The organism is Anabaena sp. CCY 9613 (assembly GCF_963920895.1).
Taxonomy (GTDB): domain Bacteria; phylum Cyanobacteriota; class Cyanobacteriia; order Cyanobacteriales; family Nostocaceae; genus Cyanocohniella.
On sequence record NZ_CAWUDE010000009.1, the window covers coordinates 1 to 57,671 of the forward strand.

General features: G+C 42.9%; 47 protein-coding genes and 2 pseudogenes (1 of these 49 running past the window's edge). 28 read left to right on the plus strand and 21 right to left on the minus strand.

Annotated elements, in window-relative coordinates:
• Positions 1-233, minus strand: a pseudogene (locus ACM0OT_RS12245) (hypothetical protein); the annotation flags it as partial.
• A gap of 61 nt (positions 234-294) precedes the next feature.
• Between ACM0OT_RS12245 and ACM0OT_RS12250 the strand changes: the two are divergent.
• From ACM0OT_RS12250 to ACM0OT_RS12260, 3 genes are all read left to right on the plus strand, one after another.
• Entirely contained in the window at positions 295-1,635 is a 1,341-nt protein-coding gene (locus ACM0OT_RS12250) for an FAD-binding oxidoreductase (RefSeq protein WP_414564619.1), read from the plus strand.
• 63 nt (positions 1,636-1,698) lie between these two features.
• Entirely contained in the window at positions 1,699-3,054 is a 1,356-nt protein-coding gene (locus ACM0OT_RS12255; RefSeq protein WP_414564620.1) for a (Fe-S)-binding protein, read from the plus strand.
• A 170-nt stretch (positions 3,055-3,224) separates the two neighbouring features.
• On the plus strand, positions 3,225-3,698 hold the full coding sequence (locus ACM0OT_RS12260) for a TspO/MBR family protein (protein ID WP_414564621.1): 474 nt from the start codon (positions 3,225-3,227) through the stop codon (positions 3,696-3,698).
• Here the strand turns inward: ACM0OT_RS12260 and ACM0OT_RS12265 are convergent.
• On the minus strand, positions 3,679-4,341 hold the full coding sequence (locus ACM0OT_RS12265) for a PAP/fibrillin family protein (protein WP_414564622.1): 663 nt from the start codon (positions 4,339-4,341) through the stop codon (positions 3,679-3,681). The genes ACM0OT_RS12260 and ACM0OT_RS12265 overlap by 20 nt on opposite strands.
• A gap of 149 nt (positions 4,342-4,490) precedes the next feature.
• Positions 4,491-5,909, minus strand: a complete 1,419-nt coding sequence (locus ACM0OT_RS12270; RefSeq protein ID WP_414564623.1) for an alkaline phosphatase PhoX — start codon at positions 5,907-5,909, stop codon at positions 4,491-4,493.
• Between the two features lie 488 nt (positions 5,910-6,397).
• On the opposite strand from ACM0OT_RS12270, the gene ACM0OT_RS12275 reads away from it, so the two are divergent.
• On the plus strand, positions 6,398-9,172 hold the full coding sequence (locus tag ACM0OT_RS12275; protein ID WP_414564624.1) for a TIGR02921 family PEP-CTERM protein: 2,775 nt from the start codon (positions 6,398-6,400) through the stop codon (positions 9,170-9,172).
• Between the two features lie 7 nt (positions 9,173-9,179).
• Here ACM0OT_RS12275 and ACM0OT_RS12280 read toward each other — a convergent pair whose 3' ends face one another.
• Positions 9,180-10,241: a YheT family hydrolase gene (locus ACM0OT_RS12280; RefSeq protein WP_414564625.1), complete on the minus strand. Its 1,062-nt coding sequence runs from the start codon at positions 10,239-10,241 to the stop codon at positions 9,180-9,182.
• A gap of 155 nt (positions 10,242-10,396) precedes the next feature.
• Between ACM0OT_RS12280 and ACM0OT_RS12285 the strand changes: the two genes are divergently transcribed.
• The gene (locus tag ACM0OT_RS12285; protein WP_414542993.1) at positions 10,397-11,140 is read left to right on the plus strand and encodes a response regulator transcription factor; all 744 of its coding nucleotides are present in this window, start codon (positions 10,397-10,399) and stop codon (positions 11,138-11,140) included.
• Positions 11,141-11,532: 392 nt separating this feature from the next.
• Here the strand turns inward: ACM0OT_RS12285 and ACM0OT_RS12290 are convergent, their stop codons facing one another.
• The 5 genes from ACM0OT_RS12290 to ACM0OT_RS12310 form a co-directional block, all read right to left on the minus strand.
• Positions 11,533-11,865: a helix-turn-helix domain-containing protein gene (locus tag ACM0OT_RS12290; RefSeq protein WP_414564626.1), complete on the minus strand. Its 333-nt coding sequence runs from the start codon at positions 11,863-11,865 to the stop codon at positions 11,533-11,535.
• 2 nt (positions 11,866-11,867) lie between these two features.
• The gene (locus tag ACM0OT_RS12295) at positions 11,868-12,236 is read right to left on the minus strand and encodes a type II toxin-antitoxin system RelE/ParE family toxin (RefSeq protein ID WP_414564627.1); all 369 of its coding nucleotides are present in this window, start codon (positions 12,234-12,236) and stop codon (positions 11,868-11,870) included.
• A gap of 81 nt (positions 12,237-12,317) precedes the next feature.
• Positions 12,318-13,271, minus strand: a complete 954-nt coding sequence (locus tag ACM0OT_RS12300) for a DNA polymerase III subunit delta' (RefSeq protein WP_414564628.1) — start codon at positions 13,269-13,271, stop codon at positions 12,318-12,320.
• A gap of 185 nt (positions 13,272-13,456) precedes the next feature.
• Entirely contained in the window at positions 13,457-14,092 is a 636-nt protein-coding gene (gene tmk / locus ACM0OT_RS12305) for a dTMP kinase (protein ID WP_414564629.1), read from the minus strand.
• A 137-nt stretch (positions 14,093-14,229) separates the two neighbouring features.
• Positions 14,230-15,276: a plasmid pRiA4b ORF-3 family protein gene (locus tag ACM0OT_RS12310; RefSeq protein ID WP_414564630.1), complete on the minus strand. Its 1,047-nt coding sequence runs from the start codon at positions 15,274-15,276 to the stop codon at positions 14,230-14,232.
• A gap of 298 nt (positions 15,277-15,574) precedes the next feature.
• Between ACM0OT_RS12310 and gap the strand changes: the two genes are divergently transcribed.
• The 3 genes from gap (at position 15,575) to ACM0OT_RS12325 (ending at position 19,414) form a co-directional block, all read left to right on the plus strand.
• Positions 15,575-16,612: a type I glyceraldehyde-3-phosphate dehydrogenase gene (gene gap / locus ACM0OT_RS12315; protein ID WP_414564631.1), complete on the plus strand. Its 1,038-nt coding sequence runs from the start codon at positions 15,575-15,577 to the stop codon at positions 16,610-16,612.
• Positions 16,613-16,825: 213 nt separating this feature from the next.
• On the plus strand, positions 16,826-18,256 hold the full coding sequence (gene pyk, locus ACM0OT_RS12320) for a pyruvate kinase (protein WP_414564632.1): 1,431 nt from the start codon (positions 16,826-16,828) through the stop codon (positions 18,254-18,256).
• Between the two features lie 153 nt (positions 18,257-18,409).
• Positions 18,410-19,414 (plus strand): transaldolase, encoded by a 1,005-nt coding sequence (locus ACM0OT_RS12325; protein WP_414564633.1) that lies wholly within the window; start codon positions 18,410-18,412, stop codon positions 19,412-19,414.
• A 257-nt stretch (positions 19,415-19,671) separates the two neighbouring features.
• Here the strand turns inward: ACM0OT_RS12325 and ACM0OT_RS12330 are convergent, their stop codons facing one another.
• Positions 19,672-19,980: a hypothetical protein gene (locus ACM0OT_RS12330; RefSeq protein ID WP_414564634.1), complete on the minus strand. Its 309-nt coding sequence runs from the start codon at positions 19,978-19,980 to the stop codon at positions 19,672-19,674.
• Positions 19,981-20,145: 165 nt separating this feature from the next.
• Here ACM0OT_RS12330 and ACM0OT_RS12335 point away from each other — a divergent pair, with 165 nt between their 5' ends.
• On the plus strand, positions 20,146-21,369 hold the full coding sequence (locus tag ACM0OT_RS12335; protein ID WP_414564635.1) for an acetate kinase: 1,224 nt from the start codon (positions 20,146-20,148) through the stop codon (positions 21,367-21,369).
• Between the two features lie 62 nt (positions 21,370-21,431).
• Here ACM0OT_RS12335 and atpC read toward each other — a convergent pair whose 3' ends face one another.
• Positions 21,432-21,845, minus strand: a complete 414-nt coding sequence (atpC, locus tag ACM0OT_RS12340) for an ATP synthase F1 subunit epsilon (RefSeq protein ID WP_414564636.1) — start codon at positions 21,843-21,845, stop codon at positions 21,432-21,434.
• A gap of 179 nt (positions 21,846-22,024) precedes the next feature.
• Positions 22,025-23,473: a F0F1 ATP synthase subunit beta gene (atpD, locus tag ACM0OT_RS12345; protein WP_414564637.1), complete on the minus strand. Its 1,449-nt coding sequence runs from the start codon at positions 23,471-23,473 to the stop codon at positions 22,025-22,027.
• A gap of 133 nt (positions 23,474-23,606) precedes the next feature.
• Between atpD and ACM0OT_RS12350 the strand changes: the two genes are divergently transcribed.
• Positions 23,607-23,747 (plus strand): hypothetical protein, encoded by a 141-nt coding sequence (locus tag ACM0OT_RS12350; RefSeq protein ID WP_414564638.1) that lies wholly within the window; start codon positions 23,607-23,609, stop codon positions 23,745-23,747.
• 64 nt (positions 23,748-23,811) lie between these two features.
• Here ACM0OT_RS12350 and ACM0OT_RS12355 read toward each other — a convergent pair whose 3' ends face one another.
• Positions 23,812-24,522 (minus strand): PEP-CTERM sorting domain-containing protein, encoded by a 711-nt coding sequence (locus ACM0OT_RS12355; protein WP_414564639.1) that lies wholly within the window; start codon positions 24,520-24,522, stop codon positions 23,812-23,814.
• A gap of 563 nt (positions 24,523-25,085) precedes the next feature.
• Positions 25,086-25,286 (minus strand): hypothetical protein, encoded by a 201-nt coding sequence (locus ACM0OT_RS12360; protein WP_414564640.1) that lies wholly within the window; start codon positions 25,284-25,286, stop codon positions 25,086-25,088.
• Between the two features lie 238 nt (positions 25,287-25,524).
• On the opposite strand from ACM0OT_RS12360, the gene ACM0OT_RS12365 reads away from it, so the two are divergent.
• The 3 genes from ACM0OT_RS12365 to ACM0OT_RS12375 all read left to right on the plus strand — a co-directional run bounded on the left by ACM0OT_RS12365 (position 25,525) and on the right by ACM0OT_RS12375 (position 28,580).
• Positions 25,525-27,684, plus strand: coding sequence for a Tex family protein (locus tag ACM0OT_RS12365; RefSeq protein WP_414564641.1), 2,160 nt, complete (start codon positions 25,525-25,527; stop codon positions 27,682-27,684).
• 226 nt (positions 27,685-27,910) lie between these two features.
• On the plus strand, positions 27,911-28,309 hold the full coding sequence (locus tag ACM0OT_RS12370) for a phage holin family protein (protein WP_414564642.1): 399 nt from the start codon (positions 27,911-27,913) through the stop codon (positions 28,307-28,309).
• A gap of 79 nt (positions 28,310-28,388) precedes the next feature.
• Positions 28,389-28,580 carry a YqaE/Pmp3 family membrane protein gene (locus ACM0OT_RS12375; protein ID WP_414564643.1) on the plus strand — a complete coding sequence of 64 codons (192 nt, stop codon included), beginning with the start codon at positions 28,389-28,391 and terminating at the stop codon, positions 28,578-28,580.
• A 152-nt stretch (positions 28,581-28,732) separates the two neighbouring features.
• On the opposite strand, the gene ACM0OT_RS12380 is transcribed toward ACM0OT_RS12375, so the two are convergent.
• A complete protein-coding gene (locus tag ACM0OT_RS12380; protein WP_414564644.1) occupies positions 28,733-29,533 on the minus strand; it encodes a histidine kinase in 801 nt (266 codons plus the stop codon).
• A gap of 293 nt (positions 29,534-29,826) precedes the next feature.
• On the opposite strand from ACM0OT_RS12380, the gene ACM0OT_RS12385 reads away from it, so the two are divergent.
• From ACM0OT_RS12385 to ACM0OT_RS12415, 7 genes and pseudogenes are all read left to right on the plus strand, one after another.
• Complete coding sequence (locus ACM0OT_RS12385) at positions 29,827-30,051, plus strand: hypothetical protein (protein WP_414541816.1); 225 nt, start codon at positions 29,827-29,829, stop codon at positions 30,049-30,051.
• 47 nt (positions 30,052-30,098) lie between these two features.
• Positions 30,099-30,434, plus strand: coding sequence for a cytochrome c6 PetJ (petJ, locus tag ACM0OT_RS12390; protein WP_414564645.1), 336 nt, complete (start codon positions 30,099-30,101; stop codon positions 30,432-30,434).
• A 24-nt stretch (positions 30,435-30,458) separates the two neighbouring features.
• Positions 30,459-30,557 (plus strand): annotated as a pseudogene (locus ACM0OT_RS12395) (aldo/keto reductase); the annotation flags it as partial.
• Positions 30,558-30,584: 27 nt separating this feature from the next.
• Positions 30,585-31,043 carry a VOC family protein gene (locus tag ACM0OT_RS12400; RefSeq protein ID WP_414564646.1) on the plus strand — a complete coding sequence of 153 codons (459 nt, stop codon included), beginning with the start codon at positions 30,585-30,587 and terminating at the stop codon, positions 31,041-31,043.
• A gap of 317 nt (positions 31,044-31,360) precedes the next feature.
• Positions 31,361-33,235 carry an ATP-binding protein gene (locus ACM0OT_RS12405; RefSeq protein WP_414564647.1) on the plus strand — a complete coding sequence of 625 codons (1,875 nt, stop codon included), beginning with the start codon at positions 31,361-31,363 and terminating at the stop codon, positions 33,233-33,235.
• A 34-nt stretch (positions 33,236-33,269) separates the two neighbouring features.
• Positions 33,270-34,559, plus strand: coding sequence for a sensor histidine kinase (locus tag ACM0OT_RS12410; RefSeq protein WP_414564648.1), 1,290 nt, complete (start codon positions 33,270-33,272; stop codon positions 34,557-34,559).
• A gap of 85 nt (positions 34,560-34,644) precedes the next feature.
• The gene (locus ACM0OT_RS12415; RefSeq protein ID WP_414564800.1) at positions 34,645-34,920 is read left to right on the plus strand and encodes a hypothetical protein; all 276 of its coding nucleotides are present in this window, start codon (positions 34,645-34,647) and stop codon (positions 34,918-34,920) included.
• 24 nt (positions 34,921-34,944) lie between these two features.
• On the opposite strand, the gene ACM0OT_RS12420 is transcribed toward ACM0OT_RS12415, so the two are convergent.
• Together ACM0OT_RS12420 and ACM0OT_RS12425 are read right to left on the minus strand one after the other, a co-directional pair.
• Complete coding sequence (locus ACM0OT_RS12420; protein ID WP_414564649.1) at positions 34,945-35,688, minus strand: class I SAM-dependent methyltransferase; 744 nt, start codon at positions 35,686-35,688, stop codon at positions 34,945-34,947.
• A gap of 36 nt (positions 35,689-35,724) precedes the next feature.
• Complete coding sequence (locus ACM0OT_RS12425) at positions 35,725-37,296, minus strand: metallophosphoesterase family protein (protein WP_414564650.1); 1,572 nt, start codon at positions 37,294-37,296, stop codon at positions 35,725-35,727.
• A gap of 137 nt (positions 37,297-37,433) precedes the next feature.
• Between ACM0OT_RS12425 and ACM0OT_RS12430 the strand changes: the two genes are divergently transcribed.
• Positions 37,434-38,693: an FAD-dependent hydroxylase gene (locus ACM0OT_RS12430; RefSeq protein WP_414564651.1), complete on the plus strand. Its 1,260-nt coding sequence runs from the start codon at positions 37,434-37,436 to the stop codon at positions 38,691-38,693.
• Between the two features lie 317 nt (positions 38,694-39,010).
• Positions 39,011-41,203, plus strand: coding sequence for a transglycosylase SLT domain-containing protein (locus ACM0OT_RS12435; protein ID WP_414564652.1), 2,193 nt, complete (start codon positions 39,011-39,013; stop codon positions 41,201-41,203).
• A 112-nt stretch (positions 41,204-41,315) separates the two neighbouring features.
• Here ACM0OT_RS12435 and ACM0OT_RS12440 read toward each other — a convergent pair whose 3' ends face one another.
• Together ACM0OT_RS12440 and hslO are read right to left on the minus strand one after the other, a co-directional pair.
• Positions 41,316-43,382 carry a chromosome segregation ATPase gene (locus tag ACM0OT_RS12440; protein WP_414564653.1) on the minus strand — a complete coding sequence of 689 codons (2,067 nt, stop codon included), beginning with the start codon at positions 43,380-43,382 and terminating at the stop codon, positions 41,316-41,318.
• A 153-nt stretch (positions 43,383-43,535) separates the two neighbouring features.
• Positions 43,536-44,441, minus strand: a complete 906-nt coding sequence (hslO, locus tag ACM0OT_RS12445; protein WP_414564654.1) for an Hsp33 family molecular chaperone HslO — start codon at positions 44,439-44,441, stop codon at positions 43,536-43,538.
• Between the two features lie 151 nt (positions 44,442-44,592).
• Between hslO and ACM0OT_RS12450 the strand changes: the two genes are divergently transcribed.
• Positions 44,593-44,985, plus strand: coding sequence for a hypothetical protein (locus ACM0OT_RS12450; protein ID WP_414564655.1), 393 nt, complete (start codon positions 44,593-44,595; stop codon positions 44,983-44,985).
• A gap of 190 nt (positions 44,986-45,175) precedes the next feature.
• Here the strand turns inward: ACM0OT_RS12450 and ACM0OT_RS12455 are convergent, their stop codons facing one another.
• Together ACM0OT_RS12455 and hisD are read right to left on the minus strand one after the other, a co-directional pair.
• Positions 45,176-45,607, minus strand: a complete 432-nt coding sequence (locus ACM0OT_RS12455) for a universal stress protein (protein ID WP_414564656.1) — start codon at positions 45,605-45,607, stop codon at positions 45,176-45,178.
• 183 nt (positions 45,608-45,790) lie between these two features.
• Positions 45,791-47,092, minus strand: coding sequence for a histidinol dehydrogenase (gene hisD, locus ACM0OT_RS12460; protein WP_414564657.1), 1,302 nt, complete (start codon positions 47,090-47,092; stop codon positions 45,791-45,793).
• A 719-nt stretch (positions 47,093-47,811) separates the two neighbouring features.
• Here hisD and rpsT point away from each other — a divergent pair.
• The 5 genes from rpsT to ACM0OT_RS12485 form a co-directional block, all read left to right on the plus strand.
• Positions 47,812-48,108: a 30S ribosomal protein S20 gene (rpsT, locus tag ACM0OT_RS12465; RefSeq protein ID WP_414564658.1), complete on the plus strand. Its 297-nt coding sequence runs from the start codon at positions 47,812-47,814 to the stop codon at positions 48,106-48,108.
• Positions 48,109-48,184: 76 nt separating this feature from the next.
• Positions 48,185-48,970 (plus strand): TatD family hydrolase, encoded by a 786-nt coding sequence (locus ACM0OT_RS12470; protein WP_414564659.1) that lies wholly within the window; start codon positions 48,185-48,187, stop codon positions 48,968-48,970.
• Positions 48,971-49,692: 722 nt separating this feature from the next.
• Complete coding sequence (gene rpoB / locus ACM0OT_RS12475; protein WP_414544821.1) at positions 49,693-52,992, plus strand: DNA-directed RNA polymerase subunit beta; 3,300 nt, start codon at positions 49,693-49,695, stop codon at positions 52,990-52,992.
• A 169-nt stretch (positions 52,993-53,161) separates the two neighbouring features.
• Positions 53,162-55,039: a DNA-directed RNA polymerase subunit gamma gene (locus ACM0OT_RS12480; RefSeq protein ID WP_414564660.1), complete on the plus strand. Its 1,878-nt coding sequence runs from the start codon at positions 53,162-53,164 to the stop codon at positions 55,037-55,039.
• A gap of 125 nt (positions 55,040-55,164) precedes the next feature.
• Positions 55,165-57,671, plus strand: the 5' portion of a protein-coding gene (locus tag ACM0OT_RS12485) for a DNA-directed RNA polymerase subunit beta'' (protein WP_414564661.1). The gene runs 1,540 nt beyond the window's last position; the window shows 2,507 of its 4,047 coding nt (coding positions 1-2,507); the start codon lies at positions 55,165-55,167; its stop codon lies beyond the right edge, outside the window.

Here is a 57,671-nt window from a genome sequence, read left to right on the forward strand (position 1 = left end):
TTTAGATTCTTCTGATTCCTTGTGTCAAGCCTGATTGAGATGCTCTTACCCTGCAAGCTGGCTAAATCTAAAGTTTGCAAACCAGGGCCACAACCGATATCGATAATTTTAGGATGTGGTGGCAAATCAACCATCTTTAAAAAAGCATTTTTTGTGGATTCAAAATCGCCGGGGCCTTCTCTGGGTATTCCTTGATGAATTTGAAAAAATATATCCTTCTGTTTATTATTCATACATGAATTTTTGTCAATTATCCTCGTAAATTAAATATAGCGACTAAAAAAACAGAAACTGATGAACGCGATGTCTAACGACAAGCCGCCGAGCTTTTACACCTCTTGTCTTGCATCTATTATCGACGAAGAAAATGCTATCTATCCTTGGGAAAATCTCGAACTCAGCCAGCGACAACATATCCAACAAGCGATCGCGCAGAGCGCAGCACCAGAGGCGATCGCATCTGTAAATTCTCCCAGTTGTGTTGTCTATCCCCGCACCCAAGCACAACTAGCCGCAGTCATTGCCGAAGCACACCGTAACAACTGGCGCGTTCTCCCCTGTGGTAAAAGCAGTAAAATCAACTGGGGTGGTTTAATCAAAGGCGTTGATATTGTAGTTAGCACAGAACGCATCAATCAATTAATTGAACACGCCGTTGGTGATTTAACTGTCACCGTCGAAGCCGGGATGCAGTTTTCTCATCTCCAGGCAATTTTGGCAAAATCGCGGCAATTTCTCGCCCTCGACCCCTGCAAACCCGAATTAGCAACTATTGGCGGTATTGTCGCTACAGGTGATACAAATTCCCTCAGACAACGTTATGGTAGTGTACGTGACCAACTATTAGGTATGACTTTTGTCCGTGCTGATGGACAAATTGCCAAAGCTGGAGGACGCGTAGTTAAAAATGTTGCTGGATATGACTTGATGAAGTTATTTACTGGCTCTTACAGCACATTAGGAATTATTAGTCAAGTAACTTTTCGTGTGTATCCACTACCGGAAGCTTCTGGTACAGTAGTACTGACAGGTAAAGCAGAGGCTATTTCCCAAGTTGCGGCGACTCTGCGAAATTCGGCTTTAACACCAACTCAGGCTGATTTGCTATCCACTCAACTTGTTTCTCAGTTAGGTTTGAATACAGGATTGGGATTAATAGTACGTTTTCAAAGTATTAGTGAAAGTGTTAAGGAACAGTCAAATCGATTGTTGGCAGTAGGAGAACAATTGGGTTTAGTAGGGACAATTTATCATGAAGAAGATGAAGGCTATCTATGGCAGAGATTGCGAGAACTAATGGATAATTCTGTCACAGACTCGGCAATTACCTGCAAAATAGGAGTATTACCGACTGCGGCTGTGGAGATTTTGCATCAATCAGAAATGGGTTTAATTCACAATGCGAGTGGTTTGGGATGGTTGCAGTGTGAGAGTTTGAGCCAGGTTTTAAAGATACGCGATCGCTTGCAAAATAATAAAGGTTTTTTGAGTGTTTTAACAGCACCAAATTCGGTTAAACAAGAGATTGATGTTTGGGGCTACACTGGTAATGCTTTGCAGGTGATGCGTCAAATTAAGGCGCAGTTTGATAGTAAGAATATTTTGAGTCCTGGTCGTTTTGTGGGTGGGATTTAGCAATTAAGAAAAAAGAACCATAAAGGTCCGAAGAACGCGAAGTTAAGAGGGGAAAAGAATAAGATGCAAGTTTCTGATAATTCTGTAAATAATACGGCTAGTATCAAAAATTTAAAGGGGTTTGATGTTAATCATCCGCCTGATCCGAAGTTGATTGATAGTTGTGTGCATTGTGGATTTTGTCTTTCCACTTGTCCGAGTTATCGGGTAATTGGTAAAGAGATGGATTCGCCTCGAGGACGTATCTATTTAATGGATGCGATTAATGAGGGTGAGATTGCTTTGAATACGGCAACTGTAGAACATTTTGATTCTTGTTTGGGTTGTCTAGCTTGTGTGAGTACTTGTCCTTCTGGTGTGCAATATGACAAGTTAATTTCAGCTACTCGTCACCAAATTGAACGCAATTATCCCCGCAGTTTACCAGATAGGATAATTCGTCAACTGATATTTTCTTTGTTTCCTAATCCTGATTTATTACGATTTTTTCTGGTTCCTTTGTTGGTTTATCAAAAGTTAGGTTTACCAAAGTTAGTCCGGGCTACAGGTTTACTTAAAAAAGTATCTCCCCGATTGGCTGCAATGGAATCAATTCTACCCACAATTACTTTCAAATCTTTTCAAGATAATTTACCAGATATAATTCCCGCCCAAGGTGAGAAGCGCTACCGCGTCGGTGTAATTTTAGGATGTGTGCAACGGTTATTTTTTTCGCCTATTAATGAAGCAACAGTGCGGGTATTAACAGCTAATGGTTGTGAAGTTGTAATTCCTAAATCTCAAGGTTGCTGTGCGGCGCTTCCAGAACACCAAGGACAAACGGAACAAGCCAAGGCTTTAGCTAGGCAAATGATTGATAGTTTTGTCAATACCGATGTAGATTTTGTGATCATCAATGCTGCTGGTTGTGGTCATACTTTAAAAGAATATGGTCACATCTTAGAAAATGACCCAGAATATCGAGAAAAAGCCCAAGCATTTGCGGCTAAAGTTAAAGATGCTCAAGAGTTTTTAGCAACAGTAGGTTTGACTGCCAAATTATCGCCATTAACAGATAAACCTTTAAATTTAGTTTATCAAGATGCTTGTCATTTATTACATGGTCAAAAGATTAGCGTCCAACCACGTCAACTGTTACGGCAAATTCCTGGAGTAAAATTAAGCGAACCCATAGACGCAGCTTTATGTTGTGGTAGTGCTGGTGTTTATAATATGCTGCAACCGGAAATAGCTGAAGAATTAGGTCAGCAAAAAGTACAAAATTTATTAAACACTGGTGCAGAATTAATTGCTTCTGCTAATCCCGGTTGTACATTGCAAATTACCAAACATTTACAGTTGCAAGGTAAAAACATCGCCGTCATCCACCCAATGGAGTTGTTAGATTATGCAATTCGGGGTGAAAAATTGAAAAATTAATTTCTCTTTTGCGCCTTTGCGCGAAACAAACCCAACCCACTCCCCCTCAAGTAAGAATTAAACTACAGCAAACAGATTAGATTGTCTGACTTAAGATTCTGACTAGTGGATGATTCTAGCCACCGCCATCAATTGCCAAACTGACAGTAGTAATTAATCAAGAATGATTTATGATTTCATCTTGGATGGTGATTGGCGCGGTAACATTTTTAATAGCAATTGGTAGTTTTTTCATCACACCCCGTGATGTCAAATGGTTTGCACAATTAAGTCGTCCCCGATGGTTAATATTTGAACCATTTATTCCCCTTATTTGGACTGTGATTTTCATCTGCGGTGCAGCTTCAGCTGATATTGTCTGGCAAAAAAATCCCGGAAGTACAATTACCTGGTTAATCATGGGTTTGTACATTTTGCTGGAAATTATCACAGTTTCCTACATTCCTCTGATGCTGAGATTTCGCAGTCTCAAAACAGGAGAAATAATTGGGCTAACTGGTTTGATTGGGGGTATTGTCTTGGCAATCTGTGTTTTACCAATTTCCAAACTAGCTACACTCTTACTTCTACCCTATCTGCTATGGAGTCCCATTGGTTCATACACCACCGATGAGTTAAGACAACTCAACCCAGAGGAGGCGTGACATTGCTACTAACATCCTGAAAATTATGGGATTTACTCAAAATAAATAAACTGCGATCGCCTCCTCGTCCAATTCTTAAAGTTTCATCTAAATAAGTAATATCAAGAGTGGGGATTCTGCCTTGAGGATTATTTGCTGGAACTACCTTAAATGGATTGAATTGGGGAGTATCAATACCAATAATTTTATCAATTGCCAGATAGCGTTTGTCAAAATTCACATTAAGGCGTTTGTTGGGAAGCGGCGATGAATTATCAATAGCTGGTGCAAAGCTAGCTGTGACTTTCACATATCCTGACAGTAGCCCAAAATAATGTTTAACAAAAGCTAAATTAAAAAATCCTTTATTCGCAACATCAATGACTTGATAGACTTGAGCCAACTGTAATCCCAATGGTAGGGAATCTAAAGACCGAATTTCTCTAGCTGTAGAGTATTGCAGTTGCCAAGCGCCATCTAACATAGAAGTAGCGTAGAGCAAAGGCTTGGGGTGAGGATTTAGTTCTTCGAGTTCCGTTGTCAATTGTTCAATTTCTGCTGCTACAGCTTTATCTAGCTGCAAATCAGTCACAGGAGAACCATCGGTTCGTATCTCCTTTAACCTCGCTAGTAATTTTTCCTTTAGTAAAAGTCGATTATTCAAGGGATAGCTTTTATAAGTTTGTAGTAAGGACTTTAGTCCTCTCTTTATTTGTAACAAAAAACCTGAGCCAAAAATTAGCTCAAGTTTGTAATAATATACTTAATTCAATTGGTATTGATTCCGGGTTTTATCTCTAACAACCCGGTTTTTTATCTCCGACGATTCCAGGGGCCAAAGATAGCAAGTGTAATACCAGGAGATTGAATGTTGAAAAACAGCGTTCTACCGTCAGCAGAGAAGCAAGCGCCAGCAAATTCACTGTTAGTGAGATTGTTAAACGCAAACTGATAGACTTCACCGTCTTGGTTAACGCCCACAACATATTGCACTCCACCACCGTCTTCGCAAAGAAAAAGGTCTCCCCAGGGAGCAACAGTAATATTGTCTGGCTCATCTAGAAAATTACCACTAGGAGATGCTTCCACGACAAGGGTTAACTCTTCTTTGGCAGGATCATATGCCCAAACTTGACCATTACCTCTGGCGTTGCTGGCAGCAGAAACTGGAGGCCCAGCCTGAGTAGCGACGAAGTAAATTAATCCATTACCATACCAAGCTCCTTCACCACGGAAGAAGATAGCTGCACCCTTACTTTGCGCCTCAACACGAACAGTATCTTCCTCTGGATCTGGATTATCAATTTTGACCCATTCTACTGGGAGTGTTTGACCAACCTTAATTAGCCCCAACTGACCACCAAGATTAGGATTATTGGTCGTATTCAAGGCAAAGTTGTTTGCACCTCTAACTTGTAAGGCATACAAACTGCCACCTTGAGCCAAGTCACCTACTTTACTAGGTCTAACGTTAGGCACAAACCGATAGAAGCAGCTATCACCACGGTCTTCAGTTTCGTAGATATAACCAGTTCTGGGGTCTACAGCCACAGCTTCATGGCTGAAGCGTCCCATGTCTATCAAGGGAACTGGGCTTACCAAACCGCTATTAGGATCAGCAATAACTTCAAAGTTGTAACCATGCTTGATGGTTTCCATAGTGCCAGAACTAGTCATGTTGGCACTGGTAGAGAAGGTTTCTTCGCAACTAATCCATGTCCGCCAGGGTGTGGGGCCACCTGCACAGTTACGAATAGTTCCACCTAAAGAATTAAAGTGCTTGATAAGTTGGCGGTTAGGGCCGACTACCAGTGTGGTAGTTCCACCTTGAGCGCCTGTAGAGTATCGAGGTGAACCAAGAACTGGATTTGAGGCAGAAGTACCTAACTCGTGGTTGCGAACCAGGATTGTTGTGTTGTTAGCTCCCGGAAACGCAGCCATACCGTCGTGATTAGATGGCACGGTAAAGCCATCATCCATTTGATCACCAGTAATTGAAAACGCAGTGTAGTTAAACCCACGAGGAAGTTTCAAAATGGGTATTCCTCTGTAGTCAGCAGAAAGTGCAGCAGTGTTGATTGGCAGTTTTTCTTCCAGGATGCCGTAGCCAGTACTGTTAGGCATTTCACCACGGGCAACCTTGGCATAAAAGGCTTCTAGGGGTGAAACCATAGTCACTGTAGCTGCACTTGTGCCAGCTAAGGTTAAAAATTTCCGTCGTGAAAATGGCATAAAGTTAATCTCTCTCTTGCGTAAATATTCGGCATTACGCTGAGAATTTATTAGACCAACATTAACTACGGATAATGATTAGTTTAATACCAGGTTAGCGATAACCTACGATTCGGTTATGACACTAATATTCAGCTAATTCGCACTCCAGCAAAAATAATACATAACTTCATATTCGTATTTTCCTGGTGACCAATAGTTTCTGATGAATGGTACAAGCACCCAAATTTTTATGTGTAACCACCCAATTTGAAATTATAAATTAACTATCAACTAGATTGATATTACTACATCCATTCTCATCTAATCTTCATCTTTATGAAGTGTGTTGTCTTTCCAACTTCAGGCATTTTTTGGGGAATTATAAATTTACATTGAATTTTTGATGTACATTGTAATTTTTTGGTGATTCCTCTATTACTTATTGGAAATACACCATCTAAATTTTGTAGCAGCAGTAATGACTACTGGTAGGAGGAGATAAGGCTGTGAAGTTTTTCTGGAATACTACTTTTTACGCTATATTTTGGCTGTGGAATTTAACATTTTTAATACTTGTCTATTTTGGAATATTACCTTGGCTAATTGTGCCACTATTCCAAAGTACGTTACAGGGCGATATTCCAGCCGAGTTTTCTCTGACTTTAGTTGCTTTAATTGCTATACCAACAGTCTCGACAATGATTGGTGGTAAATTTTTAAGCAAACAACCCCTACAACTTCTCCGTTTATTTTATGGCGTAGAAGCACCACTTTTTTTGTTGTGTTTATTGCGTTTATTTGTAATTCGGGAGTTGACACCCGCTAGTACCCAGATTCTTGCCACGATTGGAATATGTATTACGGCATTTTGTGGAGAATTATTTTTTGGTTATGCTTCCAGACAAAAAAATGCTCTGAAATGGGCACAAATGGTAGCGCATAGTTTAATGCTATTATTCGGCATCTATGCAGGTACTATTTTACTATTTTACGCCTTGCCTTTAGCAGTGTTTTTAGTGCAAGAGTTTATTAAATTTGAGTGGCTAAAGGGTTTATGGTATGTGTTGAGTTATGGTTCCTTAATTAGCGGGTTATGGGTTCTCAGTCTTTCGCTAATTATGTTTGCTTTTAGTGCCACTTTATTTATTCTAATGCCATCTGTACTAGCGGCAATGTATATGCATTCTGGCTCTAGGTTTTTACAAGTTTTTGCCAAAAAATACGGGATCAAAAAAACTTTAGCTGGTGCTACTACTGTTTTTATCGCTTTTGCAGTTAGCTTTTTATCCCTACAACAACAGCCACAAGTTTTGGCTTTTTCACTATTAGCTAATACTCCTAGTACTCAGCAAACCCGCCAAACTGTTTTAACCAAATCAAATGAAATTCGTGATGGTTTAGTCAACGCTTATTTATCTTCTTATCGTTACCTCAGCAGCAAAGAAGACAATAATCATATTAGTGCCATGTATCAGCAGGTACTAGGCTTAGATAAATCTGTAGCTCATAACATTCAAAATGGCTACAACTTCTTGATGTCACCCTTTTTATATCAAGGTTCAGGCAAAGATGCTGACAAAGCCGAAAAACTTTATGCAGATTTTTTTGATACCCCCTTACAAAAATCTGAAAAAGCAGCAGTAACTCATGCTGTACAATCTACTTTTAACCAGCAAGAAGTAAAAGCTGGTTTATTGAATATCAACGAGAAAAAAGTTTGGTTAGCATCACAACAAGTTACCGTCAAAGAACATGGTGATTGGGCTGATGTGGAATTATACGAAGTTTACAAAAATCAAACTCCCGAAGTTCAAGAAGTTTTTTATTCATTTTCTTTACCTGAAAGCGCTGTAATTACAGGGTTATGGTTAGGAGATAATAACCAACTATCCCAACGTTTCCCCTTTGTGGTTTCCCCTCGCGGTGCTGCCCAGAAAGTTTATAATTCCCAGGTGAGAAGGGAACGTCCCGTAGATCCAGCTTTACTAGAACAAGTAGGGCCAAGACATTATCGCCTGCGGGCTTTTCCTATTCCTCCCAATAATGTGCAACAAATTTCAGGAGAAGCACCACGCCCTACAGAAATGCATCTATGGCTAACTTACCAGGTGATGGGTCAAGATAAAGGTTGGGCGATGCCCGATTTAGGGGAAAAACGCAATATTTTCTGGACTAATGATACTAAACGCACCCGCAACGGTAAAGTTATCAACTGGCGACAAGATGCTTGGTTAGAAACATTTATCCCCGCCAGTGGTGCAATTCAACCTGCACTACATAAAGTAAATTTAGAAAATGACGAGAGCATTGTCATTAAGCCTTTATCTTCAAAAGATTACGCATTACCTAAAAATCAACGCATCGCCTTAGTTTTGGATACTTCTCGCAGTATGGGTAACCATATTAAGGAATTATCGCAAACTGGGAAGTGGTTGAAACAGCACGGTTTTGCAGACAAAGATTTAACTAATAATGATGCCGATTTATACATCAGTGTCGCTAAAGGTGCAGCACCTCAACGGCTAGATGATATCCAACAATTCAAAGCCGAAAAAACTATTTTTTATGGCACAATTCAACCCCAGGAAATGTTGGAACAGTTTAATCAACTGCGTGGTGACACAGCCTATGATGCAGTGTTACTGGTGAGTGATGAGGGAAGTTATGAGTTGTCACGGCGGAATAAGACTGTTGTTGTCTCACCTGCACCTTTATGGATGGTGCATTTAGGTGGGTTACCCGCAGCCTACAACGACGGAATCATTAAATCTATCCAAGATAGTGGCGGTGGAGTTTCAGAAGATATCGCCGAGGTATTACGCAGAATTGCCACAAAAACAGCATTAGGTGACTCTGTAGTTAGTGTGGCAGATGATTATGCTTGGTATGGTCAAAAAACCGCAGAAGTCAATAATCTGCAACAAACAGCCGATTTACAACCAATAGCCGCCCGTCAATTAATTTTAGGCTTGAGTAAACAAATCAGTTTAGACAACCTTAATAGCTTAGATGCAATTCACGCGATCGCCAAAAAATATGAGATCATTAGCCCTTATTCTTCCATGTTGGTTTTAGTCAACGATGAACAAAGACGCTTACTCCAAGAAGCCGAAGCCGCAAGCGATCGCTTTGACCGCAAAATAGAAGATGGTAAAGAAACCCTCACCAAACCCAATAATCCCTTAAAAACCAGCATCCCTGAACCTACCGGCGGCTGGATATTAGGTGTGAGTGCAGCAGCATTATTCATCCTGGTAAAACGTCAACACAGAAGAAACTAGACAGCAGTTATTGATGTCGCTGGTATTCTAACCACTGTAACGTCCGATTCCAAGCCCACCAGATATCAGGATCTTGTGCTTGCTGCTGACCTTCTTTGCTACTCAAATAACCGACATGACCTCCATACTTGGTAAGTAACAAATCTAGTGCTGGATTACTGGCGCAAGCTGCTTGTAACTCCGGGATGATGTCTGGGTGAAACAAGGGGTCATCGGCAGCATATAAAATTAGAGTCGGTTTTGATATCTGGGGCAAAATTTGTAAGGCACTGCTGGCTTCATAATATGCTTCCACAGAGGGAAAACCCAATCTGCTAATTACCAGTTCATAATCAAAAGCCCAGATACTGTTGGCTCGTTTAATTGCTTCCGGGTCAATTGTGCCAGGATGAGCATCGTGGATTCGCCATGCCAGTTGTTTTAATTTACGGGCGATCGCCTTTTCTAAGTATCTTCCCACGGGTTGTCTAACTAAATAAGTAAGCGATCGCAGGGAATCCAAACTCGGACAAATGACTACGCCACCACCAATGTCACTGTCTTTTATGCCTAAATTTTCCTGGGTTTTGGGTAAATCCGTAGCCGCTTTCAAGCCCCATAACGCTAATTGCCCTCCTAAGGAAAACCCGGTAAACCAAAATTTACTTGGGCATCCCATAGCCGCCACCGCCGCCGCAATCCGCACAAAATCTTCTCCTTCATACAAGCCATCGGAGGTCAAAGTAGGAGATAATTCAGCCGTTTTACCGTGGGCGCGCCAATCAAATAACACCACAGCGTATCCTTGGGCATAAGCTTTACGCCCTAAGAGTCGCAAAAACCATTCTTCTTCCAGATCACCTGTAATGCCATAAGTACCAATAATTGTACTATGGGCATTTTCGGGGATGGCGACCCAGCTAAAAAGTGGCACACTCTGAGCGCCCATAAAAACTGTTTTATGGTATTGCGGTTCTGGATGTGGAGTTGTTGTTTGCCAATAACGACTTCCCCATAAAGAGGTGTAGACGGTCATTGCTATGCCATTTTTAAGAAAGCGAGCCGGATTGTAGGCGGAGTCACACAACATTTCTCGAATTTCGGGTAATTTAGTTCTGATTACACCATCCTTCAGTTTTAATGTTTATGTCAGGTTTCAAATCTTTTTTATAATCAAGACAGAAATCTTTGTATCTACCAAAGGTTCTTATTTATCCTTAATCAGTAGTAATATTTTTTTTAAGAATGCCAAGGATTCTTGTCATAGACGATGACCCAGCCATTTCAGAACTTGTTGCCGTCAACTTGGAAATGGCTGGCTACGATGTCAGCCAAGCGGAAGACGGTATCAAAGGTCAAGCGCTAGCTCTCCAGCTACAACCTGACTTGATCATGCTTGATCTGATGTTACCCAGAGTAGACGGATTTACAGTTTGCCAACGCCTGCGCCGAGATGACCGCACGGCCGAGATTCCCGTACTGATGCTGACTGCTCTTAGCCAAACACAGGATAAAGTAGAAGGCTTCAACGCTGGAGCAGATGACTATCTCACCAAGCCGTTTGAAGTAGAAGAGTTGCTGGCGCGGGTACGGGCATTATTACGACGGACTGACCGTATTCCCCAAGCCGCAAAACACAGCGAAATTCTCAATTATGGGTCTTTAACTCTTGTCCCCGAAAGATTTGAGGCTATATGGTTCAATGAAACTGTGAAATTAACTCACTTAGAATTTGAGTTACTCCACTGTTTGCTACAACGTCATGGTCAGACAGTTTCCCCTAGCGAAATTTTGCGAGAAGTATGGGGATATGATCCAGATGATGACATTGAAACCATTCGTGTGCATATCCGCCACTTGAGAACCAAACTAGAACCAGACCCCCGTCACCCTCGCTATATCAAAACAGTGTATGGTGCTGGATACTGTCTAGAATTGCCTAGCCTACCTCCATCAAATGAGGGGGCCTCAGCATCAGTGGTTGAGTAAAGTCTTAACTATACTGAATGTGAACGGAAATCGTGTAGCAAATCTATCAAAGTACACTTTAACCCCACTGACTCTACTCCACGAAAAGCCACCATCAGCTCATCTACGCATCTGTACTTTGTTTCGCCACGTACCCTATGAGAAGGCCCCTACTCTACGAGAAGCCGCCCTCCAGAGGACACTGCGTTAAGAGCTACTGCGTTGCTAAGAGAAGTCGCAAGGAGGAATGAGCCAGCGCTGCTGTCAGACAGTCTTGTCTCCAGATTTGAGATTTGTTTTGTGAACATTCCAAACCCCAAATTGAATGACCGGCGCTGGTTCGCCTCTAGGCGAACTTCTACAAAATCTGCTTTCTCATCCGTAAACACCAGAAGATATTGACCCCCATAATTTTATAGCGATATCACAGTTTCAGCAGACTGGCCCGGCTCATGACGAGAACGAAGATGTAATGTGATTTCTGTATCGAGTCGCTTGAGGAAAATGAGAAGTTTACCCTCACTGAACCGTTGAAACTCTCCTTTCATTAAATGAGAGACCTCTGGCTGGGGAATGCCAAAAAGTTCGCTGATTTCGCGCTGTTTCAGGTTACGGTGTTTTAGAAGGCGCAGTACCTGAATCCCAATCTTACCCCGCGTAAAAAGTTCATCTGCATTTGATAAACCAATGTCAGCGAATACGTTACCACTACTTTCTTCAAAAACGGGTTCCTGTTCCTGTGTCATTATTATTTCTCCCTACCTACCGCATCCTTATAGCGTTGTTTAATCAGGTCAATATCAACCTGTGGAGTTTTAATTCCTTGCTTTGATTTCTTTTGAAAAGCGTGCAGGACATAGATTTTCTCTCCAATTTTTACTGCATAGACTGCTCTGTAAGTATCGGTATCGTAGCGTTTGACGATTTCATACACGCCACTTCCAATCCCTTTTAAAGGCTTGGCATCCATTGGTGTTTCTCCTGCTTGTACCAATTGCAGCGCATAACCTACTGACGCACGCACCTCTTCAGGAAATGAGCGGATATTTTTGAGAGAGTCTCCTATCCAAACAAGAGGTCGTAAAGGAATTTCTTGAGTATCCTGATTATCATCCATTTTATATGAAATTTCCTATAAAATAAGTAAGATATATAGCATGAAGTACAAGCAAGGCTCGAATAGTTCATAGTATAAAAATTAACTTAAAGCCTTGAACATAGCGATGAATGTACATTCCCAAACAAGGCGTGGTTGGGCATAACAAAGTAAGGCTTTACGCGTTTTTTCTAGCTGGTTAATAATTCCTGGTTGATGCCATTGCTGCCAGTAGGATTGTTGAAGATAATCGATTAACCATAGCTGCGCTTCTGTATCTAATTCTTGATCAATTTTTTTGCCTAACTCCAAGGCATGGCGGTAAGATGAAGGCGCTTTGGTGACATCTTGGAGTAAATTATCAGTAATTGTCTGCAATTGTTCATAAGATGCGATCGCACTCCCTGGACTACCAGCTGCTATACGTAACGCTACCTGATGCTGCAAAATTTCCGTATGGTTGGTTTGAGTAAGTACTTGCGTTAAAGACTGTGTATCTAAACGATAAAAAGGAATGCGTTGACAGCGTGATACCAACGTCGGCAACACAGACTCAGAAGATGGTGCAATTAAAATTATCGTTGCCTGTCCAGGTTCTTCTAAAGTCTTCAGTAAAGCATTAGCGGCTGCTTCTGCCATTGTTTGTGCTTCTTCCAGCACTACAACATTTCTTGGTGCTTCCAAGGGAGGACGGCCGAGAAACTCAGTAGTTTCCCGAATCTGCTCTAGTCTAATTACAGGCGGTGCTTTGCGCTTCAGTTTTTTTTCTGCTGCTTCTTTTGCTGTTAATCGTTGTCCTTGGAATTGGTATGTGGGCTGCACCCACCATAAATCAGGATGATTGCCTTGACGCAAACGACTTTGTAAAGTATCAATATTACGCGTCTGACTAGAAAACAACAATTCCACAAAGCACCGGGCGGCTAAACTCCTACCCACGCCATCTGGCCCTACAAAGAGATAAGCAGGGGCAACCCGACTGTGTTTTACAGCCTGAGTCAATAATTCTATGGCTTGTGGTTGCCCTAAAAGTGGTGCAAATGGATCGCTCATCATGAGTCAATTGTAAGTCGACTCATGACAGCATTATTATATTTTATTCTTTTATCAGCCCAGATTTTTGCCAAGCTTGCCGCTGTTGGTCGTATTCACAACACTTCTACAGCCGTTGAACCCTCGTAATTTGGCTAAGGTAATCAGAAATTTCTCAATGAGACTGTTGGCAAAAAAGGAACCATAGATCAATTCCCAGATTGCAGGCGATCGCCTAAAATTTCCTGGATCACTTGTTGCACAGCTTCTTGACTTAGGTTCCCATCTACCCGCACAATTCGAGACGGATACGATGCGGCTAACTCTGAGTATCCTTGCTGTACCCGGCGATGAAAAGCAATTGTTTCTTGTTCAATCCTGTCGAAATCGTCTTCATTTCCTCTTTTGCGAGCTAGTCCGACTTCAGCATCAACATCTAACCAGATAGTTAAATCGCTTTTTAAACCACCAGTGGCAATATAGTTAAGTTGATTAATTAAACTCATATTCAAACCCCGTCCATAACCTTGGTAGGCAGTGGTAGAGTCAGTGTAGCGATCGCACAATATATATTTTCCCGCTGCTAAATTTGGCTTCAGTTCTTGTTCTACATGTTGCGCTCTATCAGCAGCATATAAAAGTAACTCTGTCAATTCAGCAATTGGTTTGTTTTCGCTCTTATCTAGTAATAAATGGCGCAACTGCAAACCTAACTCTGTCCCCCCAGGTTCACGCGTAACAACTACTGAAATACCTAGATTTTGCAGCCATTGACAACACAGATGCATTTGGCTGGTTTTGCCACAGCCTTCTACCCCTTCAAAGACAATTAATTTGCCGCCCATGCTTGTTATGTTGGTTTCAACTGAGATTTTACACCAGTTGCTGAAGCCTTAATGAGTTTTGAGCGATCGCCTTAATGCCAAAATTCGTAGTATTGATACTCGCTCACAATAGCACCTGATAATTTTCTAGCCTTTTTCTAGTCAAAATCTGCGTATTGAGGTGGACTAGCCCCAACTCGCTTAGTAATTCGGGGATACTTGCCTGATGGAGCTTTATCTACAACGTTTGTAACATCAATCTGATGCCACCAATCATCACCAAAATCAAACCAGTAACCAAACGCATCATCAATAGATAAACCCAGGGAAGCAATTGTAGTACTAGCAACATCCCCTGTAGGCGCTTCTGTAAAATCAGAACTTGAAAATGCTTGTTTTAAGCCATACCGTCTAGCATTGGGATCTTGCGGACCACTTCCTCCCACTTGAAATTCGTACATATGCTCTTCTTCTCGGTCGAATGCCTTAAAGATGATTTTATGCAGATCCGCCAAAGTATTACTACCCTTAATCTCAATGGTTCGAGATACCACTGAATTTTCAGCCATAAATTCCTCTGTAATTGGGCCGTCAATTAAAAATACATCCAGTACATATAAAGCATGAGGAGAAGTGTTAACTGCTTTTGGTTCCTGGGGTGATGCTGGCGTTTCACTAATATCTTCTGATGCGCCATTGTCTGGAAGATAAGGAATGAAGCCCTGTGCATATGCTACTTCTTGAATTTGTCGAGGTACAGACCTGGCATCTAAGATAAATCCATCAACAGAAATCATCCAAGCTATGGGGTTGTCGTCTAACTTACTGGGTAGGCACCAATTAGGGTCCATCTGATGCATGTCCAGAGTATCCCGTACCTGTTTTGATTTTGATTGACCAGTGCTAGAGCTGACACCAAACCACTGGTACAAATCCTTGGCACTAATATGAGGATCTTGAGAAGGGTCAAAGACAAAATTGACCATACCGATCGCATGAGTAATTCCACAAGCCCAAGTGTTATCCTTACCCTTTGATAATGGCGATGGTCTCTTGCGACACAGGGCGGCTGTGGCAAATCGAATCAACTGGCTATATTCATCGTTTAAATGTTGTTTGGCAAAATCATCCGTTATGGCCACAATGCTATTGAACTTTTCTTGCATTGCGTTGGGAACATTTTCCGATTTTTGAGTTTTAGCCATACTTGTTACCCTGGGTTAGCATTATCAGCGACTGACACGGAATCAAAATTTGCATATCTTACTTATAAAAAAACACATAGTTGACTCATTGGTATATTAATTTTTACAAGTATCAAAAATATTTGAATTATTGATACTTTATATTTACACCAATAATAATGAGTGGATCAAACCTTAAAATATGCCAAGCAAATATGCCTTAGCTAGTTAAGACTGTCAGGATCAGAAGGTAAAGGGTAAAAGTCATGTTCTTTTACTTTGCGCCTTTTGTTTCACTCCCACAACAGGAGGTTTAATCTTGACTAAGTTAAAAGTTGGCATCAATGGTTTTGGTCGGATCGGGCGACTTGTGTTGCGTGCTGGTATCAATAACCCCAATATTGAGTTTGTGGGGATTAATGACTTAGTACCACCAGATAACCTGGCTTACCTATTCAAGTACGACTCAACTCACGGTCAGTTGAGAAGTAAAGTAGAAGCGAAAGAAGACGGTATCGTTATTGATGGGCATTTTATCCCTTGTATGTCGGTGCGGAATCCGGCTGATTTACCCTGGGGCAAATTGGGTGCAGATTATGTTGTAGAGTCTACTGGGCTGTTCACTGATTATGAGGGGGCTTCTAAGCATCTGCAAGCGGGTGCCAAGCGAGTGATAATTTCTGCTCCTACGAAAGATCCAGAGCGGGTACCAACGCTGTTGATGGGTGTAAATCATCATTTATTTGACCCAGCCAAAGATTTAATTGTCTCTAATGCTAGCTGTACCACCAATTGTTTAGCTCCCATTGCTAAGGTGATCAATGATAACTTCGGATTGACCGAAGGGTTGATGACTACAGTTCACGCCATGACTGCTACTCAGCCTACTGTAGATGGCCCCAGCAAAAAAGACTGGCGCGGTGGTAGGGGTGCAGCCCAAAATATTATTCCTTCTTCCACAGGGGCGGCGAAAGCAGTAGCATTGGTTTTACCAGAATTGAAAGGTAAGTTAACTGGTATGGCTTTTCGGGTTCCCACCCCCGATGTTTCTGTGGTTGATTTGACTTTTAAAACTGCCAAAGCTACCAGCTACCAAGAAATCTGTGCGGCGATGCAAAAAGCTGCTGGAGGTGAATTAAAAGGAGTATTAGGATATACAGACGAAGCAGTAGTTTCCACTGATTTTCAGGGTGATACCCATTCCAGCATTTTCGACGCAGGTGCTGGAATTGAGTTGAATGCTAATTTCTTTAAAGTGGTTGCTTGGTATGACAACGAGTGGGGCTACTCGAATCGGGTGGTTGATTTAATGTTATCGATGTCACAGAAAGAACAACTTACTGCTGCTGTGGCTTGATGAATTGGGGGCTAGAGGCTAGAGGCTAGGAATACTCTGCCCCCTGTTTTTTCAGGCATAAAAACGCATTTTTACTGAGTAAAGGAGTGATATGAAACACAGGCGAATTTGGATGTATTAAGTGAGGTAATCGCCTAAAGCATCCATAGTCGCAGGTTATGGGGCTGAATTACGAATTATTCACCCCAGGCTATTTTAAAACCCCTAAACTTTATGCGTCGAACCAAAATTATCTGTACTGTTGGGCCTGCTACGTCTGCACCGGAAAAATTGCAAGCTTTGGTAGCAGCGGGAATGAATGTGGCGCGGTTGAATTTTTCCCACGGCGCTTATGAGTTCCATGCCCAAACTGCTCGACATCTCAGACAAATTAGCGCTGAACAGCAAAAACCAATTGCGATTATGCAAGACTTGTGTGGCCCCAAAATTCGTTTGGGAACTTTACCACCGGCAGGTCTGAAGGTGGAAGCAGGCGATGAGGTAACTTTTGTTTTGCAAGACAAGGGTGAAAGCATCGATGAACTGCCTTTACCATTGCCGACTTTGTTTGCAATGGTGCGGCCAGGGGAACCGATTTTAATTAACGATGGTCGCGTGAAGTTAATTGTAACGGAGCGTGATGCTGATAAAATCCGGGCGTTGGTAAAAATTGGTGGTTTACTTTCCACTCATAAGGGTGTTAACTTGCCAGAAACTCCTTTACCTGTGAGTTCGATCACCGAAAAAGACTTGATGGATTTGCGTTTTGGCATCCAGTTAGGCGTGGATTTGGTGGCGGTGTCTTTTGTGCGATCGCCTCAAGATTTGGAACCTGCTCGACGGATGATTGAAGCGGCTGGGGCGGCGATGCGGTTGATTGCTAAAATTGAACGCGTTGAGGCTGTAGAAGGGTTTAACTCGATTCTTGAGGTTGCAGATGCGATTATGATTGCCCGTGGCGACTTAGGGGTGGAAATGCCAATCCATCAAGTTCCCATGATTCAAAAGGACATTATTCGCCGTTGTAATCAAGCTGGTAAGCCGGTGATTACTGCCACACAAATGCTAGAGTCGATGATTAGCGCTCCCGATCCCACTCGCGCTGAAGCCACTGATGTAGCTAACTCGATCTTGGATGGTACGGATGCAGTTATGCTTTCTGGGGAAACGGCTGTGGGAGAATATCCGATTGCGGCTGTGCAAATGATGCATGATATTGCTGTGTGTACAGAAAAATCTTTACCAGCAGGTAGTAGACATTCCTGGTCCCATGAAGCAGGTAATCTTAGTGTCACCGAATCTGTGGCAGAGGCGGTGTGTAGAATAGCTTACGAAACTGGCGCTCGAGCAATTCTTTGTAATACTTCTTCGGGAAGTACAGCCCAATTAGTATCTAAATATCGTCCTTCTACACCGATTATTGCCCTGACTCCTGACGAAACTGCTTATCGCCAATTAGCGCTTTCTTGGGGGGTAGAATCTTTACTGATTCCCCCAGTTTACAAAGCAGAAGAAATGTTTATGAATGTGGTGAACACAGTTGTCGAAATGGGTTTGGCAAAACATGGCGATAAGGTAGTAATTACCTCTGGTGTACCAATTGGTAAATCGGGCACAACCAGTTTAATTAAAGTGCATTCTATTGGACAGCCAATTTTGGCTTAACACGCCTAGAATAGGGCTGAGGCTCTAGACTGCCAGTAAATTTAGGCGATGTTTAAGTAAGATTGCCAAAATCAGAATTTTCAAGAACAGGACAAAGTAACCAAGAAGGGAATTTAAGTAAGTCCTGAACAAGCACAACTCACGGAGAAATTTATGTCTAAAAGTTTACTAGAGCAATTGCGTCAAATGACAGTTGTGGTTGCAGATACAGGGGATATCAAAGCAATTGAGAAGGTGCAACCCCAAGATGCCACAACAAATCCTTCCTTGATTACATCGGCGGCACAGATGCCAGAATATCAAGAAATCGTTGACCAAACTTTGCTGCAAGCCAAGAAAGATGCCGGCTCTAGTGCTAGCCAAGCCGATATAGTTACTTTGGCTTTTGACCGTTTGGCAGTAGCTTTCGGGTTAAAGATTTTACAAATTATTCCTGGTCGCGTTTCTACAGAAGTAGATGCCCGTTTGTCTTTTGATACAGAAGCTACCGTTACCAAAGCTAGAGAATTAATTGCTCAGTACAAAGCTGCTGGCGTTGACCGCGATCGCGTACTAATTAAAATTGCCGCTACCTGGGAAGGTATTCGCGCTGCGGAAATTTTGGAGAAAGAAGGTATTCATTGTAACTTGACCTTGTTGTTTGGTTTACACCAAGCGATCGCCTGTGCTGAGGCTGGTGTTACTCTGATTTCGCCCTTCGTTGGTCGGATTTTGGACTGGTACAAAAAAGATACAGGCAAAGATAGCTACCCCGCTGCTGAAGATCCAGGAGTATTATCTGTCACTACAATCTACAACTATTACAAGAAATTCGGCCATAAAACCGAAGTCATGGGAGCCAGCTTCCGTAACATTGGCGAAATCACCGAACTTGCTGGTTGTGACTTGCTGACAATCTCTCCAGCGCTGTTGGCGGAATTGCAAGCTACCATTGGCGAACTACCTCGCAAACTTGATGCTGCTAAAGTAGCTGAATTGAAAATTGAAAAAATCTCCGTTGATCAAGCTACCTTTGACAAGATGCACGCTGCTGACCGCATGGCATCTGACAAACTAGCAGAAGGTATTGATGGCTTCACCAAAGCACTAGTTTCTTTAGAACAACTTTTGGCAGAACGACTAACTCGCCTGGAAGGAGAAGTCATCGCCAGCCACTAACGGCACTATTCTGAGCATTGACAAAACAGGTTGGGGAGAACATCTTCAACCTGTTGTTCTCAGCATCAATCAGTTATTAATAAAGAGACATAAGGGCTTTTCAAGTAAACAAGTATTCCCAAATTGTTTGTAGAGCAGGCATCTTACCTGCTAATTATCAAGGGCGGGCAGAATGCCCACCCTACAACATGGGATAATTTAATTTCTGGAAGTCCTCAAAAGCCTGAATCAGTAATCATCGTTCACTGTTTACTGATTTAATGTCTTCTCCAGTCATACATTAATCTGCCACGGCGATCGCGCACTAACTGCCATTGTCCACGGCGATAGTATTGTCCACTATAACGAATACGTGGATATCTTCTTCTGCCACGATAGTGTCGTTGATTACGTGTTCTCCGGTTATAGCGGTGTCGTGTGGAACGGTTGTTACGATAGCGTCTTCTACGATGTCTCTGAGCTAACAAAAGTTCTGGACTGGTATCTCCTTCCCCTATTAAATTTGTCTCTAGTTCCACATTCTGCTGTTGGAGAACATTATTTTGACTATCTTTAGCTTCAGCCATAGCCGGCGGATAGATGAAGGCCAATAGCAAGATTGTAATTGAATACAGCTTCTGGAAACTTTTCACGTTTTGCCTTTCTTGAATTAGTGGTAATGAGTATATTTAATAGCTGAAAATTAGCACTCATATAGTTAACTGTTCACAAACATCAAATAGGTAAAAGTAATGAAAGTATTAGTTCTGAATGCTGGATCTAGTAGCCAAAAAAGTTGTCTGTATGAAATTGCAGATCATAAACTTCCTCATCAAGCACCCCAACCCCTTTGGGAAGGAAAAGTTAACTGGACTCAAGACCGGAGTGTGGCAGAAATTGAAGTGAAAACAGCGACGGGTGAAACGCTGCAAGAATCAATTTATGGTGATTCGCGCCGCGCCCATGTCGCCTATATGCTTTATACCCTCAGTCGTGGAGCTACCAAGGTCATCGATCATCTTTCAGAAATTGATGTGGTGGGACACCGCATAGTACATGGTGGGCAAGAATACAGGAAAAGTGTGGTGATCACAGAGAATGTGAAACAGACCATATCCAATCTGTCTAGTCTGGCTCCTGCACACAATCCAGCCGCTTTAGAAGGCATAGAAGCCATAGAGCAAAGCTTAGGAGATGTTACCCAAGTGGCAGTGTTTGATACTGGATTTCATGCCAGTCTGCCTGATGCAGCAGCTATTTATCCTGGCCCCTATGAGTGGGTAGAGCAAGGTATCCGCCGCTATGGGTTTCATGGTATCAGTCATCAATATTGCTCTGGACGTGCGGCTCAAATTCTCAACCGAGATTTAGCATCCCTCAAATTAATCACTTGTCATTTAGGTAATGGTTGCTCGTTAGCAGCAATTAAAAATGGTCGCAGTGTTGACACCACTATGGGCTTCACACCCCTTGATGGGTTGATGATGGGTAGTCGTTCTGGTGCAGTTGACCCAGGGATTTTAATTTATTTATTAAGACAATCAAATTACTCTGCCGAAAGATTAGATTATGTATTAAATAAAGCTTCTGGATTACGTGGAATTTCGGGAGTATCCAGCGACTTACCCCAGGTAATTGAGGCGATCGCCCAAGGTAATTACCGCGCTCAATTAGCTTGGGATATGTATGTGCATCGCCTACGGGCTGGTATTGGTTCCATGCTAGCCAGTTTAGGAGGATTAGATGCGTTAGTATTCACCGCCGGGATCGGTGAAAAATCCCCAGGAATCCGCCAAGCAGCCTGTGAAGCCTTTGGGTTTTTGGGATTGAAAGTTGACCCGTCTAAAAATCAGCAGCAGCCTGTTGATGAAGATATAGCTACAGAGGATTCCCAAATCCGCGTATTAGTCATTAAAACTCAAGAAGACTGGGCGATCGCTCAACAATGTTGGCAGTTGGTAATTCGTAATTCGTAATATCTCTTTTAAAATACTTAGGGTGAGCTGATAGCCCACCCTAATTTGTGATATGTCAATTTTTAGACTAAGCCGCCAGCTGCTTGAAAACGAGCGCGGGCGCGTTTAAAGGCTTGAGTTGCCTGAATTTGTGCTTGACGATCTCCTGCTGGAACTTGATTGAGACGTGTTTGAGCTTGGTTATAAGCTGTACGAGCATCTTCAAGTTTAATAGTGTCGCCACGTTCAGCACCATTGACCAGAATTGTCACTTCATCTTCTTCGACTTCAGCAAAGCCACCCAATAAAGCGATCGCTTGCCAATTGTCAGTTTTGCTAGCCCGGACGCGCATCACGCCTGTATCCAAAGCCGTCAACAGAGGTGCGTGTCCACTTAAGATACCCAACTGACCAGTAGTACTAGGTAGAACCACTTCTTCAGCCACAGCATCCCATACTGTCTTATCTGGGGAAACTACACGAACAGTTAAAGCCATATTAATAATTTCTCATTGGTGACCACTAATAACTAGCAATCCATAACCCGTAATTAGCAAGATAATTACAAATTACCCTCCGGGTGCGGCAGTTCCTCTTTGAGGGAACCACCAAGACCGGACTGCCTTACGAATTACGAATTACGTTAGCGAAGCTCCTCTGAAAGAGGCATTACGAATTAACCCTTCAGCTTTTCAGCTTTTGCCTTTGCTTCGTTAATGTCGCCCACCAAGTAGAAAGCCTGTTCTGGTAGTTCATCCAATTCACCAGATAAAATCATTTGGAAGCCCTTAATGGTATCTTCCAACTTTACATATTTACCAGGAGAACCGGTGAATACTTCAGCTACAAAGAACGGTTGAGATAAGAAACGCTCAACCTTCCGTGCCCGTGCTACGATCAGACGGTCTTCTTCAGACAATTCATCTAGACCCAGAATGGCGATGATGTCTTGAAGTTCTTTGTAACGTTGCAAAGTTGACTGCACAGCACGAGCAGTGCTGTAGTGTTCGTCACCGACAATCTCCGGCTGCAACATGGTGGAGGTAGAACCCAATGGGTCAACTGCGGGATAAATACCCTTAGCGGCTAAACCACGAGACAATACTGTGGTTCCATCCAAGTGAGCAAAGGTGGTTGCAGGTGCAGGGTCGGTTAAGTCGTCCGCAGGTACGTATACTGCTTGAATCGAGGTGATTGAACCTTCTGTAGTCGAGGTGATCCGTTCTTGTAATGCACCTACGTCGGTTCCCAATGTTGGCTGGTATCCTACCGCTGAAGGCATCCGACCCAACAGCGCCGATACTTCTGAACCTGCTTGTACGAACCGGAAGATGTTGTCAATAAACAGCAGTACGTCTTGCTTGTTAACATCACGGAAGTATTCTGCCATAGTCAAGCCTGACAGGCCAACCCGCATTCTCGCTCCGGGTGGCTCGTTCATTTGACCATAAACTAGAGCAATCTTTGATTCGTTGAGGTTATCTTTGTTGATTACCCCAGATTCAATCATTTCGTTGTAGAGGTCATTTCCCTCACGGGTACGCTCACCCACACCAGCAAATACAGACACGCCACCGTGCTGGGTTGCGATGTTGTTAATCAACTCCATCATGATTACGGTCTTACCGACGCCTGCACCGCCGAACAGACCAATCTTACCACCACGGCGATAGGGAGTCAGGAGGTCAACAACTTTAATCCCAGTTTCAAACACCGAAGGTTTGGTTTCCAGATCAGTGAATTTGGGAGAAGGACGGTGGATGGGTAAGGTGTCCTGAGAACTGACAGGGCCTTGATTGTCTACAGGTTCACCCAGGACGTTAAAAATCCGGCCCAAGGTAACTTTACCGACTGGTACGCTGATGGCAGCACCTGTATCAACAACTTCCAGACCACGGACTAAGCCATCAGTGGAACTCATTGCAACAGCTCGCACCTGGTTGTCGCCCAGAAGCTGTTGTACTTCAACAGTGAGGTTGATTTCTTGTCCAGCTTCGTTAGTGCCTTTGATGGTCAAAGCGTTGTAGATTTGTGGCAGTTTACCGCCGGGAAATTTAACGTCTACAACTGGACCGATGATTTGGGTAATGTAGCCAATGTTTGTTTTTTCTGCTGTGGTGACCATGCTGAGCCTAATAATTGAAGCTATATTTCAGATAGGGTCTTGGAAGACATAAGATTATGCAATGTCATCTTTCACTCTAGCACCGGAAGGGGACACAACGACCTTAGTAATTCCTTAAAAAAGGGAGTGGAGATTGGGGAGTAAAGAAGGTCGAGTCACTTCTGGGGAACAGCGGCAATGGAGACTAGAATTGGAGGCTGGGTTTCTTTCTTTAACTCAAAATTCCCCAGCTACTTTTCCCACAGGGTGTGCTTTTTCTGTTGATGAAACCTGAGATTCAAATTTTTCCCAATTGATTATGTGAATTTTTTTGGGGCGTAGCCATGCCCGTCAGGGCTTTATGCTTTTGTGATCCGCTTACCGCTATGATATTTTTTCCGTGCAGTAGTAGCACCAACAGTACCCAACGCTAAGATACTCAACATCGCACTTGGTTCAGGTACAGCTTGAATCACAATGGGGAAGGCAGAACCTAGGGTGATATTATCAAAACCAATTTGATCAGGTATCCCTTGGAGTTCTACTGATTTTGCTATTCCGGAAAATGATACACCGATTGGCACTAATAGACTATAGTCGCCAGTGGGATCAGGTGCTTCATTAAATGGTGTGATTGCCAATTCTAAAGTTGCAAGTATATTTCCACTGGCATTGAGTCCGTCATATAGTGTGACAATTCCGGGGAATCTAGGTAATAAAGATGTGTAAAAAAATGAGAACCCAGTGTCAAAGCCGTTGAGTGCGTTGAGAATTACACCAGATCCTTCTTGAAAGAATAAAATTGTATCTGGGCTAGGTTCACCACCAAAATTACCTGTACCACCAGCGTCAGCATCAACGAGGGCTAGGGCGTTAGGAGAGAAAGTAATACCAAAGTTATTAGGTGCTTGATTGTAGAAGTTCCCAACAGGATTAAGATGGCCAATTCCTTCAAAATCAAGCACAATCGTTGCTGCTTCTGCCTTACCTAACGCTAATGTAGTTAAAGCAAAAAATGTGGCTCCAGCTCTAGCTAGGAATAGTTTTTTCATTACTGTCGCAGTTGTCATGAAAGTAATGTACTGAAGTTCTGGCGTTAGTCTTGTCAGCAGTCTAAATTATTAGATGTCCTCAATTTTTTTAGTAAAGTTACGTACAGACAGCTACGGTCATCGGTAGGAGCCGCAGAGACACTCAAGAGTGCTGAATTAACATAATATGCTTATTGATATTAATACGTATATTTTATAAAAAAATCACATTTTAAAGCACAATGTACATACCTCAAAATATTAATTTTGGGTAAATTAAGCAGTATTTGTGCCAAAAAAGCTTAAATAGGCGGTTTTGATGATTGATAACTTTGACAGAATATTTACGATCGCCATTGCTGGATTCCCCATGATCAACAACCTTCTCGTTCATAATTTTGATGCTGTTGATACTAATGGGAGTTTCTAAAGCTTGTGAAGTTGCTGTTTAATAAATTCACACAAACTGGACTTTTACCAAGAGCTACTGTGTCGGTGAAGGGGGAGAAGCGTTACACGCTCCACTCAAGAAAGCTACTAAAAACATCTACCAGAGGCTAGATTTTATATTGATCACAGGAAGAATCAACCTAGTGAACATGCTAATGTAAAAATCTGTTGGTGCTAACCAGTACAAGAATTAACAACAATAACTGAAATTGCCAAGGTGCTAAAACTAAACTCAATATCAAACTGATAACCGTAAATAATCCTGTAAGATATGCTATTTCGTCATTACACTTTTTCGCCACATAGCCAGTTACTAAACCAGTACATAGCGGAATTAAAAAAGAAAAATGCATTTTTACTATCCTCGTAACTAAAACGTAACAGTTGATAAAAGTAGATTGAAACTGTTTTGATAAGTTTGGTTAATTTTACAACTAAGGGGATTTTTGTCAAAATTATCTAGAGAAATAAATAGCCAAGAAGGTTGAAATTACCTAATTGTCAGGTCAATGAGTGAATCTTTGGTGCCATTGTTGAGAGAACGATCTAGCATATTACATCTAGGAGTACCTTTTTGACACTACACACCCGATGCTGAACATTCCCCAATTACTGGCGACTGAATTAGACCTCAAACCTTATCAGGTACAAAATGCACTGGAACTTTTGGCGGAGGGGGCGACAGTTCCGTTTATTGCACGTTACCGCAAAGAACGCACTGGTGAGATGAATGAAGTGCAACTGCGGGATTTGTTTGAGCGATATACTTATTTAACCGAATTAGAAGAACGAAAATCGGTGATTTTAAAGGCGATCGCCGAACAAGGTAAACTAACAGATGACCTGAAAGCCAAAATTACCGCCTGTTTACAAAAAACTGAACTTGAGGATTTATATCTACCTTATCGACCCAAGCGACGTACCCGCGCCACTATTGCTAGAGAAAAAGGACTAGAACCACTAGCAGAGTTTATCAAGTCGCTGAATGTCAAGAATGGCGTTACAGCATCACTGGAAGCAGAAGCAGCGAAGTATGTTTCTGAGAATCAGGAAGTGAAAACACCCCAAGAGGCGTTGAAAGGTGCTGCGGATATTTTAGCGGAAGAGGTAGCAGAAAAAGCCGAGCTACGGGCATATCTGCGTGATTATCTGTTAGTAGAGGGAGTCTTTGTTTCCCGCATTAAAAATGATTATCCCGAAGGTACAACTAAGTTTGAAATGTACCGCAACTATCAAATTCAGGTGAGAAATATTGCACCCCATAATATGTTGGCGTTGTGTCGGGGTGATGCTGAGGGAATCTTAAACTATGAAATTGTTTTTGATGAAGATTTGGTACTTTCTTATCTGGAATCAAAAGAAATTCAGACAAAAGTTCGCGTAATCCGCGATTTTTATCAGGCGATGCTGAAAGATGCATTTAATCGGCTAATGAAGACTTCCATCGTGGGTGAAGTGATTTCCCTGAAGAAAACTGATGCTGATATTGAGTCCATTAAGACCTTTGAAACGAATCTGCGCGAATTGTTACTATCTGCGCCAGCGGGGATGAAACCGACTCTAGCTATAGACCCAGGGTTTAGAACTGGGTGTAAAGTTGTAGTACTTGACCAAACAGGACAATTTTTAGAATATCAGGCGGTGTTTCCACATCAAGCGGCTGAACAACGCGCCAAAGCAGCTCAAACTATTAAAAGTTTAATTGAAAAATATCAAATTGAGTTGATTGCAATTGGTAACGGTACAGCTTCCCGCGAGACAGATGAGTTTATCACCCAAGTATTACAAGCCATCGACCGTCAACCGATTAAAGTCATGGTAAATGAATCTGGGGCATCAATATATTCTGCTAGTAAAGTCGCACTCGCAGAGTTTCCCGAATTGGATATTACCGTACGTGGCGCCATTAGTATCGGTCGCCGTTTGCAAGACCCACTAGCGGAACTAGTGAAAATTGATCCTAAGTCTATCGGTGTGGGACAATATCAGCACGACGTTGATCAAAAGTTGCTAAAAAAGAAACTAGATGACACCGTAGAAAGTTGCGTTAACTACGTTGGTGTAGACTTGAATACCGCTTCCAAGGAATTGTTAACTTTTGTTTCCGGAATTACCGCCACAGTTGCTAATAATATTGTTGCTTATCGCAACCAGCATGGAGCCTTTAAAAATCGCCGCCAACTATTGAAGGTGACAAAGTTGGGGCCAAAAGCCTTTGAACAAGCTGCGGGTTTTCTGCGAATTCGTGGGGGAGATAACCCCTTAGATAATACCGCAGTCCATCCAGAAAGTTACTCAGTGGTGCAGGCGATCGCAGCTGATTTGGATGTACCTTTAAATCAAGTAACCCAAATTGCTGCACAACTCAAAAAGACCAACTTGAAGAAATACGTCACCGATAGCGTTGGTGAACCGACATTGCGAGATATTATCAGCGAACTCGATAAACCCGGTAGAGACCCCCGTGCAGAATTTAAGTATGCCACTTTTAGAGAAGGCATTAAGGAAATCACCGATTTACAAGTGGGAATGGATTTAGAGGGAATTGTCACAAATGTTGCTAACTTCGGTGCGTTTGTAGATATTGGCGTACATCAAGATGGTTTAGTACATATTTCTCAACTGGCTGACAGATTCGTAGATGACCCCAAAAAAATTGTCAAAGTAGGACAAGTTGTGCAAGTCAGGGTGTTAGAAGTTAATGAAAAATTAAAGCGAATTAGTTTATCGATGAAAGCAGTCAAACAATAGCGTAGGTGGGGAGTGGGGAACTCGGGGCCCCCTCTGGGGATAAGGGGTAATGAGGAGTGAGAAAAACCTTTTATTTAGCGGGGAGATACTGCTATAAGTTTTTTCTATAATCAGCCTAATGGTAGAAGCTAAATCTATCGGAAAAAAGATGTAAAAGTCGAGAATATTGTTCAAGATAGTAATTAAGATTCGCGTACACTCTATCTTTTATTTTTAGGTAAAAAAAATGTGGGGAACACTTTTAACTATCATAGCTACAGCACTAAGCTTACTAATTGTCGATTTAGTGGTTCCTGGAGTTAACCTAGCTAATTTTCCGGCGGCTTTGATTGCTGGTTTCGCAATTGGACTGATTAATAGTTCAGTGAAGCCAGTGCTTTCTACTCTTTCATTGCCACTGAACTTTGTTTCATTAGGTGCCTTTTCACTGATCGTCAATGGTTTCTGTTTCTGGTTAGCAGCGTTGCTAGTACCTGGGTTCGCAGTCCGAGGAATTATTGCGTTTATTCTAGGTCCAGTGATTCTATCTTTTGCTAGCACTTTCATCAACAATTACTTTGCTGCAAGAAATCCTGCTTTAAACAGTAGTGATGTCAATACCCAAGGTGAATTACCTTCTAGCTAGATAAGTAATCGCATCCAATAGCTGAATTACGACAATTCAGTATCTTCATTAGCACTTCATCAAACACCAGCAACAAATCATGAAAATAGTTCGTTTTCTTCTAGGTTTAGTATTGCCTCCTTTAGGCGTTTTCCTGACAGTGGGTGTAGGCCCAACTTTACTGATTAATGTTTTACTGACACTTTTAGGCTGGCTTCCCGGTAGTATTCATGCCGTTTGGGTTATTGCCAAGCATGAAGAACAAATGAGTACAGAAAGAGGTAGTTACTAATTTTTTTTGGTAGAGATGTAGCAGTGCTATTTCTCTGCCATGATTTTTTTCATAGATAAAGCAAAATAGGGTGGTAACTTACCTACCCTATTATTTTAATATTTGACAACTCTGGAAACCATTTTATGTACATTTATGGTTAAAATAGCGTGCTATTTCTTTGTAAGTTGTTCATCTTTATCAGCAAGTTCTTTATCTTTAAATAAGTCAGCTGCTGATAACAGTAATTCCCTGAGAGTTTGTTTGATTTGGCGCTCCTTGTAAGCTAGAGAAGAACCTGCTTCTCCTAGTTTATCTTCTAACTGCGATCGCTTCTCTTCTACTTGTGTAGCTAAAACTTCAGCTTGGGGACGGGCTTGATTATACCAGTTTTTTGCTTCATCTATATAATCTTTAACTTCCTCAGAGCGTCCGCCATACCGTGCAGCCAAATTAGCTCGAACAATAGCTAGTTGCGCTTGCAGTTGTGCATAGCGTTTCTTCAATAAAGATACTTCTTCACTATCTTTGATGGCATTAACCGCAGAGTCAATGGCGCTTTTAGTTTCAGCAGTTTTATCTTTGCCTGTATCTTCAATTTCTGCTAAAATTCCATCAACTTCTTGCTGAATTTGTTCTTCTTCGTTGTCTAATTGAGCTTGTAGTCTTTTGACTTCTGCTTGGGTTTTCACAATAGCTTCGTGTCTTTTACTGTTGACTCCTTCTAGTGCGCCTTCAATAGAAGCTGTCACATCTTCTTTAATTTCTGTACTTTTGTCTTGGAGATTTTCAATGACAGCAGAAACAGCGTCTTTGACAAGTAAACGAATTTCTTTGGAACCTGTTTTAAATTCTGAACTTACCTGAGAAACAGCAGATTTGACAATTTCCCGAATTCTTTCGGTTCTTAATTGTCCAGTTTCTTGAACTTGTTTGAGGTCAGTTTGGATTTTTTCTTTGATGTTGTTAGACATGTTGAGGTATTCCTAATTTTTATTAGGTATTGTGTTACATCTATATTATGAAATGTATTTTAAGTTTTGGGCACTTCCTTTAGATATAAATTCTGTGCTAGTAAAAGCGGCGATCATGATTTTTTAAACAAACCCCAGAGACGCAGAGGACACAAAGAAGCGATTCATTCGGGAAGTTTTTCTGATTGACTATTATGCGTTTACTTTTTCTTCCTCCTTCTCCATACATACTTTGTAAGTATTTACCTATTTATGGGATGATAAGTAATAGTTAGTAGTCAATCAATTTCCTTATGTGGCGTGTAAATGTTACTTGTTCTGGTGATGCCTGGAAACAATATGGGGCTGATTTTAAAAAGATGGCAGATCAGTATCCATGCGAGTGTATTTCTTCTAAAAAAATGCCCGATGAAACACGGATTATGGCATACAAAATAGAAGATATCAGCGATGCTGAGACGTTTCAGGAAAATTGTGCCAAATATACGGGATTTATCACTGACTTTGAATCTTTGTAGGATGGGCTGCAATGTCACTAAGCTAACTCAGTATCCGGAGTATGTGAATGAAAAGACTATTAACAGTGTTATTAGCAACAATTTTTTTATTTTTTAGTAATTTTACATTGCCTGCGATCGCCTCAGATATCAGTAATGGTGCAGAGGTGTTTAGTGTTCATTGTGCTGGGTGTCATATCAATGGCGGTAACATCATCAGGCGGGGTAAGAACTTGCACAAAAAAGCCCTCCAGAAATATAGTATGGATTCCGTCGAAGCGATCGCATCTATAGTCACTAATGGTAAAAATAACATGTCAGCCTACAAAGACCGTCTCACTTCACAGCAAATAGAAGATGTTGCTGTTTATGTTCTAGAACAAGCCGAAACTGGTTGGCATTAGATAATTAAACATTAAAATCTTAAACTAGATCAAAAAGATAGCCATCGCCTTAATTCTATATCTCGCCAGTCACAGGATTTATATCAATTAATTGGCGATTGTGGCGACGAATATCAACGATAATCGAGCTTTACAGGAGCAGTTACTAGTATGCAATCTAGCACTACCCCCAAAACCATCTTAGTTGCAGGCAATCTCCGGAAGGTACATCATGTTGCCCTCAACGTCCAAGATATGCAAGCTTCTCGACACTTTTATGGTCATATTCTGGGTTTGCACGAACTCACCGGGGCCGAAGTACCTGCTACCCTAGTGGAACTTGTCAACGCCGGGAAAGTTGCCAATTTCGTCACCCCCGATGGTACAATTCTCGATTTATTTTGGGAACCAGAATTAGCACCACCAGATTCCAATCCTGACAATAAGTTTACTAGAGCATACCATCTGGCTTTTGACATCGATCCGCGATTATTTGAGCAAGCATTGGCAGTATTGCAGGAAAATCACATTGCGATCGCTCACGGCCCAGTGACTCGTCCCACTGGTAGAGGTGTATACTTTTATGACCCAGATGGCTTGATGATTGAAATTCGTTGTGATCCCATATAAAACTGTTTCATGTTATGTCCCAGCCTAGAAACTTGGATTACACCTGAGTTATTTAATTGCATAAAGCTCTGTGGTTATGGCTGCGCTTAAAGCCATAGCGTACCTTGGGCTACAATTGCAATGTTATTAGCTGTCTCCACGAATAAATTTAATTTTGCTCAATTACTTAGTATTTTTTTAACCGTTTTATAAAAGAATCACTATGTATGCTTTAACAATAGGCTAACTAAGAAAATTTCTGCGGTTATCATGCTACTTACACGCAATGTTGGGGAATACTTAGTTTACAAACATACATAGCAAATCCAACTAGCATCATGTTGGCATTTTTTTACTCAAACGGTTTTATTCCCCACGGACATTGTTATCTCTGGAAAACTGGACTAGTATGGCTCCACATTATCTCTGATGCCACCATCGCCTTAGCCTATTATTCTATTCCTCTTTTACTGATCTACTTTATTTCTCAACGCAGAGACGTTCCTTTCAACGGAGTTTTTCTATTATTTGGTGCTTTTATCATTGCCTGTGGTACTGGACATTTAATGGAAATTTGGACGCTTTGGCATCCTGATTATTGGATTGCAGGTGGACTTAAAGCTATCACGGCTATTATTTCTATATATACGGCATTTGCATTAATTTATCTCATACCTCAAGCTCTCACATTACCTAGTCCCGCTCAATTAGAAGCTATCAATCGAGTGCTTGCAGATGAAATTGTCCAGCGCAAGCGCATTGAAAAAGAATTACGCCAAGCAGAGGAAATAGCCAATAACTCCAACCAAGCTAAGAGTGAATTTCTCGCCAACATGAGTCATGAGTTACGCACACCCCTCAACGGTATTCTTGGCTATACACAAATCCTTCAGCGTACAGAATCTTTTACTGAAAAAGGCAGTAAGGGAATCAGCATTATTTATGAATGTGGCTCTCATCTATTAACCTTAATTAATGATGTTTTGGATCTCGCTAAAATTGAAGCCAGAAAGTTGGAATTAAATTTCATTGATTTTTATTTACCTGCGTTTCTAGATAGTGTCAGCGAAATTTGTCGCATCCGCGCCGAACAAAAAGTGATCAAATTTCATCTACAACTTGATCCTGATTTACCAACAGGAGTTCGTACTGATGAAAAACGCTTGCGGCAAGTCTTAATTAACTTACTTGGTAACGCTATTAAATTTACTCAACAAGGCAGTGTTACCTTCACAGTTAAGGTCATTAATCAAGGAGAAAATGACAATGGAAAAATCATATATAAAATTCGCTTTGAAATAGCAGATACAGGTACAGGTATGACCCCTGAGCAAGTCAATAAAATCTTTTTGCCTTTTGAACAAGTAGGAAATCAGAAACGACAAACAGAAGGTACGGGCTTAGGACTAGCCATCAGCCAAAGAATCATTTCGTTGATGAATAGTCAAATTCAAGTCACAAGTGAATTGGGTACAGGTAGCACTTTTTGGTTTGATTTAGATTTGCTAGAATCTCGAGACTGGGCAAAGGTTTCTAGAAGAGTTGAGCAAGGAACTATTATTGGTTATCAAGGAGAAAAACGCACAATTTTGATTGCCGATGACAAATGGGAAAATCGCTCGGTAATTGTCAATTTACTAGAGCCGATAGGATTTACTGTTATCGAAGCTAGTCATGGTCAAGAAGGATGGGAACAAATTAAAGCCCATCAACCAGACTTGATTATTACTGACCTAGTGATGCCAGAAATGGATGGATTTGAGTTTATTAAAAGCTTGCGTCAGTCTGAGCAATTTAAAGACACAGCTGTTATTGCTTCTTCAGCTAGTGTCTTTGCTGTTGACCAATACAAAAGTATTGATGTCGGTGCAGATGCATTTCTGCCAAAGCCGATAGAAGTTGAAACCCTGCTAGAATTGCTGCGAAAATTTTTGCACCTGGAATGGCTATATGAAAACAAAACAAATACAACTAGCAAAACTGATGTAAATAGTTCTAATCTGTCAGTAAATATAATTCCTCCTGCCCCAGAAATTTTACAAGAATTTTTCAAATTATCCCAAGATGGAGATATTCAAACAATTTTAGAAATAGCTCAAAAACTTGCTGTATCTGATGAGCAATTAAGTGCCTTTTCTTGCCAAATCATCCAGTTAGCTAGCAACTTTCAACTCAAACGTTTAGAAACATTTATTCAACAATACATGAATTGATTTGGCGTAAATAAACTTCACCTTTATATGCATCATGACCAAGTTTTTTAGTAACGGATTTATTCTAATTGTTGATGATAATCCGACCAATTTGTCTGTCTTATCCGCAGCACTCACTGGAGAGGGTTTACGCTTCCGTGTTGCAGTCGATGGCGAAAGTGCGATCGCCCAAGCAGAACGGAATCAACCAGATTTGATTTTACTGGATGTACAAATGCCGGGTATTGACGGATTTGAAACCTGTTGTCGCCTGAAAGCCAATCCTGTGACTCAACACATTCCCATTATTTTCACCACAGCCTTAGCAGATATACAAAGCAAAACGAAAGGTTTTTCTCTTGGTGCCGTAGATTATATCTCTAAACCATTCGCCCAAGAAGAAGTTATCGCTAGAGTGCGAGTGCATTTACAACTCAAGCAATTAACTCAATCCCTAGAACAACAAGTTAGCGATCGCACTTCTGCTTTACAACAAGCACAAGTCAAACTGGTACAGCAAGAAAAACTCTCGACATTGGGAGAATTAATCGCTGGTATTGCTCACGAAATGAATAATCCCATCAGCTTTATCACCAACAATATCCCGCCTTTAAAGGAATACATTGCCGCAATAACCGAGCTGCTCCTACTATATGAACAAGAGTATCCCCACCCAACAGCCAAAATTACAACTTTTATTGAAGCCCTAGATCTGAACTTTGTTCTCGAAGATTTAGGAAAAATTGTGAGTTCACTTAAATTAGGATCTGAACGAATTCAGCACCTTTCTAATTCACTCCGCTGCTTCTCTCGCTCGGATAGCGATGCCAAAATACCTGCGGATTTGCACCTCGGCCTAGACAGTACGTTGCTGATTTTACAACACCGCCTGAAAGGTAATGGCGATCGTCCCTCCATTGAAGTTATTAAGAATTATGGAACATTACCACAGGTAAACTGCTATGTCGGAGAGATAAATCAAGTATTTATGAACCTTCTGGCAAACGCAATTGATGCTATTGATGAAGTTATTAGCCAAGGCAAAATAAAAGATCACATTCCTCAAATTAAAATTACCACAGAAATAAATACACAAAATTGGGTTGTAATTCGGATTGCTGATAATGGAATTGGTGTCCCTGAGCGGATCAAACAACGACTATTTGAACCATTGTTTACCACAAAATCTGTTGGTAAAGGCACTGGACTTGGCTTGTCCATTGCCCATCAAATTATCGTGGAAAAACATCATGGCATTATGGAAGTCAATTCTCCCTTGGTTATGGGAACCGAGTTTACGATCGCAATTCCCATTGTGAGTACGATGGTAAGTAATGGGCAATAGATAATAGATTTATTGGCAACTCATTTGGAGCTACTATATTTATGGTAAATAAGTAAAAAATTAACTTATTTTGATGAGAGAACCAATACAAATGTTTCAAGTTATCGAAGAAACAATCACCAACCCACCAATTCCCCACGAACCACATAAGCAATCATTAAAAGCTTGGGCTATGTATTGTTTAAGAGATAAAGGTTTCAAAGTTGTGTATGCCCAAAATGCCGACTTTGCTATTGAACCCAAGGGCAAAGATAAGGTGTATTTTAAAGTGACAAATAACGCCGAAGAAGTAGACAACTCCTGTAACTGGATAATTTGGGATAGTACAACCAAAAGTGTCAGCTTAAAACCCTTGTCATAAAACTCACACAAACCAACTTCGTAATTACGAATTATTAAAAGTTTGTTTTTCAAACACCATCAAATGCTGTTGGGGTAACAAGTTTTTGGTTTCTCGCCAAACTAAACCAACAGCTTGCATTTCTTGACGAACTTGTTTTTGAGTCATCTTGTGCAGCCGTTTAATCATAATAAACGGATTTTCACCCCGGTACTCAACCAACACTACCCGACCATTTGGTTTTAAGGCTTGGACAATTCCTTGCATCACTTCCTGGGGATATGCAAATTCATGATAAGCATCAACCATCAATGCTAAATCTATGCTGTCAGGTGGGAGGTTAGGATTAGTCAGTGTTGCCAAAATAGGTTCAACATTAGGAATATTTTTCTCTTGTTTGAAAAACTCAAGAATATCTAACATTTCTGGCTGAATATCTACAGCCAAAACTTTTCCCTCTGTTAATAACGGCGCCATGCGAAAGCTGAAGTAACCTGTACCTGCACCAATATCAGCCACTACATCATCGGCTTGTAAATTCAGCACACTTACGACTTTACTTGGTTGTTCTTCTACTTCCCGACTGCTGCGTTCTAGCCAACCGACACCTGTGTGTCCCATGACTTTGGCTATTTCTCGCCCCATGTAGTTTTTGCCGATACCATCGGGGCTTGGGTGCGCTAACTGTTCGTAAACTGTGTTGGTTGCTGTATCTGCAATGGCTGCGGTAGTTGGGTTAAAGAAAAAACTTCCTAGTATTAAGAAGGTAAACAGTATCAATTGTTTCATTTTGATGAATACAGCGGTACGCTGAACTTTTTGAGTTTAAATCACGAATGGCTGAATTTCAGGCGTGTGCCATTGTTCACCAAAACGTTCGGCTACTAAAGGTCTGACAATAAATTTGGGTGGATTACCATCTTGAACGTCAATACGTACGCATGAATACGGGAACCGCCTATATTCATTGTGACCATTCCGACCAAGGAATAGTAGGGAATCGGCAACTTTCCGCGCGGGACGACCGGGAATATCGGTGAAAATCTCCTCTAATTCAGTTCCTTCTAAACGCTGGCGTCGGGGTAAATGTCCACTACCACCGGAAATAATACAGTTGATGTGAGAATCGGCATATCCTGTATCCACTGTGCGGAGATATTCTAAACAGTGGGCGTGGCCGTTTAATATTAAATCGACTATGGGACGTTCTTTCACTAAGGAACCTAGAGTTTCTGCTACTTGTGCAAATACCCAGCGTAGGCGGTGGCGAACTGCTAAGGTTTGCGCCTGATTCCATTTTGTAGCTTCTGTAACGTAGGGTGGATGGTGAAAATAAATAATTCTTCCCCGCACTTCTGAGGTGTTCCAAGATTCGATGAGTCTGTTGCGTAACCAATCAAGTTGTTCAAAATCAATCATGGCCATAGTGTGTGAAGCCAATTGTTTTTCGATATCGATTTTGATTTCATTAATTTGGTCTAATTTGGCATTGAGATAATCGATTTTTTCCGCATCTGCTGATTTATTAGCGTTAAATTTGTCACACGCTGCTAAAATCTGCATTTCTTCATGGTCTATTTCTTGGCGACGCTTTTGTAAGACTGTGCGGTCAATTTTACCCTCTGGAGTCTGTGGTAAAGGTGAGGGGTCATTAAAGGTATTAGAATCTAGAGCAAAAAAGTCAATACCACCATAACGAAAAGTATAATATCGGTTAGGAACACGGGTAAATGTTCCTGGTTGATAACGCAAGCAGCGCCCCGTGTGAGTTTTTGCAGTATAGTGCTGTTCTAAATGTAGTTGTAAATCTGCCGGTGAAGCGATCGCAGCTAGATAATCAATAAATGCCTTAGCATAAGCATCACCTTGATTTGATCCATGCCAGCCAATCTCAATATCTTTGTAACGTAGCATCCGCCGTAATCGTAGCGTACTGCCGGTTAACAAACGATACATCAACGGTACATCATAGTAATCGTGATTACCCGGCACAGGCAGAAACGGCAGATTAAATACCATTTGGTCATAGGGAATCTTTTCGGGGTTGTCGCCACCTTGCAGAAATTCTCGATAAGGTTCGATAAATTTATTTACGTAATATTCATGAGAACCCACCGTATAAATCACATCGCCAGTGTGTAAGACAAAACTACACTCGTCTTTGTGGGGAAGCATCAGTTCCGCGACTTTGCGTTGGGGATGTTGACCATAATGAAATTTTGTCCCAGTATCACCAATTACCATAAAGGAAAATTCCGGATGATCCTCCTTACCGTCATCAATGACCATACTGGTTTGGTCGATCCCTTGTGAGACAATCTGAGGATCAAGCCATCGCACCCGTTCCTTCATTTTATGTATTTTCACAGGAATCGATGGTTCAGAAATTAACTTCATCAATCATTACTCCCAACATGAAAATTTTTCTTTTTCCTTAATCGTTAGCCTCAGCGCCCTTAGCCTCTAAATCAACTTGCTCTAAATAGCGTAATTGCGTAAAAATAATAGCTAGGATGCCTTAATTTATCTTAACAATGGCGCTCACACAGGTTCATCAAACTCTTTCTCTTCCACAAACACCACCAAATCCCCAGGGATATGATTATGATTTGGTAATTGTCGGTGGTGGAATTATTGGCTTAACCCTAGCCTCTGCTTTAAAAGATTCTGGCTTGAGTGTCCTGCTGATTGAGGCCAGAGTAGCATCAGCCGCAGTAGCCAAAGGGCAAGCCTATGCAGTTCACATGCTTTCGGCACTCATTTACCAGGGTATTGGAGTTTGGGATCAAATATCGCCGCAAATTGCCAAATATTGCCAAGTTCGTCTGTCTGATGCCGATTATCCCGATGTAGTGGAATTTGCCACAGATGATATAGGTACGCCAGAACTAGGCTATGTCGCTGAACACCAAGCACTGCTACAGCCTTTGCAGGAATTTGTGCAAAATTGTGCCAATGTGACTTATCTTTGTCCAGCGGAAGTGGTGAAAACGCAATACCAGCAGGACATAATAGCCGTAGATATCAAAATTGCTGACAAAATCCAAACAGTCCGTAGTAGATTACTTGTGGCAGCCGATGGCTCACGATCGCGTATCCGTGAAGCTGCGGGTATTAAAACCTTTGGTTGGAAATATTGGCAATCTTGTATTGTAGCATTTGTCAAACCAGAAAAACCCCACAACAACACTGCCTACGAAAGATTTTGGACTAGCGGCCCATTTGCCATATTACCGTTACCGGGGAACCGTTGTCGGATTGTCTGGACAGCCCCTCATGAAGAAGCCAAAGCCTTGTGTGCCTTAAATGACGAGGAATTTTTAGTAGAACTCAGTCGTCGCTATGGTGATCATATGGGTAAGTTGGAATTGCTAGGCGATCGCTTTATTTTTCAAGTACAACTCATGCAAAGCGATCGCTATGTCCTACCTAGATTAGCCTTAATTGGTGATGCCGCCCACAACTGTCATCCCGTCGGCGGACAAGGTTTAAATTTGGGCATTCGGGACGCCGCAGCTTTGGCACAAGTGATCCAAAAAGCACATACAGCAGGTGAAGATATTGGTAATATTAAAATCCTCAAACGCTATGAAAGTTGGCGTCAGCGAGAAAACCTGACAATCTTAGGCTTCACTGATTTGTTAGATCGGATGTTTTCTAACAACTTCTTACCATTAGTAGTCATTCGTCGCTTAGGTTTATGGCTCATGCGGCGAGTACCTGTGTTAAAAGTGTTTTCTCTTAAGTTGATGATTGGTTTAACAGGGCGTACCCCAGAATTAGCTAGACGGTGATGGGATTGGGGCTGTGTGCGAGATGCTCCACGCCCTATGGTGTTCACACAAATAATCTCACCACCCCAAAGCCCCCCTGCTTTTTCACAGTCCCTTAACTGGCGCAGCGTATACAATTGTCCTCAAGAAACTCTAAAAATTTGCACACTATATACTAAGGATAGATGTAATCAGATCAAGAGTGTGATTTAAAATTCAGTACTGGCAACAGTCTTGATTTTTCCAAAATTTCCAATTTCAACTCAAAAAGTGATTACACTCATGGACAGGAATGTTAGAGTTTCAAGAAATTCATTGGCACTTCTCAGCGAGTATTCATGCTGAAGAAACTACAAAAAAAACATATTTCTCTCATTGCTGGCGCAGCACTATTTGCCTTTTCAGCTGGGGCGATGGTGTCAGCACCCGACATTGGCAGATCCTTGGGACAGTTGTTGAACCTAGGGCAAAGTTCTGGGCAAATATCTGATACCAACCAAGCGCAATCGGCCGTATTTCCACTAATATCACAGTCTCCCGCAGAACGAGCCGCAAACTTAGAAGCGATCGCTAACGGTTCCAGTTCACCAGACAGAGAACGGGCGCGCTATTTGTTAGCCAGTGATTTAATTGATATTAGAGAAGCAGAAAAGGCTCTGAGTCTACTTGAAGGACTAGAAAGAAGTTATCCTAGTTTGGGCCCTTACATCTTGCTCAAACAAGCCCAAGCACAGGATATATTGGGTGAAAGCGGCAAAGCTTCTGACCTGAGACAACGAGTACTCAGAGAGTATCCAGAGGAAGCTGGCGCAGCAAGATCCATGTATTTGATTGCCCTACCGGAACTTCAAGATCAGGCGATCGCGCAATTTCCTTCTCATCCCCTGACTTGGGACATTATCTATAAGCGGTTACAAGAAAATCCCAATCAGCCCCAATTGCGGTTAATCTTAGCCAAATATGCCTACAACCAACCAGGTATTGTCGGCGTACTAGATCAGTTAGTCAAACAGCCCAACCTCAAAGCCCAGGACTGGGAAACTATTGGTGCAGCCTACTGGTATAACAATCAATTTGCCAAAGCAGGTGCAGCTTATCTACAAGCACCCAAAACCCCAACCAACCTTTACCGGGCCGCACGGGGGTTACAGGTAGGAGATAAAGAACGGGAAAAGGCGATGGCCACCTACAATCAATTGGTGCAGCAATTCCCTGAAGCCAGTGATACAGGTACAGGCTTGTTACGTTTGGCGGAAATGGCCAGAACGCGTAAAGATGCCCTGCCTTATCTGGATCAGGTAATAGCCAAATTTCCCCAACAAGCTAGTAGGGCGGTAGTCGAAAAAGCCAGAATTTATCAAGGACTCAAGGATCAAAAATCAGCACAACAAGCTTGGCAATTACTCATCAATCAGTATCCTAATTCCAATGAAGCAGCTGAATATCGCTGGAACCAAGCCAATGAAAAAGCCAAAGCCAGAGATTACATAGGCGCTTGGGAATGGGCACAACCAATAGCCACCAACAATCCCAATAGTATTTTGGCTCCCAGAGCAGGTTTTTGGGTAGGTAAATGGGCCACTGCATTAGGTAAAGAACAAGAAGCCAGAGCCGCTTATGAGTATGTCCTCAGCCAGTTTCCTCACTCTTACTATGCCTGGCGATCGGCAACAATTCTGGGGCTGAATGTAGGTAACTTTGACACCGTGCGCCAACTACAACCAGAAGTAGTCCCCCAACAACGTCCCGTACCTCCGGCTGGTTCTGAAACTTTTAAAGAATTGTATTTGTTAGGTCAAGACCGAGATGCTTGGCTGCAATGGGAAACAGAATTTTTGAATAAAATGCAGCCCACTGTAGCAGAACAATTCACTGAAGGCTTAATGCGGTTAGCCAGAGGACAAAATCTCTCAGGAATTGGTATTATTTCTCGATTGGAAGACCGGGAAACACCAGAAGAACAAGCCGAATATGAAGCCCTCAGCCAACAGGTAACTTACTGGCAAGCCCGTTATCCCTTTCCTTATCAGCAAGAAATTAAAAAATGGTCTGCCGAACGCCAACTTAATCCCTTGCTAGTTACTGCCTTGATGCGCCAAGAGTCCATGTTTGAATCGAAAATCACATCCGTAGCCGGTGCTACGGGTTTGATGCAGGTAATGCCTAGCACAGCCACTTGGATTGCCCCGCAAATTAAATTGGATACCAAAGCTATAGATTTAAAAGATCCCGACCAAAACATCAAACTGGGGACATGGTATTTGGATCATACTCATCAGCAATATAACAATAATTCCATGTTGGCGATCGCTAGTTATAATGCTGGCCCTGGCAACGTCTCCAAATGGTTACGAACAATTGGTAAAACAGACCCAGACGAGTTTGTCGAAGCAATTCCCTTTAATGAAACCAAAAATTATGTGCGGCAAGTATTTGGTAACTACTGGAATTATCTGAGACTTTACAACCCGGAAATTTCCGCCAAAGTAGCAAAATACTCAACTTCACACCCACCATTACCCCAAAGGTGATATTGCGGAGATTGAACTCTCCACGCTTTGAAAAACAAAGTTGCTCGTATCGTTTTCATCCACCACCTATAAGGATGGTGGTTTTCAACTTCCCGCTATTTTCTATAAAAAACTACTGCTCAACAGTCGGAGCAATTGGCGGAGTAATAGACGGAAGAATCGGCTGAAATTGTGGCGGCTCAGGATTAAGCAACTGCTGCCAATTCCTAATTTGCTCTTGCGCCGCATTGTAAGCAGTACTACTACTAGGAATCAACTTAGCAGTCTCAATCGCCCGAGGAATATCAGAAATCCCTTGAGAACGAGCAATATCCAATAATTGCTGACTCCATTGATTAATTGAGATATTCGCATCCATCCGCAAAACGTTATTTCTGGGAATCCGATCAGCTAAACCTATAGCCTGAATCAAAGCTTCTGGTGTACCAGCAACAGCCGCTTCCCTGGCTCTATTCCAGTTTTCCCTGGCGAGAATTTGTCCTTGCCAATCGTCTATCGCGGCCTTGGCTTCACCAGAAAGCGATCGCCCTGAAGATGCAATCGGTTGAGCTGTATTAATAGCACCCCGGAAATCACCACTCCGTGCCAGTATTCTCGCCTGCTCTAAATACGGCTGGTCTTGGATGCGTTGTACACTTGCTGTCCAGGTGCGAATTTTTCTTTGTGCTTCTGGATACAAAGCCCGACCCCGACGGATTTGACCAGCTTCGGCGATGGCAGCTTGCAATGAGTTAATATCGTTGAGCCACGCCAGTTGTTGCGCGCGGTCTAATAATGGTCTATCTTCAATAGTTTCCACTTGACTACGCCAACGACTCATCTCTTTTTTTGCCTCCGAAGCACGGGGGTTACTAGTGGGGATGAGCTGTACTTCGGCGATGGCAGCTGATAAATATTCTACTGTGCCTTGGCTAGCCAGCGTCCGCGCTTTTTCTAAACGGGCGACATCTTCAATTTCCATCTGCCAACGGGCAATTAATTGCTGCGCCTGATTATAAACTGGCCTTGATGGGTCAATTTGTTGCGCCTGGAAAATAGCTGTTTCTAAACCCGATACTGTACCTATCCAGGCACTTCTTTGTGCATCCGTCAAAGCCATGAAGTCTTCAACTTCTGAATGCAACTTTGTATTATCTGGAATTTGTCTAGCAATTTCTAAAGCTGTATCTGCATCTCGTCTATCTAAACTTGCTTGGGCTAAATCCAACATTTGCCGCCCAAATGCCGGAATCAACTCTTGGGCTTTTTGATAAACATAGCTGTCTCTTCCAATGGAATCGGCTAGTTTAATGGCTTCTAGTAAATTATTAACTACTTTGCTCTTGGCTAAACTTTCAGCTTCTGCTAACTTTTCACTATCTTCCCTAGCTGTGGTAATTAACGCATTTAATTGATCATACTTAACACTGGACCAGTATCTATTATCTACACGCAGTAACTTGGCAGATAGCAGAAATGCCGATTGCCAACGTCTTTGCTCTAGTTCCGCTTCCGCATTTTTATATATATTTTCTGCCTGAGACCAAGTTGACTCCCATTTAGTAATTTGTTCATCTACTAATTTATAAGCTGAGAGGTCTTGAGGTATCTTACGCGCCGTGGCGATCGCTTCTTCTAAATCACCTGCTTGAAAACTTTGATCTGCTAATTGGAGAATATCCTGTGACCATTCTGCGACGAAACGATCAATTTCTCCCCGTAACGGATGCTCTTGTGGCAGTTCCCTCACTAAGGCGATCGCTTGCAATAAATCATTAACATTCTGTTTAGAAGCCGCTAACTGAGCGCAATGTAACCGCACTGAGGCACTAGCCAATGGCCAAAAAATTGCTGGGCAACTGGGTGCAGTTGGTAGCTTCAGCAGGATTGCCATGGCCAAAAATCCCACACTACCGGGAATTAATGTCAGAGCTATTGCCCACAACACCCAGCTTTTCATCCAGCGCGGAAGCTTTCGAGACTTTTTGCTGGGTGAACTTGCAACTTCTGGCTGATTATTTAAAGGTAATCCGGAATTGTCTTGTGTTTGCTGCTTCACTGACTTAGAGGTAGAACCAGTAGTTGGGATGCCAAATGCTTGATTTTCACCGAACTGTGACTTTCGGAATACTCTTTTCATCTCATCTGGCTCTCCCGCTCTGGTGGTGGGCCAACTTTCTGGAATATCCCGCTCTGTCATCTCTCACACCAAAATATTTGAATAGCGATCTTTTCTAGGCTGATAATTCCAATGTTGCCATAGTAACTTTCTCATGATTTAAAAGCTACTTTTTACATCTTCTCTCTCCATAGATACCATGAACAATTTAAATTTTTAGTGTCATTTTATACTTTAACCCAACACAGAAGATTCTGCTTGCAAATCAACGATCAGTTTAGCCAGGTGATCACTACTTGCTTGATAAACATTACCGCAAAAATCACAAGTTGCTTCAGCACCATCATCTTTGATAATCATGTCTTGCAATTCGGCTTCACCAAGGATTTTCAGCGCCCCCAGTACCCGGTCAAAAGAACAACCACAGTGGAAACGCAGCATTTGACGTTCGGGAAATATCGATAGACCCATATCTCCTAGCAAGTCATGAAATATTTCTGGTAACGTCTTACCAGCTTGTAATAAGGGTGTAAAACCAGCTAAACTAGCTACCCGTGATTCCAGTAATTCCACTAGGGCTTCATCTCTAGCAGCTTTAGGCAAAATTTGTATTAACAACCCTCCAGACGCCGTGACGCCACTCGCTCCTACAAACACGCCTAAAACCAAAGCCGAAGGTGTTTGTTCAGAATTAACTAAGTAATGAGCCACATCGTCGCCTATTTCACCCGAAACTAATTCTACGGTACTAGAGTAAGGGTAGCCATAACCAATGTCGCGCACCACATAAAGGTAGCCGTCACCTACTGCACCACCAACATCTAGTTTACCTTTGGCATTAGGAGGCAACTCTACAGATGGATTGGCGACATAGCCGCGTACGGTTCCATCTAAACCGGCATCCACTAATATCCCACCCAAAGGCCCATCGCCCTTGACCCGCACATTCACCCTAGAACCTGGTCGTTTCATGCTAGAAGCCATTAACAAGCCTGCGGACATAGAGCGTCCCAAAGCCGCCGTTGCCACGTAAGAAAGTTTATGGCGTTGTCGGGCTTCTTCTGTTAAACGAGTCGTAATCACACCCACAGCCCGAATACCGCCTTCAGCTGCTGCGGCACGAATTAATTGATCTGCCATGAAAACCCTTACATTTCTTAACAAGTCTACTTTCTCTATTCTAAATACTCATCTAGTAGAAAAGTGACACCGTGATCACGACTGTGTGTATTTGCCATATTAGAAATACAATTCACCAAGAGTGATGTCTGACCTTTAAGCAATTTTAAAAATGCTGGGTAATTTTCAAAAAAGCCAACTACGGATAGAAATTGCGGCATCTGCCAGTGCAATACATAACAGTTTGCTGCATCCAGACCAACTAGACAAATGGCTTGTGGGGCAAAGCTTTGCTCCAGTAATGCCAGAAGAACTGTATGCAGGTCTTCAGTTTACAACCAGAACAGGGCCAATTCAAATCCATCATCAAGTGGATGTAGCCAGACCCGACTGTCTGCGCCTACTACTAAGTGGAGGCATTGACGGTTTTCACGAATGGTATTGGGGCGAAGGTTGGGTACAGTCACGTTTAGAAGGAATATCAATTTTGCCCTTGAATTTGTGTCAAACCCTGAGTTTGTTAAGTTTGCGACAGTTTTTGGCGGAAAAAGTGACTAGGGACTAGGTGATACCAGCGCGGTCTTGGGGGTTTCCCCCATGAGCGACTGGCGAACCCGAAGGGGACTGGGGACTGGGAAGTTTTGTTCGTATCATCTTCCCATCTCCCAAACACAACCCGTCCATCTCCTTACTCAAAAAAAGGATATCCGTCAGGACAAAGAAAAAACTCTTTTCTGTTCCCTATTCCCCACTCCCTACTCCCTATTCGGCTTCACCACCAACACAGAACAATTAGCTTCTTCCACCACTTGAGTGCTAACAGAACCCAAGACAATTCGTTTCATACCCATCAACCCGCGGCTACCAAGGATAATTAAGTCTGTCTTGTAAATATTGGCAAGGCGAATAATTTCGTCAGCCGGGTCACCCGTGACAAGTTCTAGTTCACTATTAACTGATAAATTTTCTTTATAAGATTGCAGCTGTTTTTCAATATGAAAATAAGAAATTGTTGGAGATTCTGGATGAGGGAGGTCAGCAGGTGATTCTAACTCTAATTCTGGTGTCGGAAACACATGACAGAGAATAACCTTAGTCTCATTCGCCAACACTACATCATTTAAAGTTTGAATTACTCGTTCTGCAATTTCTGAACCGTCTAGAGCTACCAAAACATTTTTTAGCACCGCTCATCTCCTCAAAGGTAGACCCCTTAATAATTATCTAGCAAAGCTTATTGGCAGTTAAAGCCGTAGGTAAACCACTCCAGTTAGTGGCTTTTCCTTTGAGGTGACTGCCGTCCAGTCTTTTAGTTTGCAGCCACCGAGTAGCTTTTGCCAATAGTATAGAGAAAAACTAAACATTCCCTATCACTCTTCTTGCTGAATTCTCCGTCGTACAGAATCGGCATGGGAAGGTAACCCCTCAGCTGTTGCCAATACATCAATTGCCCCAGCCACTTTTTGTAGTGCGGTTTGTGAATATTGAATAATACTGGAATGTTTAAGAAAAGTTTCTACTCCTAAGGGGGAAGCATAACGGGCAGCACCGGAAGTCGGCAAGGTGTGATTAGGCCCTGCTAAATAGTCTCCTACAGCTTCTGGTGTCGAGTAGCCCAAGAAAATTGCCCCAGCGTGGCGAATGCTAGGAAGTAAGTCCCAAGGATCTTTAATTTCTAACTCTAAATGTTCCGGGGCAAAATCATTGGAAAATTCAGCGGCGGCTGCTAAAGATTCCACAACCACAATTAAGCCATAGTGCGCGATCGCTTTTTCGGTGTCTATCCGTCGGGGATGATCAACTAACTGTCTTTCCACAGCTAATTGTACGTTTTTAGCCAAAGCCGGATCTGTGGTTAACAAAATAGCCGCCGCCATCGGATCATGTTCAGCTTGGGCCAACATGTCAGCCGCAACATTCACTGGATTTGCCGTTTCATCAGCAATAATCAGGACTTCGCTAGGCCCTGCTAAAGAATCAATACCGACGGTACCGTAAACCAATTTTTTCGCTAAGGTGACATAAATATTCCCAGGGCCCGTAATTACATCTACTTTGGGTATCGTATCTGTACCGTAGGCCAAAGCCGCGATCGCTTGGGCACCGCCAACACGATAAATTTCTTGTAGTCCAGCTTCTTGGGCGGCTACCAAAACGGCTGAGTTAATGGCTTTCCCCGCACCTGGCGGTGTTACCATCACTACACGAGGCACACCAGCCACCTGGGCCGGAATCGCATTCATGAGTACAGTACTGGGATAAGCCGCACGACCACCAGGCACATACAACCCTGCACAGTCTACAGGGTTATAGCGTTTGCCCAGCACGACATCATCATCGCCAAAGTGTACCCAATTCTTGGGGATACGCTGACGGTGAAATGCTTCAATTTGACGGCAAGCTAATTGAATCGCCTCCAGCAACTCCTTTGATACCTGTTGATAAGCTGCATCCAGTTCTGAGCCTGTGACACGCAGTTCTTCGGGTTTCAAAGTTCGGTTGTCAAATTCGGCTGTATAATGCAATACAGCTTTGTCGCCTTGGCGCTTGACTGCTTGCAAAACTTCACGCACAGTCGCTTCTTTGTGAAGCACCTGTTCATCGTGGGTGCGATCGCAGATACGCTGTAGTTCTGCTCTAACGTCTGCCTGCTGAGTAATAATTCGCAGCATGAAGTAAGGAGAATGCCAAAATGTTAGAATATTCCCGCCAGAGAATCAGTGTTACTCTCAACCCACTGGGCTATCGAGCTTGACCCTAATTCTCTTCTCTAGCTTAACCTGGATTTTTTTGATACTCCCAAGGCTGCCAGCACATGGTTTACTTGAGAAGGCGACAAATTACTCAATCCGATCTGCCTAGTTGCTTTTCGGCAGGGAGAGGTTGTGCCAATTCCTACTGCCCTTAAGTCCTTTCCTACACTCATTGCGAGGTCACTGGTGGCATGTTTGCACATTCAGTTTTCCTTGTTCAAGAAGCTATGGATAGAATCTGAGTATAATTTTTACTTATTTTTCTACTTTAGTAGCTAACATATGTAGAGCCGCGATATGATCGATGCTCTACATGATTTCAACCCCTGAATTGCTAACATTCACAGTTCTTGCCTTTTGAATATCTATCTCATCTCCAAAGGGTATAGAATACATTTCGGTCAGGTGTTGAGAAGTTAGGAGGACAATGTTTATGGCAGTAATTCATTCTAACGTATTTTCTCATTTGAGTACACAGTGATCAGGGGATGAGGCCAGGGTGAAATTTCTTCTTCATGATCCATCACTAAGACTAATAGACAAATTTTTTTTCAGAAATTCTGACATTGGCAATAGGGATGCTATATTAGTAAGTCTAGTAGTGTGTGTACATATTAATAGTATTTTTGGAATTGACTGTGGCGAATTCAAAGTCTGCTCTTAAACGCGCCCAAATCGGAGAACGCAATCGTCTTCGTAACAAATCTTACAAATCAGCGGTAAAAACGCTGGTTAAGAAATACCTGACTGCTGTAGAAGTCTACGCAGCTAATCCTAACTCAGAATCAGAACAAGAACTGCAAGCGCGACTGTCTGAGGCTTACAGCAAAATCGACAAAGCCGTCAAGCGGGGTGTACTGCACCCAAACAATGGGGCGAGGAAAAAAGCTAGATTGGCTCGCAAACTCAAGCAACTTACCCAAGCATCTGCTTAGTAGTGCAGTTAAACAGTAATCGGTAAGCATAACTGATGACGATTCACTGACTGATGACAACTAAGCAATAACGACAATGCAGCTGATTGACACTCACGTCCATCTCAATTTTGATACTTTCCAGCCAGATTTAGCATCAGTGCGATCGCGATGGCAAGAAGCAGGGGTAGTACGTTTAGTACACTCCTGTGTGGAGCCATCAGAATTTGCCAGTATCCAATCCTTAGCGCACCAGTTTCCCGAACTCAGTTTTGCTGTTGGCTTGCACCCTCTAGATGCCGAGCAATGGCAAAGCGAAACAGCCGAGCAAATTCAGTCTTTGGCTAGTTCAGAACCGAAAGTGGTGGCCATTGGGGAAATGGGACTGGATTTTTACAAAGCTGAAAACTCTGAGCAACAACGCCTAGTGTTTGCAGCTCAACTAGAGATCGCCGCTGAACTCAATTTACCAGTGATTATCCATTGTCGGGATGCGGCAATAGAAGTCAGGGAAATCTTGCAAAAATGGCGGGATATTAAAGGAGAAAAAGTGCGGGGGGTCATGCATTGTTGGGGTGGAACGCCAGAAGAAACCCAATGGTTCCTAGACTTAGGCTTCTACATTAGCTTTAGTGGGACAGTAACATTCAAAAATGCCAAAGCTATTCAAGCCTCGGCGGCCATGGTGAGAAGCGATCGCCTGCTAGTGGAAACAGACTGTCCTTTCTTATCTCCCGTACCCAAGCGGGGCGAAAAACGCAACGAGCCTGCTAATGTTCGCTATGTAGCAGAGCAAGTAGCTCATTTGCGCGGGGAGACAGTCCAGGCGATCGCGGATCAAACCACAAAAAATGCTTGTGAATTATTTGGACTGGTGCTTTAAAGCCTGTCCAGGTATGTCCCGGGTTAGATCAAAAAAATAAAATTCCAGGAGGATAGAAGTATGCTAAGATTAATCCCTCCAAAACATTTTGATTGCGCCATAATGAAAAAGGAAGGAATTGAAAACTTTGAATCGCTGGGTTTTGTCTTGTTATCAACTTGACCATCCACCAAATCTCTACATGCGGATGTTCTCAATGCATGACTGAATAGTCACCTCAACTTTGGCAAAGTAGCGCTTGTGCTGTATTTAACCTATAGAAAATTGTTAAACGTAATTAACTTGTGAGTAAAACCCACCAAAATCCAGCCATTCTAATTCGGAGTCGGCCAGATGCGCGGCTCTCTTCCTCAGTCTTAGGGGATTACCGCGAGTATAAATGGTGAATTAACGCCACAATGGTTGAAAACTGTGGAGGCTAATTTACCTGTTTTTGGGAGGGGCCGTGAGACAAACAAAAAAAATCTACAAATATCTGAGCCATCTGCTGTTGAGGGGCAAACTTAACAGATTAATTTTAGTGACCCTACTAAAGCTAGGGCAATCACCCCCCTTGTCAAAATCTCTGTTTCCAGCTTAAATGGCTGCGTTTGCCCCTACCTAGAAATAACAGGTGGCATAAAGAGAAGTTCCCAATATCTATGGACACTAGTTGGCGGTGGGAATCGCCCAAAAACAGTGTCCTCTAAATAAAGTTTAACCAGGTTGACGAAGGTAGAGGCATGACTACAGATAATTATATGGAATCCGCCTTTTTGTTGCCCGATTTGATTGAAATCCAGCGTTCTAGTTTTCGCTGGTTTTTAGAAGAAGGGCTAATAGAAGAACTCAATTCCTTTAGTCCAATCACAGACTACACCGGCAAACTAGAACTGCACTTTTTAGGTCAAAACTACAAGCTTAAAGAGCCAAAATATAGCGTAGAAGAATCAAAACGGCGGGATAGTACCTATGCCGTACAAATGTATGTCCCTACACGCCTGCTGAACAAAGAAACAGGAGATATCAAAGAACAAGAAGTATTTATTGGCGATCTGCCTTTGATGACAGACCGAGGTACGTTTATTATTAACGGTGCCGAGCGGGTGATTGTCAACCAAATTGTGCGATCGCCTGGAGTTTACTACAAATCAGAAATCGACAAAAACGGTCGGCGCACTTATTCAGCTAGTTTAATTCCTAACCGAGGAGCGTGGCTGAAATTTGAAACAGACCGTAACGATTTAGTGTGGGTACGCATCGATAAAACCCGGAAACTCTCAGCACAAGTACTATTAAAAGCCCTGGGTTTATCAGATAACGAAATTTTTGATGCCCTGCGCCACCCTGAATACTTCCAAAAAACCATCGAAAAAGAAGGGCAATTTTCCGAAGAAGAAGCCCTGATGGAGTTATATCGCAAACTACGTCCTGGTGAACCACCAACAGTCTTAGGTGGACAACAGTTGCTAGATTCTCGCTTCTTTGACCCCAAACGTTATGACTTGGGTCGTGTTGGTCGGTATAAACTCAACAAGAAATTACGGTTGTCTGTCCCCGATACCATGCGTGTATTGACCGCTGGAGACATCTTGGCAGCAGTAGATTACCTGATTAACCTAGAATATGATATTGGTAACATCGACGACATTGACCACTTAGGCAATCGTCGGGTAAGAAGCGTCGGCGAACTACTACAGAACCAAGTACGGGTGGGCTTGAACCGTTTAGAAAGAATTATCCGGGAACGGATGACCGTATCAGATGCCGAAGTTTTAACCCCAGCATCCTTAGTCAACCCCAAACCATTGGTAGCGGCAATTAAAGAATTCTTTGGTTCCAGCCAATTAAGTCAGTTCATGGATCAAACCAATCCCTTAGCAGAACTGACCCACAAACGCCGTCTAAGTGCCTTAGGCCCTGGTGGTTTAACGCGGGAACGAGCTGGTTTTGCCGTGCGAGATATTCACCCATCACACTACGGACGTATTTGCCCCATTGAGACACCAGAAGGCCCCAACGCTGGTTTGATTGGTTCCTTGGCAACTCATGCGCGGGTCAACCAATACGGATTTTTAGAAACACCCTTTAGACAAGTAGAAAATGGGCGGGTGCGGTTTGACTTACCACCCGTGTATATGACCGCCGACGAAGAAGACGATTTGCGGACTGCCACCGGTGACATTCCCTTAGATGAAAACGGTTACATCAAGGGGCCCCAAGTACCAGTACGTTATCGCCAAGACTGGGCTACCACAACACCTGAGCAAGTAGACTACGTAGCCGTATCTCCAGTGCAAATAGTATCAGTCGCTACTAGCATGATTCCCTTTTTGGAACATGACGACGCTAACCGAGCGCTGATGGGTTCCAACATGCAAAGGCAAGCCGTACCGCTGTTGAAGCCTGAACGTCCTTTAGTGGGTACTGGTTTAGAAGCCCAAGGTGCTAGAGACTCCGGGATGGTGATTGTCTCTCGTACAGACGGTGATGTCACCTACGCTGATGCCACAGAAATTCGTGTCCGTCCCAAAGGTGGTAACTCAGAGATTAAGTACAAACTTTCCAAGTACCAAAGATCCAACCAAGACACCTGTTTAAACCAAAAACCCCTAGTGCGGATTGGTGAACGGGTAGTAGCTGGACAGGTATTAGCTGATGGTTCATCCACCGAAGGTGGGGAATTGGCATTAGGACAGAATATCGTCGTGGCTTACATGCCTTGGGAAGGTTACAACTACGAAGACGCCATTTTGATTTCTGAAAGACTAGTACAGGATGATATATATACCTCAATTCACATTGAAAAATATGAAATTGAGGCCAGACAAACCAAACTAGGGCCCGAAGAAATCACCAGAGAAATTCCCAACGTCGGAGAAGATGCCCTCCGTCAGCTAGATGAACAGGGAATTATTCGCATTGGTGCTTGGGTGGAAGCTGGAGATATCTTGGTAGGAAAAGTTACACCTAAAGGTGAATCAGACCAACCACCAGAAGAAAAACTGTTGCGTGCCATCTTCGGTGAAAAAGCACGGGATGTGCGAGACAACTCGTTACGAGTACCCAACGGTGAAAAAGGACGCGTTGTTGATGTGCGTTTATTTACCCGTGAGCAAGGGGATGAATTACCACCAGGAGCCAACATGGTCGTCCGGGTGTATGTAGCGCAAAAACGCAAAATCCAAGTGGGCGACAAAATGGCAGGACGCCACGGTAATAAAGGGATTATTTCCCGCATCTTACCTGTGGAAGATATGCCTTACTTAGCAGACGGTTCCACAGTGGATATTGTCCTCAACCCCTTGGGTGTGCCTAGTCGGATGAACGTCGGACAGGTATTTGAGTGTATGTTGGGTTGGGCTGCTCATACTTTGGGAGTACGGTTTAAAATTACTCCCTTTGACGAAATGTATGGGGAAGAGACATCCCGTAGCCTCGTACATGGAAAATTGCAAGAAGCACGGGACGAAACAGGCAAAGACTGGGTATACAACCCAGATAACCCTGGAAAAATTATGGTGTTTGACGGTCGTACAGGCGAACCCTTTGACCGCCCAATAACCGTAGGTGTAGCTTATATTCTGAAGCTGGTGCATTTGGTGGACGACAAGATCCACGCCCGTTCCACAGGGCCATACTCGCTGGTAACACAGCAACCCTTGGGTGGTAAAGCACAGCAAGGTGGTCAGCGCTTTGGAGAAATGGAAGTGTGGGCATTGGAAGCCTTTGGTGCAGCTTATACCTTGCAGGAATTGCTGACAGTCAAGTCCGACGATATGCAAGGACGGAATGAAGCCTTGAATGCGATCGTTAAAGGCAAATCAATTCCTCGCCCAGGCACACCAGAGTCATTTAAAGTGCTGATGCGAGAACTGCAATCCCTAGGGTTAGACATTGCCGTACATAAGGTAGAAACCCAGGCAGATGGTAGTTCCTTAGATGTGGAAGTCGATTTAATGGCAGATCAATCAGCCCGACGGACACCACCTCGTCCAACCTACGAATCTCTTTCCCGCGAATCGTTGGAAGAAGAAGAGTAGGGACTGGGGACTGGGGACTAAGAGCTAGGGACTGGGGACTGGGAACTGGGAACTAATGAAATAAATAGTTTTCCTTATTCTCGATACCCAATACCCAATCCCTATTGTTAATTACGTTCGCGGAGTGTTTCCGCAGGAAATCTTACGAATTAAGAATTACTAATTAATCATGAGACCCGCCCAAACTAATCAGTTTGACTACGTTAAAATCGGCTTGGCATCACCGGAACGCATCAGGCAGTGGGGTGAACGCACACTACCTAATGGTCAATTAGTTGGTGAAGTCACTAAACCTGAAACAATTAACTACCGTACCTTGAAGCCGGAGATGGACGGCTTATTTTGTGAGCGCATTTTTGGCCCTGCGAAAGATTGGGAATGCCACTGCGGTAAGTATAAAAGAGTACGGCATCGTGGGATTGTATGTGAGCGCTGCGGTGTAGAGGTTACCGAATCGCGGGTGCGTCGTCACCGTATGGGATACATTAAACTTGCTGCCCCAGTCGCCCACGTTTGGTATCTCAAAGGTATTCCTAGCTATATTGCTATTCTGCTGGATATGCCTTTGCGGGATGTAGAACAAATAGTTTATTTCAACTCTTATGTTGTTCTGAGTCCAGGTAATGCGGAGACATTAACCTATAAACAGCTACTCAGTGAAGACCAGTGGTTGGAAATTGAAGACCAAATTTATAGCGAAGATTCTACTTTGCAAGGCGTAGAAGTAGGTATTGGTGCGGAAGCACTGCTGCGCTTACTGGCTGATATTAATTTAGAACAAGAAGCTGAAAGCTTGCGCGAAGAAATTGGCAACGCCAAAGGGCAAAAACGGGCAAAACTGATTAAGCGGCTACGGGTAATTGACAACTTCATTGCTACCGGCTCTAAACCAGAGTGGATGGTGATGGCAGTGATTCCCGTGATTCCCCCGGATTTACGCCCAATGGTACAGCTGGATGGCGGACGGTTTGCCACCAGTGACTTGAATGATTTGTATCGTCGGGTAATTAACCGTAACAACCGTCTGGCGCGTTTGCAAGAAATTTTAGCACCAGAAATTATTGTCCGCAACGAAAAGCGGATGCTGCAAGAAGCTGTGGATGCTTTGATTGACAATGGTCGTCGGGGACGCACAGTGGTAGGGGCCAATAACCGACCGCTGAAGTCTTTATCTGACATAATTGAAGGTAAACAAGGACGTTTCCGGCAAAACTTGTTAGGTAAACGAGTTGACTATTCCGGACGTTCGGTAATTGTGGTGGGGCCGAAGCTAAAAATTCACCAGTGCGGTTTGCCTAGAGAAATGGCAATCGAGCTATTCCAGCCATTTGTGATTAATCGCTTAATTCGTAGCGGTATGGTGAATAACATCAAAGCCGCCAAAAAGCTCATATCTCGCAACGACCCCAGTGTCTGGGATGTGCTAGAAGAGGTGATTGAAGGGCACCCAGTGATGCTCAACCGGGCGCCAACACTGCACCGTTTGGGTATTCAGGCTTTTGAACCAGTGTTGGTAGAAGGACGAGCAATTCAACTTCATCCTTTGGTTTGTCCCGCATTTAACGCTGACTTTGACGGTGACCAAATGGCAGTACACGTGCCATTGTCTCTAGAAAGTCAAGCTGAGGCGCGATTGTTGATGCTGGCTTCTAACAACATTTTGTCACCAGCTACAGGTAGACCCATCATCACACCTAGCCAAGACATGGTACTGGGGGCATATTACTTAACAGCAGAAAATCCGGGTGCTACCAAAGGTACAGATAGATACTTTGCTTCTCTGGATGACGTAATTATGGCTTTCCACCAAGAGCAAGTTGACTTACACGCCTATATTTACGTGCGGTTTGACGGCGAAGTGGAATCAGACCAACCAGATACAGAACCCCTGGAAGTCACAAAAAACAGCGATGGTACCCGGACTGTAATGTATAAGTACCGTCGCATTAGAGAAGATGCCCAAGGGAATTTAATTTCTCAGTATGTACGTACAACACCTGGTCGTGTTATTTACAACAAAGCTATTCAGGAAGCACTAGCAGTCTAGGGGCTAGGGAGTAGGGACTGGGGAACTCGGGGTTCCCTCTGGGGACTGAGGAAAATTTTCCTCATCTCCAATGCCCAATCCTCATGACTAATGACTAATGACTAAGGATTAAGGACTAATCACTAATGACTAACGAAAACGCAGTTTTTCGCAATCGCGTAGTTGACAAAGGTCAACTGAGAAAATTAATTTCCTGGGCGTTTACTCATTATGGTACGGCGCGAACCGCTGTGATGGCGGACAAATTGAAAGAATTGGGATTTCGCTATGCTACTAAAGCTGGGGTTTCCATTAGTGTAGATGACTTGATGATTCCCCCCACCAAGCGATCACTCTTGGATGCCGCAGAAGAAGAAATTCGGGCTACTGAAACTCGTTACCAACGGGGCGAAATTACAGAAGTAGAACGCTTCCAAAAAGTAATCGACACTTGGAACGGTACCAGTGAAGCCCTCAAAGACGAAGTAGTTGTTCACTTTAAGAAGACCGACCCCCTAAACTCGGTATACATGATGGCATTCTCCGGGGCGCGGGGTAACATCTCCCAAGTCCGTCAGTTGGTGGGAATGCGGGGCTTGATGGCAGATCCCCAAGGGGAAATTATTGACTTACCTATTAAAACCAACTTTCGTGAAGGACTCACCGTTACGGAATACATTATTTCGTCTTACGGTGCCAGAAAAGGATTGGTAGACACCGCCTTACGTACTGCTGACTCTGGTTATCTCACCCGTCGTCTGGTGGACGTATCCCAGGACGTGATTATTCGGGAATTTGACTGTGGTACCACTAGGGGTATTCCTGTACGGGCGATGACAGAAGGTGGAAAAATCTTGATTCCCCTGGCTCAACGCTTGCTGGGACGGGTACTGGCGGAAGATGTGGTACATCCCACCACCAAGGAAGTAATTGCTACCCGTAATACTCCAGTATCTGATGATTTAGCAGCAGAAATTCACAAAGCCGGAGTCACGGAAGTAGTGGCGCGATCGCCTCTAACTTGTGAAGCGGCTCGTTCGGTTTGTCAACACTGTTACGGCTGGAGTTTGGCCCACGCCAAAATGGTGGATTTGGGTGAAGCTGTGGGGATTATTGCTGCCCAAAGTATCGGTGAACCCGGAACCCAGTTGACCATGCGGACATTCCACACTGGTGGTGTGTTTACTGGTGAAGTAGCGCAGCAAGTGCGTTCCAAAACAGAAGGTACGATTCGTCTACCCCGCAAATTGCGGACTCGACCCTATCGTACCCGCCACGGTGAAGATGCCCTATATGTTGAGGTCAACGGGATTATCAATTTGGAACCGAAAAAAGAAGGTTCTGAAACCCAAGAAATTCATGTAACTCAAGGTTCCACACTCTATGTAGTTGAAGGGCAGAAGGTAAAAATCGGCCAATTACTGGCAGAAGTTGCCTTGGGTGGACGCACAACTCGTACCAATACAGAAAAAGCTGTCAAAGATGTAGCTTCTGACTTGGCAGGGGAAGTGCAGTTTGCCGAAGTTGTCCCCGAACAAAAAACAGACCGCCAAGGCAACACCACAACTACCGCCGCACGGGGTGGTTTGATTTGGGTGCTGTCTGGGGAAGTTTATAACTTGCCCCCAGGTGCCGAATTGGTTGTGAAAAACGGTGATGCGATCGCCTCTAATGGGGTGTTAGCAGAAACCAAGTTAACAACTATACACGGTGGTGTGGTGCGTTTACCAGAAGCTACCCCAGGCAAGAGTACTAGAGAAATAGAAATTATTACTGCTTCGGTAGTTCTAGACCAAGCAACAGTCACCGTTGAAAGTTCCCAAGGACGTAACCACTACTTAGTCACCACTGGTAATAACCAGGTATTTAACCTCCGGGCTACCCCGGGTACTAAAGTCCAAAATGGTCAAGTGGTCGCCGAGTTAATTGATGAGCGCTATCGCACCACTACTGGCGGATTCTTGAAATTCGCGGGTGTAGAAGTTCAGAAAAAAGGCAAAGCCAAGCTTGGCTATGAAGTCGTCCAAGGTGGTACTCTGCTGTGGATTCCGGAAGAAACCCACGAAGTTAATAAAGATATCTCTTTGCTGTTGGTAGAAGACGGGCAATTTGTCGAAGCCGGTACCGAAGTTGTCAAGGATATATTTTGCCAAAACAGTGGTGTAGTAGAAGTCACTCAGAAAAACGACATCCTGCGGGAAGTGGTAGTTAAACCAGGCGAATTGCTAATGGTGGATGATCCAGAAGCAGTCATGGGCCGAGATAACACCTTTGTTCAACCAGGGGAAGAGTTTCAAGGGGTTGTGGCTACAGAATTACGCTACATCCAGTATGTAGAATCTCCCGAAGGCCCAGCTTTATTGAGCCGTCCGGTAGTGGAGTTTGCTGTACCTAGTAATCCTGATGTACCATCAACTACATCTGTTAGTCAACAAACAGGACGTTCAATTCAAATGCGGGCAGTACAAAGATTGCCTTACAAAGATTCTGAACGCGTCAAGTCTGTTGAAGGTGTGGAACTCCTACGTACCCAGCTAGTACTAGAAATTGAGCAGGATGGTGAACAAGATCATTCAGCTTCTCCCTTAGCAGCAGATATTGAACTGGTAGAGGATACAGAAAATCCAGAAGTTCAACGCTTACAACTAGTGAT

What these genes read in the sequence shown, in the direction of transcription:
- ACM0OT_RS12250 (WP_414564619.1), top strand. Translation starts at nt 295, where the DNA reads ATGAACGCGATGTCTAACGACAAGCCGCCGAGCTTTTACACCTCTTGT.
- ACM0OT_RS12255 (WP_414564620.1), top strand. Translation starts at nt 1,699, where the DNA reads ATGCAAGTTTCTGATAATTCTGTAAATAATACGGCTAGTATCAAAAAT.
- ACM0OT_RS12260 (WP_414564621.1), top strand. Translation starts at nt 3,225, where the DNA reads ATGATTTCATCTTGGATGGTGATTGGCGCGGTAACATTTTTAATAGCA.
- ACM0OT_RS12270 (WP_414564623.1), bottom strand. Translation starts at nt 5,909, where the DNA reads ATGCCATTTTCACGACGGAAATTTTTAACCTTAGCTGGCACAAGTGCA.
- ACM0OT_RS12280 (WP_414564625.1), bottom strand. Translation starts at nt 10,241, where the DNA reads ATGTTGTGTGACTCCGCCTACAATCCGGCTCGCTTTCTTAAAAATGGC.
- ACM0OT_RS12285 (WP_414542993.1), top strand. Translation starts at nt 10,397, where the DNA reads ATGCCAAGGATTCTTGTCATAGACGATGACCCAGCCATTTCAGAACTT.
- ACM0OT_RS12290 (WP_414564626.1), bottom strand. Translation starts at nt 11,865, where the DNA reads ATGACACAGGAACAGGAACCCGTTTTTGAAGAAAGTAGTGGTAACGTA.
- ACM0OT_RS12295 (WP_414564627.1), bottom strand. Translation starts at nt 12,236, where the DNA reads ATGGATGATAATCAGGATACTCAAGAAATTCCTTTACGACCTCTTGTT.
- ACM0OT_RS12300 (WP_414564628.1), bottom strand. Translation starts at nt 13,271, where the DNA reads ATGATGAGCGATCCATTTGCACCACTTTTAGGGCAACCACAAGCCATA.
- tmk (WP_414564629.1), bottom strand. Translation starts at nt 14,092, where the DNA reads ATGGGCGGCAAATTAATTGTCTTTGAAGGGGTAGAAGGCTGTGGCAAA.
- ACM0OT_RS12310 (WP_414564630.1), bottom strand. Translation starts at nt 15,276, where the DNA reads ATGGCTAAAACTCAAAAATCGGAAAATGTTCCCAACGCAATGCAAGAA.
- pyk (WP_414564632.1), top strand. Translation starts at nt 16,826, where the DNA reads ATGCGTCGAACCAAAATTATCTGTACTGTTGGGCCTGCTACGTCTGCA.
- ACM0OT_RS12325 (WP_414564633.1), top strand. Translation starts at nt 18,410, where the DNA reads ATGTCTAAAAGTTTACTAGAGCAATTGCGTCAAATGACAGTTGTGGTT.
- ACM0OT_RS12330 (WP_414564634.1), bottom strand. Translation starts at nt 19,980, where the DNA reads ATGGCTGAAGCTAAAGATAGTCAAAATAATGTTCTCCAACAGCAGAAT.
- ACM0OT_RS12335 (WP_414564635.1), top strand. Translation starts at nt 20,146, where the DNA reads ATGAAAGTATTAGTTCTGAATGCTGGATCTAGTAGCCAAAAAAGTTGT.
- atpC (WP_414564636.1), bottom strand. Translation starts at nt 21,845, where the DNA reads ATGGCTTTAACTGTTCGTGTAGTTTCCCCAGATAAGACAGTATGGGAT.
- atpD (WP_414564637.1), bottom strand. Translation starts at nt 23,473, where the DNA reads ATGGTCACCACAGCAGAAAAAACAAACATTGGCTACATTACCCAAATC.
- ACM0OT_RS12355 (WP_414564639.1), bottom strand. Translation starts at nt 24,522, where the DNA reads ATGACAACTGCGACAGTAATGAAAAAACTATTCCTAGCTAGAGCTGGA.
- ACM0OT_RS12360 (WP_414564640.1), bottom strand. Translation starts at nt 25,286, where the DNA reads ATGCATTTTTCTTTTTTAATTCCGCTATGTACTGGTTTAGTAACTGGC.
- ACM0OT_RS12365 (WP_414564641.1), top strand. Translation starts at nt 25,525, where the DNA reads ATGCTGAACATTCCCCAATTACTGGCGACTGAATTAGACCTCAAACCT.
- ACM0OT_RS12370 (WP_414564642.1), top strand. Translation starts at nt 27,911, where the DNA reads ATGTGGGGAACACTTTTAACTATCATAGCTACAGCACTAAGCTTACTA.
- ACM0OT_RS12375 (WP_414564643.1), top strand. Translation starts at nt 28,389, where the DNA reads ATGAAAATAGTTCGTTTTCTTCTAGGTTTAGTATTGCCTCCTTTAGGC.
- ACM0OT_RS12380 (WP_414564644.1), bottom strand. Translation starts at nt 29,533, where the DNA reads ATGTCTAACAACATCAAAGAAAAAATCCAAACTGACCTCAAACAAGTT.
- ACM0OT_RS12385 (WP_414541816.1), top strand. Translation starts at nt 29,827, where the DNA reads ATGTGGCGTGTAAATGTTACTTGTTCTGGTGATGCCTGGAAACAATAT.
- petJ (WP_414564645.1), top strand. Translation starts at nt 30,099, where the DNA reads ATGAAAAGACTATTAACAGTGTTATTAGCAACAATTTTTTTATTTTTT.
- ACM0OT_RS12400 (WP_414564646.1), top strand. Translation starts at nt 30,585, where the DNA reads ATGCAATCTAGCACTACCCCCAAAACCATCTTAGTTGCAGGCAATCTC.
- ACM0OT_RS12405 (WP_414564647.1), top strand. Translation starts at nt 31,361, where the DNA reads ATGTTGGCATTTTTTTACTCAAACGGTTTTATTCCCCACGGACATTGT.
- ACM0OT_RS12410 (WP_414564648.1), top strand. Translation starts at nt 33,270, where the DNA reads ATGACCAAGTTTTTTAGTAACGGATTTATTCTAATTGTTGATGATAAT.
- ACM0OT_RS12420 (WP_414564649.1), bottom strand. Translation starts at nt 35,688, where the DNA reads ATGAAACAATTGATACTGTTTACCTTCTTAATACTAGGAAGTTTTTTC.
- ACM0OT_RS12425 (WP_414564650.1), bottom strand. Translation starts at nt 37,296, where the DNA reads ATGAAGTTAATTTCTGAACCATCGATTCCTGTGAAAATACATAAAATG.
- ACM0OT_RS12430 (WP_414564651.1), top strand. Translation starts at nt 37,434, where the DNA reads ATGGCGCTCACACAGGTTCATCAAACTCTTTCTCTTCCACAAACACCA.
- ACM0OT_RS12435 (WP_414564652.1), top strand. Translation starts at nt 39,011, where the DNA reads ATGCTGAAGAAACTACAAAAAAAACATATTTCTCTCATTGCTGGCGCA.
- ACM0OT_RS12440 (WP_414564653.1), bottom strand. Translation starts at nt 43,382, where the DNA reads ATGACAGAGCGGGATATTCCAGAAAGTTGGCCCACCACCAGAGCGGGA.
- hslO (WP_414564654.1), bottom strand. Translation starts at nt 44,441, where the DNA reads ATGGCAGATCAATTAATTCGTGCCGCAGCAGCTGAAGGCGGTATTCGG.
- ACM0OT_RS12450 (WP_414564655.1), top strand. Translation starts at nt 44,593, where the DNA reads ATGCTGGGTAATTTTCAAAAAAGCCAACTACGGATAGAAATTGCGGCA.
- hisD (WP_414564657.1), bottom strand. Translation starts at nt 47,092, where the DNA reads ATGCTGCGAATTATTACTCAGCAGGCAGACGTTAGAGCAGAACTACAG.
- ACM0OT_RS12470 (WP_414564659.1), top strand. Translation starts at nt 48,185, where the DNA reads ATGCAGCTGATTGACACTCACGTCCATCTCAATTTTGATACTTTCCAG.
- rpoB (WP_414544821.1), top strand. Translation starts at nt 49,693, where the DNA reads ATGACTACAGATAATTATATGGAATCCGCCTTTTTGTTGCCCGATTTG.
- ACM0OT_RS12480 (WP_414564660.1), top strand. Translation starts at nt 53,162, where the DNA reads ATGAGACCCGCCCAAACTAATCAGTTTGACTACGTTAAAATCGGCTTG.